General features: G+C 36.4%; 46 protein-coding genes and 2 other annotated features (1 of these 48 only partly in view). Of the genes, 39 read left to right on the top strand and 7 right to left on the bottom strand.

From position 1 onward, the window contains the following. Window positions 1-3 precede the first annotated feature (3 nt). On the top strand, window positions 4-96 hold the full coding sequence (locus tag F5ESL0259_RS09080) for an IS3 family transposase (RefSeq protein WP_370448790.1): 93 nt from the start codon (window positions 4-6) through the stop codon (window positions 94-96). Window positions 97-181: 85 nt separating this feature from the next. Here the strand turns inward: F5ESL0259_RS09080 and F5ESL0259_RS05700 are convergent, their stop codons facing one another. Continuing rightward, window positions 182-1552, bottom strand: coding sequence for a serine hydrolase (locus F5ESL0259_RS05700; RefSeq protein WP_122037784.1), 1371 nt, complete (start codon window positions 1550-1552; stop codon window positions 182-184). Between the two features lie 202 nt (window positions 1553-1754). Beyond that, a complete protein-coding gene (locus F5ESL0259_RS05695; protein ID WP_122037783.1) occupies window positions 1755-2621 on the bottom strand; it encodes an RluA family pseudouridine synthase in 867 nt (288 codons plus the stop codon). A gap of 84 nt (window positions 2622-2705) precedes the next feature. On the opposite strand from F5ESL0259_RS05695, the gene F5ESL0259_RS05690 reads away from it, so the two are divergent. Genes F5ESL0259_RS05690 through F5ESL0259_RS05670 form a run of 5 tightly spaced genes read left to right on the top strand, consistent with a single transcriptional unit; the run spans window position 2706 to window position 9808 of the window. After that, window positions 2706-4763, top strand: a complete 2058-nt coding sequence (locus F5ESL0259_RS05690; protein ID WP_122037782.1) for a PBP1A family penicillin-binding protein — start codon at window positions 2706-2708, stop codon at window positions 4761-4763. A 15-nt stretch (window positions 4764-4778) separates the two neighbouring features. Then, complete coding sequence (locus tag F5ESL0259_RS05685) at window positions 4779-5129, top strand: YlbF family regulator (RefSeq protein WP_122037781.1); 351 nt, start codon at window positions 4779-4781, stop codon at window positions 5127-5129. 9 nt (window positions 5130-5138) lie between these two features. Then, entirely contained in the window at window positions 5139-6350 is a 1212-nt protein-coding gene (locus F5ESL0259_RS05680; protein ID WP_122037780.1) for a DNA repair exonuclease, read from the top strand. Then, window positions 6334-8838 carry an AAA family ATPase gene (locus F5ESL0259_RS05675; RefSeq protein WP_233558043.1) on the top strand — a complete coding sequence of 835 codons (2505 nt, stop codon included), beginning with the start codon at window positions 6334-6336 and terminating at the stop codon, window positions 8836-8838. The genes F5ESL0259_RS05680 and F5ESL0259_RS05675 overlap by 17 nt, the downstream gene beginning before the upstream one ends. Further along, on the top strand, window positions 8831-9808 hold the full coding sequence (locus F5ESL0259_RS05670) for a 3'-5' exoribonuclease YhaM family protein (RefSeq protein ID WP_122026246.1): 978 nt from the start codon (window positions 8831-8833) through the stop codon (window positions 9806-9808). The genes F5ESL0259_RS05675 and F5ESL0259_RS05670 overlap by 8 nt, the downstream gene beginning before the upstream one ends. A 573-nt stretch (window positions 9809-10381) precedes the next feature. Here F5ESL0259_RS05670 and F5ESL0259_RS05665 read toward each other — a convergent pair. The 3 genes from F5ESL0259_RS05665 to F5ESL0259_RS05655 all read right to left on the bottom strand — a co-directional run bounded on the left by F5ESL0259_RS05665 (window position 10382) and on the right by F5ESL0259_RS05655 (window position 12178). Beyond that, window positions 10382-11281 (bottom strand): peptidylprolyl isomerase PrsA, encoded by a 900-nt coding sequence (locus F5ESL0259_RS05665; protein ID WP_122037778.1) that lies wholly within the window; start codon window positions 11279-11281, stop codon window positions 10382-10384. A 114-nt stretch (window positions 11282-11395) separates the two neighbouring features. Continuing rightward, window positions 11396-11737, bottom strand: a complete 342-nt coding sequence (locus F5ESL0259_RS05660; RefSeq protein WP_122037777.1) for a hypothetical protein — start codon at window positions 11735-11737, stop codon at window positions 11396-11398. A gap of 9 nt (window positions 11738-11746) precedes the next feature. Beyond that, window positions 11747-12178, bottom strand: coding sequence for an HIT family protein (locus F5ESL0259_RS05655; protein WP_122037776.1), 432 nt, complete (start codon window positions 12176-12178; stop codon window positions 11747-11749). A 90-nt stretch (window positions 12179-12268) separates the two neighbouring features. On the opposite strand from F5ESL0259_RS05655, the gene F5ESL0259_RS05650 reads away from it, so the two are divergent. The 29 genes from F5ESL0259_RS05650 to F5ESL0259_RS05510 all read left to right on the top strand — a co-directional run bounded on the left by F5ESL0259_RS05650 (window position 12269) and on the right by F5ESL0259_RS05510 (window position 38499). Continuing rightward, window positions 12269-13009, top strand: coding sequence for an ABC transporter ATP-binding protein (locus F5ESL0259_RS05650; RefSeq protein ID WP_122037775.1), 741 nt, complete (start codon window positions 12269-12271; stop codon window positions 13007-13009). Next, window positions 13002-14201, top strand: a complete 1200-nt coding sequence (locus F5ESL0259_RS05645; protein WP_122037774.1) for an ABC transporter permease — start codon at window positions 13002-13004, stop codon at window positions 14199-14201. Before F5ESL0259_RS05650 ends, F5ESL0259_RS05645 begins: the two co-directional genes overlap by 8 nt. Window positions 14202-14205: 4 nt before the next feature. Then, complete coding sequence (gene trmB, locus F5ESL0259_RS05640; RefSeq protein WP_122037773.1) at window positions 14206-14865, top strand: tRNA (guanosine(46)-N7)-methyltransferase TrmB; 660 nt, start codon at window positions 14206-14208, stop codon at window positions 14863-14865. A gap of 31 nt (window positions 14866-14896) precedes the next feature. Next, window positions 14897-15217 (top strand): thioredoxin family protein, encoded by a 321-nt coding sequence (locus F5ESL0259_RS05635; RefSeq protein WP_046325132.1) that lies wholly within the window; start codon window positions 14897-14899, stop codon window positions 15215-15217. Between the two features lie 21 nt (window positions 15218-15238). Continuing rightward, window positions 15239-15886, top strand: coding sequence for a YtpR family tRNA-binding protein (gene ytpR / locus F5ESL0259_RS05630; protein ID WP_122037772.1), 648 nt, complete (start codon window positions 15239-15241; stop codon window positions 15884-15886). 151 nt (window positions 15887-16037) lie between these two features. Then, a complete protein-coding gene (gene murC / locus F5ESL0259_RS05625) occupies window positions 16038-17351 on the top strand; it encodes a UDP-N-acetylmuramate--L-alanine ligase (protein WP_122037771.1) in 1314 nt (437 codons plus the stop codon). Between the two features lie 163 nt (window positions 17352-17514). Next, a complete protein-coding gene (gene polA / locus F5ESL0259_RS05620; RefSeq protein WP_122037770.1) occupies window positions 17515-20190 on the top strand; it encodes a DNA polymerase I in 2676 nt (891 codons plus the stop codon). A 12-nt stretch (window positions 20191-20202) separates the two neighbouring features. Further along, a complete protein-coding gene (gene mutM / locus F5ESL0259_RS05615) occupies window positions 20203-21033 on the top strand; it encodes a bifunctional DNA-formamidopyrimidine glycosylase/DNA-(apurinic or apyrimidinic site) lyase (protein WP_122037769.1) in 831 nt (276 codons plus the stop codon). Beyond that, the gene (gene coaE / locus F5ESL0259_RS05610) at window positions 21030-21632 is read left to right on the top strand and encodes a dephospho-CoA kinase (protein WP_122026240.1); all 603 of its coding nucleotides are present in this window, start codon (window positions 21030-21032) and stop codon (window positions 21630-21632) included. The genes mutM and coaE overlap by 4 nt, the downstream gene beginning before the upstream one ends. 1 nt (window position 21633) lies before the next feature. Further along, the gene (gene nrdR / locus F5ESL0259_RS05605; protein ID WP_046325124.1) at window positions 21634-22101 is read left to right on the top strand and encodes a transcriptional regulator NrdR; all 468 of its coding nucleotides are present in this window, start codon (window positions 21634-21636) and stop codon (window positions 22099-22101) included. A 2-nt stretch (window positions 22102-22103) separates the two neighbouring features. Further along, the gene (locus F5ESL0259_RS05600; protein WP_122037768.1) at window positions 22104-23462 is read left to right on the top strand and encodes a DnaD domain protein; all 1359 of its coding nucleotides are present in this window, start codon (window positions 22104-22106) and stop codon (window positions 23460-23462) included. A 10-nt stretch (window positions 23463-23472) separates the two neighbouring features. After that, entirely contained in the window at window positions 23473-24372 is a 900-nt protein-coding gene (dnaI, locus tag F5ESL0259_RS05595) for a primosomal protein DnaI (protein WP_110446282.1), read from the top strand. Between the two features lie 313 nt (window positions 24373-24685). Then, entirely contained in the window at window positions 24686-26620 is a 1935-nt protein-coding gene (gene thrS, locus F5ESL0259_RS05590) for a threonine--tRNA ligase (RefSeq protein ID WP_122037767.1), read from the top strand. A 197-nt stretch (window positions 26621-26817) separates the two neighbouring features. Continuing rightward, a complete protein-coding gene (locus tag F5ESL0259_RS05585) occupies window positions 26818-27555 on the top strand; it encodes an amino acid ABC transporter ATP-binding protein (RefSeq protein ID WP_046325120.1) in 738 nt (245 codons plus the stop codon). Window positions 27556-27571: 16 nt separating this feature from the next. Beyond that, window positions 27572-28390 carry a transporter substrate-binding domain-containing protein gene (locus F5ESL0259_RS05580; protein ID WP_122037766.1) on the top strand — a complete coding sequence of 273 codons (819 nt, stop codon included), beginning with the start codon at window positions 27572-27574 and terminating at the stop codon, window positions 28388-28390. Continuing rightward, a complete protein-coding gene (locus tag F5ESL0259_RS05575) occupies window positions 28387-29025 on the top strand; it encodes an amino acid ABC transporter permease (protein ID WP_122037765.1) in 639 nt (212 codons plus the stop codon). Before F5ESL0259_RS05580 ends, F5ESL0259_RS05575 begins: the two co-directional genes overlap by 4 nt. 14 nt (window positions 29026-29039) lie before the next feature. Next, window positions 29040-29693, top strand: a complete 654-nt coding sequence (locus F5ESL0259_RS05570) for an amino acid ABC transporter permease (protein ID WP_122037764.1) — start codon at window positions 29040-29042, stop codon at window positions 29691-29693. Between the two features lie 73 nt (window positions 29694-29766). Beyond that, window positions 29767-29878 (top strand) — a sequence feature (ribosomal protein L20 leader region). A 37-nt stretch (window positions 29879-29915) separates the two neighbouring features. Next, complete coding sequence (gene infC / locus F5ESL0259_RS05565; protein ID WP_046325116.1) at window positions 29916-30428, top strand: translation initiation factor IF-3; 513 nt, start codon at window positions 29916-29918, stop codon at window positions 30426-30428. Between the two features lie 21 nt (window positions 30429-30449). Continuing rightward, complete coding sequence (gene rpmI / locus F5ESL0259_RS05560) at window positions 30450-30650, top strand: 50S ribosomal protein L35 (RefSeq protein WP_034980158.1); 201 nt, start codon at window positions 30450-30452, stop codon at window positions 30648-30650. Window positions 30651-30686: 36 nt separating this feature from the next. Then, complete coding sequence (gene rplT / locus F5ESL0259_RS05555; RefSeq protein ID WP_034980161.1) at window positions 30687-31043, top strand: 50S ribosomal protein L20; 357 nt, start codon at window positions 30687-30689, stop codon at window positions 31041-31043. A gap of 107 nt (window positions 31044-31150) precedes the next feature. Then, window positions 31151-31675, top strand: coding sequence for a YqeG family HAD IIIA-type phosphatase (locus tag F5ESL0259_RS05550; RefSeq protein WP_046325115.1), 525 nt, complete (start codon window positions 31151-31153; stop codon window positions 31673-31675). Then, window positions 31668-32783 carry a ribosome biogenesis GTPase YqeH gene (gene yqeH, locus F5ESL0259_RS05545; protein WP_122037763.1) on the top strand — a complete coding sequence of 372 codons (1116 nt, stop codon included), beginning with the start codon at window positions 31668-31670 and terminating at the stop codon, window positions 32781-32783. The genes F5ESL0259_RS05550 and yqeH overlap by 8 nt, the downstream gene beginning before the upstream one ends. An 8-nt stretch (window positions 32784-32791) precedes the next feature. Beyond that, window positions 32792-33433 (top strand): nicotinate-nucleotide adenylyltransferase, encoded by a 642-nt coding sequence (locus tag F5ESL0259_RS05540; RefSeq protein WP_046325113.1) that lies wholly within the window; start codon window positions 32792-32794, stop codon window positions 33431-33433. Further along, window positions 33426-34022, top strand: coding sequence for a bis(5'-nucleosyl)-tetraphosphatase (symmetrical) YqeK (yqeK, locus tag F5ESL0259_RS05535; protein ID WP_046325112.1), 597 nt, complete (start codon window positions 33426-33428; stop codon window positions 34020-34022). The genes F5ESL0259_RS05540 and yqeK overlap by 8 nt, the downstream gene beginning before the upstream one ends. Before the next feature lie 8 nt (window positions 34023-34030). Then, window positions 34031-34378, top strand: a complete 348-nt coding sequence (gene rsfS, locus F5ESL0259_RS05530; RefSeq protein WP_046325111.1) for a ribosome silencing factor — start codon at window positions 34031-34033, stop codon at window positions 34376-34378. Between the two features lie 6 nt (window positions 34379-34384). Next, entirely contained in the window at window positions 34385-35539 is a 1155-nt protein-coding gene (locus F5ESL0259_RS05525) for a nucleotidyltransferase (protein WP_110446273.1), read from the top strand. Continuing rightward, window positions 35540-36112, top strand: coding sequence for a DUF177 domain-containing protein (locus F5ESL0259_RS05520; protein WP_122037762.1), 573 nt, complete (start codon window positions 35540-35542; stop codon window positions 36110-36112). It begins immediately after the preceding gene. 136 nt (window positions 36113-36248) lie between these two features. Continuing rightward, window positions 36249-36962, top strand: coding sequence for a response regulator transcription factor (locus F5ESL0259_RS05515; protein ID WP_122037761.1), 714 nt, complete (start codon window positions 36249-36251; stop codon window positions 36960-36962). Then, window positions 36940-38499, top strand: coding sequence for a HAMP domain-containing histidine kinase (locus tag F5ESL0259_RS05510; protein ID WP_122037760.1), 1560 nt, complete (start codon window positions 36940-36942; stop codon window positions 38497-38499). Before F5ESL0259_RS05515 ends, F5ESL0259_RS05510 begins: the two co-directional genes overlap by 23 nt. A gap of 91 nt (window positions 38500-38590) precedes the next feature. On the opposite strand, the gene yidC is transcribed toward F5ESL0259_RS05510, so the two are convergent. Further along, window positions 38591-39556 carry a membrane protein insertase YidC gene (gene yidC / locus F5ESL0259_RS05505; RefSeq protein ID WP_122037759.1) on the bottom strand — a complete coding sequence of 322 codons (966 nt, stop codon included), beginning with the start codon at window positions 39554-39556 and terminating at the stop codon, window positions 38591-38593. A 34-nt stretch (window positions 39557-39590) separates the two neighbouring features. After that, window positions 39591-39923 carry an acylphosphatase gene (locus F5ESL0259_RS05500; RefSeq protein WP_122037758.1) on the bottom strand — a complete coding sequence of 111 codons (333 nt, stop codon included), beginning with the start codon at window positions 39921-39923 and terminating at the stop codon, window positions 39591-39593. 91 nt (window positions 39924-40014) lie between these two features. Here F5ESL0259_RS05500 and F5ESL0259_RS05495 point away from each other — a divergent pair, with 91 nt between their 5' ends. The 4 genes from F5ESL0259_RS05495 to pheT all read left to right on the top strand — a co-directional run. Next, window positions 40015-40785, top strand: a complete 771-nt coding sequence (locus F5ESL0259_RS05495; protein WP_122037757.1) for an RNA methyltransferase — start codon at window positions 40015-40017, stop codon at window positions 40783-40785. A gap of 78 nt (window positions 40786-40863) precedes the next feature. Beyond that, window positions 40864-41214 (top strand): helix-turn-helix domain-containing protein, encoded by a 351-nt coding sequence (locus tag F5ESL0259_RS05490; RefSeq protein ID WP_046325103.1) that lies wholly within the window; start codon window positions 40864-40866, stop codon window positions 41212-41214. Window positions 41215-41262: 48 nt separating this feature from the next. Next, window positions 41263-41468: a binding site (T-box leader), on the top strand. 40 nt (window positions 41469-41508) lie between these two features. Further along, window positions 41509-42558, top strand: coding sequence for a phenylalanine--tRNA ligase subunit alpha (pheS, locus tag F5ESL0259_RS05485; RefSeq protein ID WP_122037756.1), 1050 nt, complete (start codon window positions 41509-41511; stop codon window positions 42556-42558). Beyond that, window positions 42558-43874, top strand: the 5' portion of a protein-coding gene (pheT, locus tag F5ESL0259_RS05480) for a phenylalanine--tRNA ligase subunit beta (RefSeq protein ID WP_122037755.1). Its footprint extends 1101 nt past the window's final position; only the first 1317 of its 2418 coding nucleotides appear in the window; the start codon lies at window positions 42558-42560; its stop codon lies off the right edge, out of view. The genes pheS and pheT overlap by 1 nt, the downstream gene beginning before the upstream one ends.

Raw genomic sequence — 43874 nt, 5'->3', positions numbered from 1 at the left:
TGGATAAGTTATTACAATGAAGATAGAATTCGGCACAAACTAAAAGGCTTAACTCCGATTCAATATCGGAATCAAGCCTTAAGTAAAATGATATAAAACTAACGTCCAGTTTTAGGGGTTAGCTTCAGGTTGTCTAGAAAATATTATGAGCCTAGCTTTAATTTGGAAAAAGTTAGGCTTTTTAGTTTATCTTTTTAAATACTGTTGGTTTGTTAAGTGCGCGGTCAGTCCATAATAAAACTTGTTTTTCCTGAAGCTCAATTGGCAAAAGTTCGTGCTGGTACAGCCTTTCTTCTACAAACATTTTGCCTTCCTCATTTACAAATACCGGGTAGTCCCATTTACCGATGGTAACCAATAAATCACCATTTTTTTCTTTTAGTGTAATTAAACCATAGCCTGGGTTTTCATAATCACCTAAAAGATTATCTTCTGCATTAACATTTTGGGAAATTTTCCCTATTTCTTCTCTGATTTTTTCCTCACGAATTGCTACTTTTTTATCAACTATCTTTTTAATTTTACTGGTCCAGTCTGTTTCGTGAATATCCAGAACATTATCAATAGTTTGATAAGCTAAAGCAAAAATGGCATCAGTTGAATCCAAATTTGTTGTTGAGACAAAAGCTAAGTCAAGGTCAGGAACAAAGCCCATGAAAGAACAATAGCCAATATATGAACCACTATGGTAGAAATATTTATGTCCTCGGTAATCTTCCATCATCATGCCCAGACCATAAGCGCCAAAATTTGCGCCGCCATACGCACGGCTAGAAGACATAATAGATTGAGGCAGAAAGTGCTCAGCCATTGCGTTATTTTTGCTTTCTTTTTGCAATTTTAATTGGTATTTGGCCCAAGTTAGCAAATCAGAGATAGTTGAAAGCATGCTGCTGGCACCACCAACTTTTCCAGGCGCAATAAATGGCACTTCTTCGGTAATGTCATTATCTCTAATATACGGCTTGACTATTCTTTCACGTGGTGCCTCGTGATGATTAACATAGGTATTATTCAAATGCAAAGGCTTCAGTAAATGCTCGTGCTCATAAATACCGTAATCTTGATTAATAGCTTGTTCAAAAGCATATGTAGCAACAGCAAAAACCAGGTTACTATACTGCATTTTGTAACGCAGTTCATGATTGGGCTCTAAAAAACCAACATGTTCTGCCTTTTCTTTTAAAGTAAGGTCATGCTTGTTCATATTAGTAAAACGCATTAAGTCATGAGCAGGCAACCCACTTTGGTGACTTAGAGCATCCCTCCAAGTTAAATGGTCTGCGGCATATTTATCTCTTAGTTTGAAATCAGGCCAATATTTTTTTAACGGGTCATCCAAAGTAATTTTACCTGAATCAGCTAATTGGCAAACTGCAGTGGCAAAAAAGGTTTTTGAAATTGATGCTAAAGGATACAAACTATTTTGCTCTGCATCGCCAAAGACGTGACTGTAACTTTCACCTTTATGATAAACGCCTACACCTAAACTAGGTAAATTAAACGTGTCAATAACATTTTTTGCTAAATCAGCAATTTTTTGATTATTCATGTTCACTCTCAATTTCTTTATATAAATTTTCAATAATAGAATTATACAAGAGCATCTGGTAATTTACACTAATGAAGTCGCGTAATTAAGATAATAATTGTGCTAAATGTGATATTGGTTAGATGACCATTGTTTTATTATGGGAAAAAGCAACAGGATTTTTTACTACTTAATACCTAAGTAAAAGCCCTTGAGGGATTTTTTACTTGAGCAAAGGTATTTTAGCTTTAGGCAGATTGACCTTTAATTCTTCAAATGAAAATGGCAGTACCACAGAAATTTGATAAGCGGTTAAATGTAAATATTCTTTGCTTATAAAAGTGGGATTATACAAAGGATCACCCACAATCGGACAACCTGTTGCCGCTAAATGAACACGGATTTGGTGTGTTCTTCCTGTTTCTAAGTCGAGCTTAATTAAAGCAGTATTATTGCTAAAGCACTTTAGAATTTGGTAATGTGTGATTGCTTTAAGTCCGTCAGCAACAATCTTGCGCTTGCGCTTATCAAGTGGGTCTCGTCCAAGGGGCAGGTTAATTATGCCAGTATCTGCTATTGGCTTAGTCATATTGACTACTGCTAAGTATTCACGGTGAAAAATTTTACTGCTTAATTCACGATTTAAAATAGGAACAACTGCCGGGTTCTTAGCAACCAAAAGTAAACCACTGGTTAGCATATCCAAACGATGTACAATAAAAGGAGAGTACCCTAAATAAGTAGCACAATCATTCAAGGCAGTGTTGGTTTCATTTAAGTTAGGATGTGTTTTTTGTCCTGCTGGTTTATTAATAATTAACAGATTTTGATCTTCGTAAATCACTTCTGGCATTTGTCCGCTTGCTGAATAAGTATTTTGACTACTCTCAATGTGTTTTAGCCACAGCTCAATTTTATCGTCTGGAAAGACCATTTGATTAAAATAATGATAAGTGCCGTTAATCAAAATCTGGTGTTCAGTTCGTAAGTAATGACGCCATTTGCGTGGGATCAGCAAAAGACGCAATAAGTCGTTTACTGAGCATGGTTTGAGATTTTGGGGAAAATTAAATGTAAAATAATAGCTCATAAATATTTGTTAAATCTTTTTGAAAATAAAAGTAATATCCTCTAATATGATACAATTTTAATTGTTTCTAAAGGAGCAGATAAAATGGAAAACAATGAACCAAAGAAAAACGAGAAACGTGGCTTATGGTACCGTTTTGATCATCGTTTTTTTATCGGTCGCTGGATCATTTTGATTTTGCTTACCGTCATTCTCTTGGTTTGTACTTATTATACCGTTAAAGTTAAAACATCCAATATATCAAATTTAAAAGCGTCATTACCTGTTACGACGGGAATTTATGACCAAAAAAACCAACGAGCAGGCTCATTATACTCACAAAAGGGAACTTATGTTGAATACGACAAAATTTCACCTAACGTGAAAAATGCTGTAATTTCGACCGAGGACAGGACTTTTTGGAAAAATCCCGGCTTTAGTATTAAGGGAATGGGGCGTGCCGCTCTAGGTATAGTGCTTAATCACGGGCAAATTGCCGGCGGTGGTTCAACTATCACCCAGCAATTAGCTAAAAATGCCTTATTAACTCAAAAACAAACATTTTCGCGTAAAGTTGAGGAACTTTTCTTTGCTATCGAACTTAATCATGTTTATTCCAAAAAAGATATACTAACGATGTATCTTAACAATTCCTATTTTGGTAATGGCGTCTGGGGCGTAGAAGATGCCAGCCAAAAATATTTTGGCAAGAATGCCAGTCAACTGACAGTTGGTGAAGGTGCCACGTTAGCAGGTATTTTGCGTAATCCTAGCAAGTATAATCCCATTGATCACATGTCTTATGCTTTATCGCGACGCAATTTAATTTTGAATTTGATGGTTGATAATAAAAAATTATCAAAATCACAGGCTGAAAGTGAACAAAAAATTGGTTTAACTTTACGTGATACATATCATAACAAAGATGGTTATCGTTATCCCTACTTCTTTGATGCTGTCGTGGATGAAGCAATTAATCGCTATGGCTTAAAAGAAGAAGATGTCATGAATAAGGGCCTGAAAATATACACTACTCTTAATCAAAATTATCAGAGTCAGCTGCAAGAAAGGTTTAACCAGGATTACTTATTCCCTCAAAATGCCGCTGATGGCACTAAAACTCAGGGTGCTACGGTAGTGATGGATCCTACTACTGGTGCAGTCCGCGCTGTGGTAGGAGGACGGGGCAAGCATGTCTTTCGCGGTTATAATCGCGCGACACAAATGAAGAGGCAACCTGGTTCTTCTATTAAACCTATTGTTTCTTATGCGCCAGCCTTGCAGCAAGGATATCATTATGATTCCCAGCTTTCTAACAAATTGCAGCGCTTCGGGAAGAATGGCTATCAGCCACACAATGTTGATAATGGTTATTCGGATAAAATTCCTATGTATGTGGCTTTGGCGCAAAGTAAAAACGTGCCTGCTGTTTGGCTATTAGACCGCATTGGAGTAGCTAAAGGCGTCCAGTCTGCTAATAATTTCGGCTTGAAGGTAGCAAAAGAGGATCAAAATTTAGCTTTGGCTTTAGGCGGATTATCGACTGGTGTTTCACCTATTCAAATGGCTCGTGCCTATTCTGCTTTTGCTAATAAAGGTAACTTACCGAATAATTCTTACTTTATTACCAAAATTACTGATGCAAGTGGCAATGTGATTGCGGAAAATCACGATACAGGTACTCATCGAATTATCTCTGAAAATACTGCTAAAGAGATGACTACAATGCTGTTAGGCGTATTTGCAGGCGGTACAGGAACTTCAGCTCAACCTGCCGGCTATCGAGTTGCTGGCAAAACCGGTTCTACCGAAGTTCCTAATTCATACGGTTTTGGCACTAAGGACCAATGGATCGTTGGCTATACTCCAGATGTTGTTGTAGCAACTTGGGTCGGCTTTGATCGCACTAATCAGCAGCATTTCATGCACGGTGTATCCGAAACCGGCATCACAAGGCTTTATAAAGCTGAGATGGAAGGAATTTTACCATACACTGCACAGAATCAATTTAGAGAACAAGCGCCAAGGCAAATTATTCAAAATAACGGTGCTGGTACTGATTGGACGCAAGGTTTTGGTAAAAAAATTGAAAAAGGGCTCGGATCTGCCAGTGAAAAGATTAATGAATGGTATAATGACATAAAAGGACTTTTAGGTCACTAATTAGGAGGAAAAAATATGATAAATATTTACGATTCAGCAAATCAGGTGGCGGCAGATTTCCAAAAGCTTGATGAATTCAAGGCTTTAGAAAATGCCGTTAATGCAGTGAAAAATAATGAGGAAAGTGCAGCTTTGTTCAAGCAAATGGATGAGATGCAAACTAAAATCATCAATTCTCAAACTGAAGGAAGAGACTTTCCTAAGGATTTAGAGGAAGATTATAAAAAGTTGAATGAAAAAGTGCAAAAGAATGATCAAATATTGCAACTTTTGCAAGCTGAGCAGGCTGTCTCTAAAACAATTGAAGATGTTCAAAGAACAATTACCAAACCCGTTAATGACCTTTATGATGGTCTTAGAAATTAAAAAATAACCATGAAGTTTATCCATTTTGCTGACGCACATTTAGATAGTCCATTTTTGGGACTATCTTTTTTACCATCTAAGAGCTTTAATCAAATTCAAAAAGCTCCAATGCAATCTTTAACTAACATTGTCGACTTGGCCATTAAGGAAAATGTTGATTTAGTATTAATTGCAGGCGACACTTTTGATAGTTTCAAGCCTAATCCCAGCGCGCAGATTTTTTTTGCGCGCGAAATTGAGCGTCTAATCAAATCTGAAATACAAGTAGTTATGGTTTTAGGTAATCATGATCATATGGCAAAAGAAGACCTACTGGTGCCTGAAAGCCCGTATTTTAAATTATTAGGTGAGGACGAAAAAATTGAAACTGCCTCCTATACCACTAAAAGTGGTTTTGACTATGATGTGACTGGTTTTTCATATTTGGCCAATCATATTACCGATAATCTTATTGCTCAGTTTCCTCCTAAAAATAATCGTTACACTTTTGGTATTATGCATGCTCAGGAAAGGGCAGGTTTAAGTTCGCAAAATGTATATGCTCCATTTACCTTAAGTGAATTACAAAATCTTAATTATGACTATTTTGCTCTGGGTCATATCCATTTAAAGCAAATATTGTCAGAAACGCCACTAATAGTTTATCCTGGTAATATTCAGGGCCGTCACATTAACGAAACTGGTCCCAAAGGCTGTTATTTAGGCACTATTGATGAACAAACAAAGAAAACCAAAATTCATTTTGTTCAGACTAATCTTATTACTTGGGATAAAAGGCAGCTTGAATTAACTAAGCCAATAGCAAAAACCGAACTGGAAAAGATGATAATTAATTGTTTGTCAGCGACTACCACTAGCTATTTTTGCCTGCAAATAATCGGTGCAGATTTTTTAAATGAAAAAGAAGCCGAATTAATTCAAGACAGTGATTTTTGGCAAATGATTTCAGAAAAACTTGCTCATGGTTCTCAACTAGTAGATGTGCGTTTCATTAATGGGAGCAAATTAGCTGTTGCTGTTAATGATCAAAAATATTTTACACAGGCTGAAGAAGAGATTTTTACCCCGGATCAATTTGCCCAAATTAGTAAAGACTGGTCCTTAAAAACTGAGTTTACCAATAATTTGGCCCAGGACCCAAGTTTTATTCAGGAAGTTAAACAACTGGCAGAAGTCAAGCTGAACAGTAAATTGAAAGGAGTCAATGATGAAATTAATTAAACTTAAGATAATTAATTTTGGTCAATTCTCAAATTTCACTTTTGATTTACTTAAACCCGACGTTAACGTCTTTTATGGTACAAATGAAGCAGGGAAAAGCACAATCGTTGCTTTTATTAAGCAAATTTTGTTTGGCTTTCATCTTGCTTCACACAATTCGCCCTTTTTTGAAAACTACACTCCTTTGGCCCAAGTTAGCCCAATGGGAGGGTATTTGCTTTTTGAAAATGAAAAAGGACAGCTCTATGAACTGGAACGCCTTTACGCCCACGGCAAAGGTTCTAAATTGGGCACACTAACAGTTAAATGTGATAATCAAGTAGTGCCCGAAAATGTTTTTTTTGACCAAATAAAGAATATTGACGGTGACTTTTATGCCGACAGTTTTATCTTTAACCAGGATATGTTGACAAAAGTTGACCAGATCAAGCAAAATGACTTATTAGAACGTATATATTACTTGGGCGCAGCCGACAGTGATAAATTGATAACTGTGCGCGATAATTTTGCCAAAAATGCTGATAGTTTATTTAAAAAGAGGGGCAGAAAACTTCCGGTTAACCAACTTTTACTGCAGATTCAAGAGCAGCAAAGTAAAGTCAGTGATTCTGAAAATGAATTTTCTGTGTATAAAGAGCTGAATAGTGACTTAAAAAAACAAGAAGAGCTGCAACACCATGAAGAAGCAAAAAGACTAGATCTGCAAAGAAAATATGACAACTTGGAAAAAGTTGAAAAGCTTGTACCCAGTTACGAAAAATTGCAGGATTTACAATGTCAGACCAAAGCAATTCATTTTGACTCGGAGCAATATCAATCTGCACAAAATTTAGCAATTCAAGCAGAAACTTTGCGTAAAAAACAGCAAAAAATCACGGAAAAGCTAACTGAATATCCCCAAGTTAAAGATGAGGATATTAGTGAAACAAAGCTGCTGCAAAAGAAGCCGGAAATTTTACAGTGGCAAGCGGAATATCATAGCTGCTTACAAAAAGAGACGCAAATTCAAAGCGAACAACAGCAGCTCATTACTCTTGATCCCAACCTGAACAAAATTGCTGCATTGACTCAAGAGCAAGTAATTAAGTTGCAGGAAGATTTTCACAAATTACCGCTAAAAGAAACAGTTATCAACCAGGATAAAAGTAATAAGCCTAAGCAATTTCTTTTACTAGGTGGAACCATTTTTATTTTAGGACTAGTTTTATTATTCATTGCTCGTGCCTTCGGTTTGCTTGCTACTGGTCTTGGTATAGCTCTTGCAGTGCTTGGTTACTACCAGCAAAAGCAAGTGCAAAAATCAAATGAAGCACAGTCTGAAAAAAGCAGAAAAGTTAAAGAGCAACGGCTTTTATTTGAAAAACAGTATGGCATTAATCCCAACAATTTAGATCTCAATAATTTAATTAATGAATGGAGACAGTATCAGGTTCTGTCCCAAAACTTGAAGAGAAACCAGTTACGTAAAACGGAGTTATTTGATTTACTTACACCGTTTGCTGTCGAGTTAGGTCAAGAACTGAAACAAGCAATAGGTACTAATTTTTCTGATGTATTGACTGCATTAGATCAACTTGCTAAAAAAATAGACACGGATCGTAAGCGCAGAGAAGAGCAAAATAGTTTAAAAAACAATTTAACTGAAAATAATGAAGAGCTCCAAGAAGTTAATGTTAAATTGAAAATGATTTTGGCAAGAGCTCAAGTTAGCAGCTTAGATGAATATCGAGAAATCCAAAAACAAAAGCTGAGACAGGATAATATTAAAAACCAGATTAATGCTCTCAAATCCAGTTTGCAAAGCGATCTCACCCAGCTGCAAGAATATGTACAGGATAAAAGTAGTGGACACAAGAAATTACAGGATTTAGCTGCTCAAATTTCCTTACTAAATGAAAATATTAACCTTTTACAAAGTAAAACGGCTGAAACTAAAGTCAAGATGGAAAATCTGGCCAGTTCAACGGCAGTATTCGAGGAAAAACAAAAATTAGCAAACTTAAGAACCAGACTTAGAAATTTAAGCGCGGAGTATTTGGCTAATTTATTTACTGCCAAGTGGATTAGCCGCGCACTTGATCTTGCATCTAATGAACGTTTTCCGAAAATGCTGGTTACTGCTAAAGAATATTTGCGACTATTAACAAATAATCGGTATAATAATATTGAAATAGGTAAAAAAATAACCGTTACTCGTTTTGATGGTAAAAAATTAGCGGTGGAATATCTTTCTCGGGGTACCTCTGAGCAACTTTATTTTGCTTTGAAATTGGCTTTTGTTGAACAAATAAAGGATCAAATTAATTTACCAATTTTGATTGATGACTCTTTTGTTAACTTTGATGATCAAAGGATCAATGAAATTGAAAAGTTGCTGCAGACAATTGCGCAAAGCAATCAGGTATTGATCTTTACTGCTCAAAAAAGCCTTGTTGATAAACTGCAATTACAGCCGCTAACTTTTAAGAAAGGAACCGAACATGTATAAACGTTTGCTGGATTATAATGATGGCGAAGAGTTAGAACTGGTCGTGTTAATTAAGAACTCGCAACTAAGACATACCAAAAAGGGTAAGCTCTATTTGGCAATGTCATTTGGTGATTCATCTGGTGAAATTCGCGGTAATTTTTGGGATGCCAATGACCAAGACGCCTCTACATTTAATTCAGGAACAATTGTTGAACTTAACGGCAAACGGGAAGAATATCAGGGGCAGCCACAAATAAAAATTTATAGTCTACGGGTTGTTGGCCCTGAAGAAGGTTATGATCTCAGGCAGTTTATTAAATCAGCCCCAGAAAAAGTTGCTGATATGAAAGAAGAAATCAATCAGTACGTATTTGAAATTTTGAATCCAACCTGGAACCGCATAGTACGATTTTTATTAAAAAAATGGGATAAACGGTTCTTTGAGTTTCCGGCTGGAAAAAGTAACCACCATGCCGTGCGAGGAGGTCTGGCATACCATACATTGTCAATGCTGCGGGATGCTAAAGGCCTGGCAAATAATTATGCACAAATTAATCGTTCGTTATTGTATGCTGGTTGTATTCTGCATGATATGGGTAAAGTATTGGAATTAACTGGTCCGGCTGCCACTCAATATACTAATGAGGGTAACTTGATTGGCCACTTGGTTTTAATTGACGAGCAAATAATGTTAGCGGCGCAACAACTAAATATTGATCTTGAATCTGAAGACTTGCTCTTATTGCGTCATATGGTTTTGTCTCATCATGGCAAATTTGAGTATGGCTCACCTAAATTGCCGGCACTCCTTGAAGCAGAATTGTTACATCGCATTGATGATTTAGATGCGTCAATTTACGCTATTACTAATGCTTTACAACATACACGACCGGGCAATTTTACCGAAAATATTATGAGTCAGGGTGGCCGGAAATTTTATCGACCTAAAGATGATGAATCCTTAGCTAAATCACATAAATTAGAATAGTTGCTCAGAGCATCTGAGAAGCAAATAATTTTATTGAAGATTAGCCAAAAATGTAAATTGCTAGCTTTATACTTGCAAACGGAGAGCTAGAAAGCAGCTAAAAGTATGACATTACTTTTAGCTGCTTTTTTATTTGCCTTAATTTAAGCAAAATTTCTCATTCACGCAATATTTTGATAAGTGCAAAAATCGTTTTGATCAAACTGCTTTTTTATAATCTAAAAAATATGATGCCGTGCTTTTCTTGGAAGATAACACTATTACTGTAGAAGGTTCTTATGAAAAATTGCTTGAGCAAAAGGTGATTTAGATAATCTATGTAGTTTAACAGTTAATTAGTTCGTAAATTGTGTCAGGTTATTTGATCAATCAGAATATTTTAGAAAGTTACTATAAAAACAAATATTAGATAAAAATTATTTCAATGTCAGCTGAAGCCTATAATAAAAAATTATCATTAAAAGAAAAAAATTAATGCAAAAAAAATCCCGTTAGCCGCCATTTATAAAAATGACTGTTAACGGGATTATTATATTCTCATTATTGAGCTGATCTTAACTGCTATAGTCTTAATTACTTCTTATTAGTAGAAGTAGAAACATATGCAGCTAAAACATCTTTAAGATCATTATCCTTTATGTTGACTCCCGCCTTTTTAATTACCTTGGCAAGGACATCATGCATAGTTTGTTGATCTTGAGACATTGATTGATAAATTTGATCATCAATTTCTTTTTTATGTGAAGCAAAAGAACCTTTGGCAGGGTGTTTAATCATTCTAATTACGTGGTAGCCTGATTGAGATTTAACTGGGCTCTTTGTGGTTTCACCAGTTTTTAACTTAAATGCTGCATTTTTAAAAGCTGGATCTAAACTAGTATCGGTGGAATCAAATGCTGGCAGTTTGCCTTCATTACTTTTGGTTCCAGTATCTAAAGAATACTTTTTAACTAGTCTCTTGAAGCTTTTACCATTCTTTAATTCTTTAGTAATTTCTTCGGCTTTAGATTTCTTAGAAACTAATATGTGTTGCACTGTAACTTTAGGTTGATATGCTTTCCAAGCTTTTTCTTCTTGGCTCTTTGAGATCTTTTTAATATCTTTCAGGGCGGCTTCGGTCAGCAAGTTTGTTTTTAGGTTTTGCTTGAAACTTGCAGCAGTCATACCATTTTGTTGTAAAACAGCATCAAACTGACTACCATATTGTTTCTTATAGTTGCTATATTGTTTATCAACTTGCTTTTTTGAAACCTTATTGCCATATTGTTGCTCTAAAACACGATTAATAATCATATTTGCCAAAGCGTTTTTACCAGCCTGAGATTTTTTCATATCGTCATAATACTCTTGCTGGGTAATCTTTCCGCCTTTATAAGAAGCAACGGTTTTGCCACCATTAGAACAAGCAGCTGTTGATAATGCCATTCCGGCTACGGCAATCACAGCTGCAGCTTTTTTAATATATTTTTTCATAAAATAAATTCTCCACATCCTTAATAAATTAAGTCACCGACAACTAATATAACATAAACTGGCAAAACTGGTTTTCATTTTTATTTTTTTAAAACAAAAAAGAGAGTTTCTTTACTATTTTTTAGAACTATTAGTTTCAGTTGCGTTATTGGAATTAATTGTCGCAGTTTTGGCTTTCAGCTTGCCGACGATACGATTAATGCTGATCTGATAATATTCTATTTCGTTTTGTAACTCAGAAACAGCTTTCTTTGCTCGTGGTAAAGATTTTTTTAATTCTTGCTGAGCAGTTTTAAATTTACTACTTGCAGCAGAAATGTCACTAATATCTTCTTTTAATGACTTTACTTGCTTTTGCACAGGTGGAAACAGGCGGTTGCCATTTTGATCTTTGAACAGTGAAAGGATCACGCCAAAGCCAGCACCTACAGCCAATCCTAAACTAAAACGTTTCATCTTGTCACCTTAAAATTGTGCTCTAATGGCAGCAGCAACCTTTTCATAATCTTTGTCAGTGTATTTTTCCGCATTGTTACGGGTGGCAATCTTTAAGCCATCACCTTCAAATCGCGGAATAAAATGAATATGTGAATGCATAACTACTTGACTTGCACTGGCACCATTATTGCTGCTAATATTCATACCGGTGATTCTCGGATCAAATTTTTTAATTGCATTAGCAATTGTAGGAATATATTGTAAATAGCGTTGAGCATCTGCCTGGGTATAATCAAAAAAGTTTGTGATGTGTTTTTTAGGCACCATCAAAGTATGACCAGGATTAACCTGGGATAAATCTAAAAATGCTTTAACATCGTCATTTTCAAAAACAGTGTAGCTGCTGGCTTCCCCTTTAATAATTTTACAAAATAAACAATCTTTATCTAAATCTTCCATTTTAAAACCTCTACATTTCAAAATTTAGTTTCTTTTAATATCATGCTATCATATTAAATGAGTAAATTCATTAAAAGAAAGATAGGAATTATGACTTTAAAAATTGAGCATTTGACTGGAGGCTACACAGGTATACCAGTCATAAAAGATATTAACTTGGAAATAAAACCCGGGGAAGTTTTAGGAGTGATTGGCCTAAATGGTGCTGGTAAATCTACTACTATTAAACATATTTTAGGATTACTCAGACCGCAAAAAGGGAAAATCACTCTAAATGGCATTGATTTAACGGCTGAACCTACTAAATTTAAAAGACAAGTCGCGTATATTCCCGAGACGCCAGTTTTATATTCAGAATTGACTTTAAAAGAGCATCTTGACCTGACTATTCTTAGTTACCAGCTAAAGGAAAAACAGGCTTGGGCAAAGGCTCACGAGCTGTTACAGATGTTTAGGCTGGATGACAAGTTAGATTGGCTGCCGATTCATTTTTCAAAGGGTATGAAGCAAAAAGTAATGATTGTTTCAGCGTTTTTAGCAAATACTGACTTGCTGGTAATTGACGAGCCGTTCACTGGACTTGATCCGTTGGCAGTGGCCAATTTGGTGCAATTGATTAAAGAAGCTGCTGGTCAGGGCAAAATGGTGTTAATGTCAACACACATTTTAGCTGACAGTGTGCAAGCAGTTTCTCGTTATGCGGTCTTAAATAATGGCAAAATTCAAACTGCTGGTACTTTGGCTGAAATTCGTATGCATTATGGCCTAAAGGAGACAGATTCATTTGACCAAATTTACCAAATTTTAAGTCAGGAGCAACAAAATGCGTGATTTGGCTAAAAGAAGGCTGCAGGAAAACTTGCGCCAGTCTTTGAAATATTTAGTATTGGTTTTTAATGATTTCTTTATCCTAGCTCTGATTTTTCTTTTTGGAGCACTCATGTTCTGGTATGCACAGGCAATGAAGACTATGCCTGAAAATCTGTGGTATTACCGTCCCCTAGTTGGTATTTTGCTGTGGTTGCCACTTTTAATAGGCAAACTGGTAACATTGCTAAAACCAGCTGATTTACAATTTTTACTGCCTGAAGATGAAAATTTAGCATCATATTTGCAGCCAATGCTAAATTACAGCTTGATTGTACCTACAATTTGCTTAGTTTTAATGGCGGGAATTATATTTCCTTTTGCCACGATCAAGGCAAAGATTGAACCGTTAGATTATGTTTTCGCGGTTTTTGCTGTTTTTCTGGCCAAAGTGATGCAGCTGAAAATTATGGAATATAATTTATTTTTTAACCGTAAAATTTCTATCTCAATTTTGAATATTTTCTTACTGCTTTTATTCATTTTGGGAATGTTTAAACCAAAAAGTATGATATTTATTGCTGGTTTGCTGTTAATTATTGTAATCATTTTTATTTTAAAACCGCAACATGCAGCACTTTTTGACTGGCAATTTGCCATCGAGCAAGAAGAAAAACGTAAAAACGTTGTTTATAACGCTTTTAGTATGTTCACCGATGTTAAGGAAAGGCAAACTAATATTAAAAGACGGAAATATTTGGACTTTTTATTACCTCAAAATTTGGCAAGGGAAAATCCTAATAAGTTTTTGTATAGGCGCTCAGTTCTGCGCAATCCGGAAAACATTAATCTAGTAGTTAGAATGACTGCTTTTGCAATTCTAATTTCGTGGTTAGTGCAGAATTGGCTTTGGGCATTAAGCTTGTCCTGCTTAGTAGTATTCTTAACTATTTACCAATTAGTACCGATGGTTGATGAATTTGACACCAATGTCATGTATCGTGTTTATCCTATCGCGCGCACTAAACGGGGCTTAGACTTAGTTTCTGCACTTACTGGGATAATGTTGGTACAATGGTTGATTATTAGCATTTCATGGCTGATTACACTGCCTATTAGTTTGCACTTGTTTGAAGCAATGGGGATTTTAGTTGTTTTCAGTTACGCGGTATTAAGGTTATACTTACCAGCAAAAGTAAAGAAAAGGAAGTTGTAAATAAATGAGACTACGTAACAAACCGTGGGCTGTAAAACTTGTGCAAGAGCATCCAGAAAGTGTGATAGATCGTCCAGATCCAACCCAAAAGATTGATTGGTCAAAGCGGTTTGCTGACATTTCAAAACCATTAGAAATTGAAGTTGGTCCGGGTAAAGGAAAATTTATTACTACAATGGCTGAAAAGCACCCTGAAAAAAATTTCGTTGCTCTTGAACTGCAGATGACCGCAGCTGGAATTATTTTACGGTCAAAACTAGCTCAAAATTTGCCTAATTTACAAATTTTATGCGCAGATGCTGCTAATATTGATTGCTTTTTTAAAAAACATAGTGCAAATACCATTTACCTAAATTTTAGTGACCCGTGGCCTAAAACCAGGCACGAAAAGAGAAGGTTAACCTATAAGACTTTTTTACAAAAATACCAAACCGTTTTACAAGAAAATGGTCAGATACAGTTTAAAACAGATAATGCAGGTCTTTTTGCTTATTCTCTTCAAAGTATGAATAATTATGGGATGCATTTTGATTTTGTTACAGTGGATCTGCATAATGAGAAAGAAGATATTTTAACTTCAAATATTGAAACCGAGTATGAGCACAAATTTGTCAGCCAAGGTAACCCAATTTATGCCTTGCATGCTGATTTTGGGGTAAAATAAGTAATAATAAGGATTGAGAGGTTTTTTCAAAATGGAACAAATAAAAGAATTAGATCAAAAAAAATTAGATGATATTACCAAAAATGGTCGTGTGGTTTTGGAATTTTCTGCTGGTTGGTGTCCAGATTGCCGCTTTTTGGATCCGTTTATGCCGGAGATTGAAAAAGATTTTTCTGACAGTAAATTTTATCAAATTGACCGTGACGGTTCTGTAGATGTAGCTAAAGAAATGAATATCATGGGTATTCCTTCATTTGTGGTCTACCAAGATGGTAAAGAAATTGGTAGACTAGTTAATAAGGACCGTAAAACTAAAGAAGAAGTTGAGAGCTTTTTGCGGTCACTGGACTAAGTGAAAGAGGATAATTGATTCATGATTACTAGTATTAATAAACGCAGCTACCCCAATACCTTAATTGTGATTTTAGGTCAGGATAAGGGCAAAAGTGAGTATGAAGAAAAAGGTGATGTCACACGTATTACTGATGAGGAAGGTAATGTGACCGGATATAATTTCTTCAATGTCGACCAGGTAATTGATTATGACAAACTAGCAGACGGCCAAGTCAAGTTGACTAATGACGATTTAGCAGCATTAAATAAAAAGTTGGCAGAAGTTGGTTTTAATGATCAACTTGCTTATGGTAAACCAACGCTGGTTTACGGCTATGTGAAAAGCTGTGAAAAACATCCTGACTCTGATCACTTGCATGTGACCACTGTTGATGTTGGCCATGGTGAGGAACAGCAAATCGTCTGTGGTGCACCTAACATTGCTCAAGGGCAAAAAGTAGTAGTTGCCTTACCTGGCACCTTGATGCCAAATGGTCAAATGATTTGGCCGGGTCAATTGCGCCATGTGGATTCTTATGGGATGATCTGTTCAGCACGAGAACTAGGTTTGCCCCACGCACCACAAAAACGAGGAATTTTAGTAGTTCCAGACGATTTTGCTGTGGGAGACGCCTTTGATCCTGAAAAATGTGATGAACTTTTGGCAAGCGGGCAGATTAAATTATAAGATTAAAGGACTTTATCAAGTTATTGGTAGAGTCCTTTTTTAGTAATGCAAAGTAAGATTATGATTTTTCATGGCTTTTCAATGATTCTGCTCTTTTTTCGTTAGAAATGGTAAAATAAGAAACAATGATAAAAAATATGGAGCTTGGGAAATGTTAGATAAAAATAAGCAAATTTGGTTTATTGGAATTAAAGGAACGGGAATGGCTTCTTTAGCCTTAGTGTTAAACGATTTAGGCTTTCATGTTGCCGGTAGTGATATCAAAAAGTATACTTTCACACAAGAACCACTTGAAAAAGCAGGAATTAAAGTAACAGAGTTTGATGCAAGTAATATCAAAGACTCGGGTCAGGTCATAATTAAGGGCAATGCTTTTAAAAATGATAACGTTGAAGTTAAAGCTTGTGAAGATAAAAATATCACTTGGCAAAGTTATCCTGATACCGTAGAAGAAATAATCAAGATGCATACTGGTATTGGTGTTTCTGGAACTCATGGCAAAACATCTACTACCGGTCTTTTAGCTCACGTTTTAGGTGAAGCAGCGCCCACGTCTTATCTGATAGGCGATGGTGAGGGTAAAGGAGTTAAAGGGTCACGCTTTTTTGTTTATGAAGCTGATGAATATCGCCGCCATTTCTTGGCTTATCATCCTGATTATCAAATCATGACCAACATTGATTTTGACCACCCGGATTATTTTAAAGACCAGGCAGATTATACTTCAGCCTTTCAAACTGCAGCTGATCAAACTCAAAAAGGTCTATTTGTGTGGGGAGGTAATGACAGACTAAGACAATTGCATTCCGCCGTTCCCAAATACACTTATGGTTTTGAAAATGATGATGATTTTCAGGTGGTTGATGTCAACCGCACTACTGCAGGTTCAAGTTTTACGGTTTTGAGACAGGGAAAGAAGATAGGTGAATTTACAATTCATCTTTTTGGCGATCATAATATTTTGAATGCTACGGCCGTAATAGCAGTTGCTTATACCGAAAATATTCCTCTTAGAGATATTCAAAAGGGTTTGCTTACTTATCAGGGGGCCAAACGACGCTTTTCTGAAAAAGACTTTAAAGATATTAATATCATTGATGATTACGCCCATCATCCAACTGAAATGCGTGCGACAATTCAGGCTGCTAGGCAAAAGTTTCCTCATAAAAAACTAGTTGTCGTATTCCAACCACATACTTTTTCCAGAACGAAGAAGTATGCGCAAGATTTTGCAGAAATTTTGCGCGGAGTGGATAAAGCATACATTACTCCCATTTATGCTTCCGCAAGAGAGGCAAATGGAGATATTTCAAGTAGTGATTTAGTAGCCAAAATTCCTGGCTCTGAAGTGATTGATCTTGATAATATTGCTGACCTAACGCAGAACAAAGACAGTGTCATTGTTTTCATGGGCGCAGGCGATATCCAGAAATACGAAGATGCTTTTGAAAAATTACTAAAATAAAATAAGTTATTAAGATCGAGTTTCAAGACTTGATCTTTTTGCTTTATCTAACTGATTTTACATGTCATAAGGTTCAGGAAAATCGGTATTATGCAAGATGAATGGAAAAACTGGTAAAATGGTAGTTGAATAAAGAAACTTGGTTTAAATTTAAGGAGATCAAATGGCTGATAAAAAATTACTTTTAATTGATGGTAATTCAGTTGCCTTTCGTGCTTTCTATGCACTATACCGCCAACTTGAAAATTTTAGAAATCCTGAAGGATTGCACACTAATGCCATTTATACATTTAAAAATATGCTTGATGTCGTGCTAAATGACGTTGAACCTGACCATGTTTTGGTTGCTTTTGATGCAGGTAAAACTACTTTTAGAAATAAGATGTATGCTGACTACAAAGGTGGCAGACAAAAGACCCCATCAGAATTATCTGAACAGCTGCCGTACATTCAGGAACTTTTGCATGATTTGGGCTTGTCTACATATGAGCTTGATAACTATGAAGCTGATGACATTATTGGTACTTTTGTAAATGTTGGAGAAAAAGAGGGCTATAAAGTTACAGTTGTTACGGGCGACAAGGACTTGACGCAGCTGGCATCTCCTCAAACCACTGTTATGGTTACTAAATCAGGGGTTTTAAACTTGGAAGCTTATACACCTGAACACATGAAAGAAGTTAATGGTGTTACTCCAACTGAATTCATTGATATGAAAGCATTAATGGGTGATAATTCTGATAATTATCCTGGTGTTACTAAAATAGGACCCAAAAAAGCTTCGCAACTTATCCAGGAATATGGCTCAGTAGAAAATTTATATGATCATATAGATGATATGAAGCCCTCTAAAATGAAGGAAAACCTGATTAATGATAAAGATAAGGCTCTACTGGGTAAAAAGCTGGCGACAATTGATCGTAATACCCCGTTAACCATTGGGATTGCTGATGTAAAAAGGCGTGCAGTCGATTATCAAAAATTGCGCAGATTCTATGAAAAAATGAATTTCCGTAAGTTTTTGAGTCAGTTAAACCCTGAAAGTGCTGCTGGGCAAAAAGACCAACCAGTAAAAGATAATAAAGCAGTTGCTTTTACAGAGCTTGAAGAAAATGACATTAATAATTTTGCAGTTAAAGCTGGCCAAACTATTACTTTTTACTTAGGAATGTTGGGTGCCAATTATCATTTAGCGCAATTTGTTGGCTTTGCCATTAAGATAGATAAGCAAATATATGTGAGTCGCAATGTTGACCTGTTAAAAAAGCCGCAACTTAAGAATATTCTGGAAAATAAGCAAATTGCCAAAAATGTCTTTGATTTAAAACGAACTACAGTTGGTTTGAACCGATTGGGTATTCACGCTCGCTCTATTGATTATGATATGCTACTTGCTTCATATTTAATCAATAACGAAAATAATTCTGACGACATGGGTGAAATTTGTCGCATGTATGGTGATAATTCGGTTAAAAGCGATTATGATGTTTACGGCAAAGGTAAAAGCGTCCATATTCCAGAGGACGATCAGGTATTGTTCAACCATTTGGCTGGCAAAATTGAAGCAATCGCAAACTTAAAAGATACTCTGCTGGCTAAACTAAAAGAACATGAGCAAGACGATCTTTTTGCCAATATTGAAATTCCTGTAGCCCGAGTTCTGTCTGTCATGGAAATAAACGGTATCAAAGTCCAAGCTGATACCTTAACGCAGCTCCAAGATGAATTTGCGGTTGACCTTAAGAAAATGGAAAAGCAAATTTATGATGAAGCCGGTGAAGAATTTAATATTAATTCACCTAAACAATTAGGTCATATTTTGTTTGAAAAAATGGGCTTAAAACCTATTAAAAAGACTAAAACCGGTTATTCGACTTCAGTTGATGTTTTGAATCAATTAAAAGATGAAAACCCAATTATTGATCAAATTTTGACTTACCGGCAAATTGCTAAAATCCAGTCAACTTACGTCAATGGCTTACTGGATGTTATCCAAAAAGACGGTCGGGTTCATACCAGGTATTTACAAACATTGACTGCTACTGGTCGTTTGTCCTCAGTTGATCCTAACTTACAAAATATTCCCACCAGAACGGAAGAAGGAAAGCAAATTAGAAAAGCCTTTGTGCCAAGTGAACCAGATGGCTACATTTTCTCTTGTGACTATTCTCAAATTGAATTACGAGTCTTGGCACAGGTTTCCGGTGACGAACAAATGCAGGAAGCTTTCAGAACGGGTTATGACATCCACGCTCATACGGCTATGAAAATTTTTCATCTGAAATCAACTTCTGACGTTACGCCGTTAATGCGTCGCAGAGCAAAAGCGGTAAACTTCGGTATTGTCTATGGTATTTCTGATTATGGTTTATCTAAAAATCTCAATATCAGTCGCAAACAAGCTAAGGAATTTATTGATAATTACTTTGAACAATATCCGCAAATTAAGGATTATATGGATAAGGCAGTTCAAGTTGCCCGTGAAAAAGGCTATGCCGAAACAATTATGCACAGAAGACGCTATTTACCTGATATTCATGCCAAGAATTATAATGTGCGGTCATTTGCGGAAAGAACTGCGATTAACTCACCAATTCAAGGTTCAGCTGCAGATATTATCAAGATTGCGATGATTAATATGCAGAAAAAATTGGATGAGATGCATCTTAAAACTAAGATGGTGGTTCAAGTTCATGATGAATTGATTTTTGATGTACCAAAAGATGAATTAGAAACTATTAAAAAGATTGTGCCAGAAGTTATGCAGTCTGCTGTGAGACTTGATATTCCTCTTGTAGCTGATTCTGGTTATGGTCACAATTGGTTTGATGCTAAGTAAGGAGTAATTTTAATGCCCGAAATGCCAGAAGTTGAAACTGTCAGGCGGACACTACTTCCCCTGATTAAGGGAAAAACGATTAAAGAAGTAACTGTTTGGTATCCTAAAATAATAACTGGTGATGCAAAAGAATTTAAAAAGCAGTTAGCTGGTAAAAGAATAGAAACAATTGATCGTTATGCTAAGTATTTGCTTATTCGTCTTAGTGGTCATTTAACTGTGGTATCGCATTTACGCATGGAAGGTAAATATCGTTTAGTCAAAGTAAATACCAAAAAAGATAAACACGATCATGTGCAAATTGTTTTTAACGATAATTCTGCTTTGCGTTACAATGATGTGCGTAAGTTCGGTCGCATGCAGTTGATTACAACGGGCACAGAGAAAGAAAGTACCGGTATTGGCAAATTAGGCGCTGAACCAAATTCACAGGCGTTTACAGTTTCATACTTGCAAGATGGCTTAGCTCGTAAAAAGAAAAATATCAAAAACACATTGCTTGATCAGTCAGTAGTGGCCGGTCTTGGTAACATTTACGTTGATGAAGTTTTGTGGGAAACAAAAATTCACCCATTGTGTATGGCTAATAGTATCCCGGCAATAAAAGTTGCAGAACTGCACGATAATATTAATTCGTTGATAGAATTAGCTATAGCAGAAAGGGGCACTACTGTTCATACATATCTTGATGCTAATGGCAAGACCGGCGGTTTTCAAAAAATGTTGCAAGTATATGATCATAAGGGCGAACCTTGTGAACGTTGCGGAACTCCTCTTGAAAAAATTAAAGTAAACGGCCGAGGAACTACTTTTTGCCCTAAATGTCAGGTGATTTATAAATGACAACTATTTTGGGCTTAACTGGTGGAATAGCCAGCGGCAAAAGCACAGCAGATATCTTTTTTAAAGAAAAGCACATACCCGTGATAGACTGTGACCAAATAGCTCATGATATTTTAAATGTTGGTAATAAAGGGTATGAATTAGTCAAAAAGCAATTTGGTGCACAAATAATCAATGAAGATCAATCAATCAACCGATCAGTTTTAGGCCAAATAGTTTTTAATGACGCAAAGCAGCTTGACATTCTTAATAAAATTACCCATCCGTTGATTTTTAAAGAAATACAAGCTAAAATTGCGCTAAACAAGGTTGCTAAAAAGCCTTTAATTATTGTAGATGCACCAGTTTTGTTTGAAGCAAATGGTCAAAAATATTGTGACTGCACTTTATTAATTGCCATACCTGAATCTTTGCAGTTAAAGCGGCTGATGTTAAGGGATCATTTAAGTAAAGATGCTGCTTTGAAACGTATTCGCAGTCAGATGTCCTTGTCTCAGAAAGAAAAACTAGCTGACTTTGTAATTAATAATGTTGGTACAAAGCAAGATCTGAAATATCAACTTGAGCAGTTGCTTCTTAAAATAAAAGAGGAGTATTAATATGGAATGTCCTAATTGTCATAAAAATGCATCAAAAGTAATAGATTCTCGCCCCAGTGATGAAAATCGTGCAATCAGACGGCGGCGTGAGTGTGAAAACTGTGGCTTTCGTTTTACTACGTTTGAAAGAGTCGAGACGACACCACTACTGGTAATCAAAAATGATGGCACTCGTGAACCTTTTAACCGGAAAAAAATTTTACACGGTGTTATGGCTGCGGGTCAAAAGCGCCCAATATCTAGTTCACAATTTGAAGAATTAGTTGATCATGTAGAAAACAAAGTCCGTCAGCAAGGAGTTAGTGAGATTTCTTCCAAAAAGATTGGTCAATTAGTAATGGATGAACTGGCTAAAATTGATGATGTCGCTTATATTCGTTTTGCCTCTATTTATCGTGAATTCAAAGATATGTCCAGCTTCATGAAAACCATGGAAGATATGATTGCAAAAAGGGAGAAAGGTAATTAATTATGTTTGAGACAAATGATCCCAAACAACCATTTTTCATTGCTAACAGGGTGGATATTTTTCCGAAGGATTTACGGGTTTTAATCAAATTATACCAGCCGCTCATTGGATCTCTGGCGCTGGCAGTTTATTTAAGCTTAAATGAAGACTACAATCCGCAAGCGATGCTCTCTGATGCCAAAGGTCTCTATTTTTTGCAGGAGCAAGCCGACTGCGATATCAAAAAATTATTTCCCGCGTTGCATAAACTTGAAGCTGTCGGTTTAATTGAAAGCCATTTGCTTACTAACCAAATTATGGGTCAGGTTTTATGTTTTAAACTTAAAAGTGTTCCTTCCAGCAGTGAGTTTTTTACCACCGCACTTTTAGCAAGTTTATTAAAAGAAAAAGTGGGTGTTACAGCCTTTAATAAATTGAGCCATGAGTTTGCTAGAGAAACTAAGCAAAGTCAAAGCAGCATCAGTGGAATTAAGGAAGCACCTAACGTATCTGCATCCTTTATGGAAGTTTTTCATTTACCTGACCAAGAAGCAATTGATCCTTCTATTGATGTGAAAAAAGCTGCTAAAGAAAACAGTTCTGTTTCTAAAGCTTTTGCTACCGTCAATGAGCAAGAGCATATTGACTGGGATTTTATGAAACAGCAATTTGAAATTTATCAAATCGCGGGCAGCGAAATTGATCAGAATGAAGAAGCTATTCGAGCTGTTATGCGCATGTACGGACTTTCCGAGCAAGAATTTGTTGATGAAGCAATACCTTGCTTACATGGTGATTATCATTTGAATATGCGTCAAATTAAGCAATCTATCGCTAACAGTATTCATGGAACTGATACGCGCCGGCATTTGCCCAAAAAAGAAGAACTAACAGACAAGCTTGTCAATAATAGTCACTTAAATGAAGATGAACAGCAGCTATTGCAGAAAGCTCAATCTGATACTCCAGCCCAGTTTTTGTATCATTTAAAAACTGAGCGGAATGATTTTGTTGATGCCAGTGAATATCAAGTGCTTGATAATTTATATAACGATAAGGGAATACCGGCAGAATTGCTTAACATTTTGACTTATGCTTGTTTAAAAAGTGGTCCTAATATCTCTTTTCGCTTGGCAAATAAAATACTTCATGATTGGCTGCAACACGGGGTAAAGACTGCAAGTCAAGCCTTGGAATACATGGACAAGAGAAAAAGGGCACAAAAGCAAAGAGGCAATCGATATCATGCTTATACTGCCAGAAAAACGGTTGAAAAGGGCACTGATTGGAACAAGCAAAAGCCAAAGGTAAAATCGGATGTTTCCAGTGCAGAATTAAAAGAATTTTTCAAGAATTTTGAAGATCAAAACGGCATGAAGTAGGTGAAATAAAATGCAACCCATCAAAAAACTTATGGTTAAAGGACAAACAGCTAAAGCAGATGAGGAAAGTACAGCTAAAATAAAGCAAAAAGTTTTGGCTGAGCCCAAAGTGCAGCAATTTATCAGCCAGCACCAAGAGCAGCTTAATGACAGCATAATTGATAAAAGTTTGCCTAGCCTGTTTGAATTTTATCTTAGTCAACATAAAAAAGACCCGGTAACTCAAGGATATTATCCTGATTTAATCATGAATAAAAATGCAATTAGCCTCAAGTTTGTTCCTGAGGACAGTAAGCTGATTCATGATAGAGAAATTAGTATCAAGAAACACTTGCGCTTAATTAATTTACCTGAGGGATTGCATGATATTCGTTTGAGTCAAATAGAACTGACTCCTGAAAGAAAAGAAGTAATGACAGCTATTCAAAAGTTTTTATATCATTATGCGCGAGATATTCATCAAAAGGGGTTATATTTATCAGGTAATTTTGGTATTGGTAAAACCTATATATTGGCGGGACTGGCAAATCAGGTTGCTGCTATGAACAAATATGTTGTTTTTTTACATGTTCCTACTTTCATTGCCAGTCTGGCAAGTCATTTTAATGATAATAGTTTGCAAGATGAAGTTCAAAAAATTGCAAATTGCGATTTATTAATACTTGATGATATTGGTGCGGAAAATTTGAGTCAGTGGTCACGCGATGAAGTTTTAGCGGTAATTTTACAAGCAAGAATGGATAATGTTTTGCCAACCTTCTTTTCGTCTAACTTTGCTATGAATGACTTAGAAGATCATTTTAAAGAGACCAAAAATGCCATTGAACCAGTAAAGGCTGCCAGATTAATGGAAAGAATACATTCTCTAGCTACAGAAATTGTAATTTCCGGGCACAACCGGCGGCATTAGTGACTAAAAAGTCTAGTTTGCATTTTTTTAATGAAAATATACTTGCATTAAAAAATTATTGGGTTATAATTAACTGCAATGAATGAACATGTTGTAATACGATTCAGAGAGAGAAGCATTATTCTGGAAGCTTCCATTAGTGTTACATCCCACTCATTCGTACCTGAAATTAAAAAGATGGGTTAGATCCGTTATAATCTTGAACGAGATAGTCTGGAATCCAGACTAAATTTTGGGTGGAACCACGTTAATTAACGTCCCAGTGCTTAACTGCACTGGGATTTTTTTATTTATTTGATTTTTGGAGGAAAAAATGAGTTTTGCAATTACTTTGCCGGATGGTTCTAAAAAGGAATATGAAGATGCAGTATCAGTTTCTGCTTTAGCACATGACATAGGTACATCTTTAGGTAAGGCTGCTATTGGAGCAAAAGTAAACGGTCAAGTTGTTTCTTTGGACTACGAATTAAATAAAGATGCTGAAGTTGCAATTATTACAGATAGAGATGAAGCAGGCTTAAATATTTTACGGGCTACAGTAGCCTTTGTTTTTGAAGCCGTTGCTAAAAAAGCTTATCCTGAGATTCATTTTGGTGAACATGTGGCGGATGAAGATGGCTTTTTGGTTGATACTGACAAGGAAAACCAGATTAAAGTTAACGAACTTCCAGAATTAGAAAAAGCAATCAAAAAGGTTATTAAGGCTGGAAATAAAATTACATCTTCTTCCATGTCAAAAGCGGAGTTATCTGAAATTTTTAAGGACGATCCGTATAAAAGTGAATTGCTAAAAGCAGAAAAAGATGACCAAATTCATGTATACAAGCTGGGAGACTTCATCGACTTTGGCTTCGACGCGTTACTGCCTAATACAGGAAAGATTAAGCAGTTTAAATTATTATCTGTTGCTGGTGCTTATTGGAAGGGCCAATCTTCTAACCCAATGCTTCAAAGAATTTCCGGTACAGCCTTCTTTAAAAAAGCTGACTTAGATGCCGATATTAAGCGTCGTGAAGAAATTAAAGAACGCGATCACAGAACAATTGGTCGAGATCTTGATTTATTCTTTGTAGATCCCAAAGTTGGAGCTGGTTTACCTTACTGGATGCCAAAAGGTGCCACGATTCGCCGAGTAGTTGAACGTTACATCATTGATAAAGAGGTCGCTGACGGTTACCAACACGTTTATACCCCAGTGCTCATGAACGTTGACGCTTATAAAACATCAGGCCACTGGGCACACTATCGTGATGACATGTTTCCACCGATGGATATGGGTGACGGGGAAATGCTTGAGTTGCGTCCAATGAATTGCCCGTCACACATTCAAATCTATAAGCATCATATTCGTTCATACCGCGAGTTACCAATTCGCATTGCGGAACTGGGTATGATGCATAGATATGAAAAATCTGGTGCTCTATCTGGTTTACAACGCGTAAGGGAAATGACCTTGAATGATGGTCATACCTTTGTAACCTTAGACCAGGTTCAAAGTGAATTCTCTAAGATTTTGACTTTAATTCTGGATGTATACAAAGATTTTGACATTACCGATTACTACTTCAGACTTTCATATCGTGATCCGAAGAATACTAAGAAGTATTTTGCCAATGATGAAATGTGGGAAAGAAGTCAGTCAATGCTGAAAAAGGCAATGGATGATATGGGCCTTGATTACGTTGAGGCTGAAGGTGAGGCTGCATTCTACGGTCCTAAACTTGATATTCAGACTAAGACTGCTTTAGGTGCTGATGAGACCATGTCCACTATCCAACTGGACTTCATGCTCCCTGAACGCTTTAACTTAACTTATGTTGGTCAAGATGGTGAAGAGCATCGTCCAGTTATGATTCACCGTGGTATTGTTGGAACTATGGAGCGTTTCATTGCTTACTTGATTGAAATATACAAGGGTGCTTTCCCAACCTGGTTAGCTCCAGTTCAAGTTGAAGTAATCCCTGTTAACCTGGACGCTCATTCAGATTACGCTAAGAAAGTTCGTGATGAGCTCAATAAGAGAGGCTTTAGAGCTGAGGCTGACTTACGTAATGAAAAATTAGGCTACAAGATTCGTGAATCACAAACACAAAAAGTACCGTATACTCTTGTTTTAGGTGACAAAGAACTCAAGGACAACAGTGTTAACGTTCGCCGCTATGGTACTGAAGAAGAAGTAGCAAAGAGTTTTGACGAATTTCTTCGTGAAATTGAACAAGATGTCAAATCATATTCACGCAATGAATAAAAGAGTAAAAGCTAATAAAAATAATTTATATAGATGGCAGAAATAATTTGAAAACTTAAACCATAATATAAAACCGCTAAAATTTGCACGTCGAGTAACAAAATGTAGTGTTGACGGGATGCACTTTTGATTAATTAATCAATTGATAAGAAATAGGTTGGATAGTTAAATTAAAACTGCTAAAAGGAGCATTAATTATGTCAATGGTAGAATTTCATGACGTGCAGAAATTTTATGGCAAATTTCACGCGTTGCATAATATCAATTTACAAATCGATAAAGGTGAAACTGTTGTTTTGATTGGACCTTCTGGTTCTGGTAAAAGTACACTTATTAGAACAATAAATCGGTTAGAATCAATTCAGGGTGGCAAACTGATAGTCAACAATCAGGATTTATCCAATCCCAAGACTGATTCAAACAGGTTGCGCCAAGATGTGGGAATGGTTTTTCAACATTTTAATCTCTATAAAAATAAAAATGTTTTGGAAAACGTCATGTTGGCGCCCAGAATTGTAAGTCATTTACCGGAAGACGAAAATAAAAAGCAAGCAATGCATCTGCTTGATATGGTTGGCATGGCAGATAAGGCCCAAAATATGCCGGCGCAAATATCCGGTGGACAAAAGCAACGTGTCGCTATTGCTCGGTCTTTAGCAATGCATCCCAAATTATTACTATTTGATGAACCAACATCAGCACTTGATCCGGAAATGATTGATGAAGTGCTACAAGTAATTAAAAAGGTAACATCAGCCAGCGATATGACTTCCTTGATTGTGACTCACGAAATGGGCTTTGCTAAAGAAGTAGCTAATCGCGTTATCTTTATGGATCAGGGTCAGATTGTGGAAGATGATGACAGTACATCCTTTTTTAAGCAGCCTAAAACAGATCGTGCTCAACAATTCTTAAGCAAAATAATAGCGCATTAAGATGGAGGGCATTATCATGAAAAAAATAATTTGCTCAATCTCACTATTAATAGGAATGTTCTTTTTATCTGGTTGCGGTAATAAAGTTGCCGATCAATCAGCTTTAAAAAATGTTCGTTCATCCAATACTATTACTTGGGCTGTTGAGGGTGATAAAAAGCTATTTAGTTTAATTGATATCAGAGATGATAAAGAAAAAGGTTTTGATATTGATATGGCTAAAGCTATTACCAAAGAAATTTTAGGTCCTAAAGGACAAGCTCGCTTTACTCTTGCCACTTCACAATCAAGAATACCTTTGCTGAAAAACGGCAATGTTGATGCGGTAATTGCCACCCTAACAATTACTCCAGAAAGAGCCCAAGTAATCAGTTTTTCTAAATCATATTTTCAGGCCGGTAAATCTTTTCTTGTTCCTAAAGGATCAGATATTAAAAAGCCCAGTGATCTTAATGGCAAAACTGTAATCGGGATCGTTGGCGATAACTCAGTTGAGGCTGTAAAGAAAGTTGCCCCCAGAGCAAAAGTTGTCGCTATGCAAGATTATGGTCAAGCAGTATCAGCTTTGAAATCTCATCAAGGCGACGCTTTGACCAGTGATAATGGTATTTTATATGGTCTAGCAGCACAAAGTCCTGATAGCCTTGAAGTAACTGGAGGAACTTATACTAAAGAACCTTATGGTATTGCAGTAAATAAAAATCAAGAACCTTTTCATAGAGCAATAAATCGAGCTATTGACAAGATTCAGAAAAGTGGAGAATACAATCGCTTAATCAAAAAGTGGTTCGGTCAAGTTCCTGGTTTTAACTATAAGGAGATGTATATTAAATGATTCGGATCTTCAATGATTTTAGTAGTCAACTATTCGCAGGGTTCGGCTGGACTATTTTATCAAGCTTGTTAACATTAGTATTTAGTCTGATTTTTGGTGTTTTATTAGCTCTATTAGAAGTTATTCCGAATAAAATAGCTAATAGGATTGGCAGGATTTACGTTGAAATCTTTCGTAATATTCCATTATTGATTATCGTAATGTTCTTTTATCTAATAGTACCTAAATATTTTGTTCAAATTGACGGTTTCACCGCTGGAACTATTGGTCTGTTCCTATATACCTCAGCTTTTATTGCGGAAATTATTCGTTCAGGTATTCAGTCGGTATCTCAAGGTCAAATGGAAGGTGCCAGGTCAACCGGTATGACTTATAGTCAGGCTATGCGTTATGTAATCTTACCTCAAGCACTTAAGATTGTTATTCCACCGCTTGGTAATCAATTTGTTAATTTAATTAAAGATTCTTCAATACTGGCTTTTGTCGCAGGTTTTGATTTAATGTATCAAGCCAATGCAATTGCATCTGTAACTTTTGATACATTTAACAGCTACTTTGTAATCGGCATATTATATCTGGTAATTACTATGCCACTAAGTTATTACATGCGGCACTTGGAAAAGAAAATGGCGTAGGGAGGCGACTTAAAATGCAAACATGGATTGATGCTCTATCATGGTTAAACTTTGGTTTTTTGTTAAAAGGTCTGGCTGTTACACTATTTATTTCGGTTTTTGCAATTGTATTGAGTTTCATTTTAGGTTCAGTCCTAGGAATAATTCGCTATGCTAAGATTAAATTTGTTTCGGCAATTGTAGGTTTTATTATTGATTTAGTTAGAAATCTGCCTTTATTATTAATTATCTTTTTTACTTATTTTGGCTTACCAAATATTGGCCTCAGGCCAGGGGCAATTTTATCAGCAATTATTGCTATGACAATCTTTGAGTCCAGCATGATTGCAGAAATTGTCCGCTCTGGTATTCAATCAGTAGCAATTGGCCAAATTGAAGGAGCCAGATCAACCGGGATGACCTTTGTGCAGTCATTATGGCATGTGGTTTTGCCACAGGCCTATCGGCACATGATACCTACTATTATTGGACAGTTTGTTTCTTTAATTAAGGATACTTCTCTAGCAACTATTATTGTTGTCCCTGAACTTATGCAACATGCGCAAGTCATCTATGGTCAAAATGCTAATTATATTGTGCCAATGTTTGCGGCTTTAACGTTTTTATATTTTATCATCTGCTTTACATTATCTGTAGTTGGTAATAAACTTAATAAGCGTTTAGTATAGATAAAGCAAAAACTTTATTTTGAGATTTATCTTATTGACACGTATACTGAAGACGAGTATAATCATTTTAGTTGAGAACAAGAAGAAGCTTCCCGCTTCTCGCCTAAGTTAAGTTGACCTCTAGGCTGATCGATATTTTCTGTTGATTAAGGGCGGGTAAAGTTTACCCGTCTTTTTCTTGTCCTCAGATTAACACGGAGGTGAAGAATTATTCCAAGGAATTTGATATTGAACGATCAAATTCGCGCTCGCGAAGTTCGTTTAATTAATGAAGATGGTGAACAAGTTGGTGTTGTTACTAAAACTGAGGCTTTACGCCAAGCAAGTGTTGCAAATTTAGATTTAGTTCTAATTTCGCCTAATGCCAAGCCACCTGTTGCTCGTATCATGGACTATGGTAAGTACCGTTTCCAGCAACAAAAGAAGGTTAAAGAGTCCCGTAAAAAGTCTAAAACGGTCAGTGTCAAAGAAATCCGTTTAAGTCCAACGATTGAGGGTAACGATTTTAACACTAAGTTAAAACATGCGCGTAAATTTATCACTAAAGAAGGTGCTAAAGTACGCGTTTCGATCAGGTTCAGAGGTCGAGCAATCACTCATAAAGAACTAGGTCGTGAAGTATTGGAAAAAATGGCTGAAGCTACATCCGATATTGCTACTGTAGTTAGCAAACCTAAGATGGAAGGCCGTTCAATGTTCTTAATGCTCGCTCCGAAGAGTGACAAAAATAATTAGTTAATTTGGAGGAATTAGAAAATGCCAAAAATGAAAACCCACCGCGCTTCTGCTAAGCGTTTTAAGAGAACTGCTTCTGGTCAATTAAAGCGTCATCACGCTTTTACCGGCCACCGTTTCCACGGCAAGACTAAGAAACAACGTCGTCATTTGAGAAAGGCTGCAATGGTTTCACGCAGCGACTTGAAGCGCATCAAACAGATGCTCTCTCAAATGCGTTAATTACATCAATCAAACGATATTTAGGAGGAATTTTAGATGCCAAGAGTTAAGGGTGGAACAGTTACACGTAAACGTCGTAAAAAGATTATGAAGCTTGCCAAGGGTTACCGTGGCGCAAAGCATATGCAATTTAAGGCTGCAAGTACACAGTTATTTGTATCTTACAGATATGCATTTCGTGACAGAAGAAGACGTAAGAGCGACTTCAGAAAGTTATGGATTGCCAGAATCAATGCTGCAGCAAGACAAAATGATATTTCATATTCTAAGTTAATGCACGGCTTGAAATTAGCTGGTGTTGATATTAACCGTAAGATGTTAGCTGATATTGCTTATAACGATTCAAAGACCTTTGCAAAATTAGCAGAAACTGCTAAGAAGGCTTTAAATTAACCAAAATAGCGCTTATGGCGCTGTTTTTTTATGTCAAAATTTAGCACTTGCAGCTGATAATTTGGTATATTAAACTAGTGCAATGGATATGATGAAGGGAATTTTGCATGTTATTCAGACCTCGCTATACGATTGATACAATTTATCATTTAAATACTGCTGAGCTGCATAAAATGGGCATCAAAGCTGTTTTTTCAGATTTAGATAATACTCTTTTGGCTTGGAACGAGTTTGAAACTGCAGAAAAAATGAATAGTTTCAATAAGAAGTTAGAGCATGCTAAAATTAAGCTTGTTGTAATTTCTAATAACAATGCTGAAAGAGTGGGTAAAGTATTGAATCCTTATCATATAGACTTTGTTGCCAAATCCAAAAAACCACTGCCTTTTGCGATCACCCGAAAAAGGAAAAGTATGGGTTTAAGAAAAGAACAAGTCATGATGGTAGGTGATCAGTTAATTACTGATATTCAGGCAGGAAATCTAGCTGGGGTAGAATCGGTGTTAGTAAAACCTCTTATTGAAACTGATAAATGGAATACCCGAATTAATCGTTTTTTTGAAAAAATTATTTTTTTCCTTTTGGGCTTGTCACATCCCGTTAAATTTAAGGAGACTATCAAAAATGGATGACCAAATTATATGTATTGGTTGTGGTGCTGTTCTTCAATCTGATAATGTAGAAGAAGCCGGTTATCTTCCGGCTGCACGTTTAAAGCAGGCAAGAGAAAGCAAAGATGAGGATAATGACGTTTATTGTCAACGTTGCTTTCGTTTGCGTCATTATAATGAGATTATGCCAGTCAAAGCGGACAATGATGACTTTTTAAAGTTATTGAATTCGTTAGCAGAAAAAAAAGCTTTGGTCGTTAATGTGGTAGATCTGTTTGATTTTACTAACTCTTTGCTTTCGGCTCTCAAGCGCTTTATAGGTAATAATGATTTTATTTTAGTGGGCAATAAATTTGATCTCTTTCCCCAGAATTCTCGTCAAAGCAAAATTAAAGATTGGATGAGGCAAGAGGCTAATAGAATGGGATTATACCCTAAAAAAATCTTTTTGGTCAGTGCTAAAAATAAAAAGAACTTGCCGGAATTAATAAGTTACCTGGATCATAATTCCCGAGATCAAGATGTCTACTTTGTCGGAACGACTAATGTTGGAAAGTCAACTCTTCTTAATGCTATTATTGAGCAAATGGGTGATATTCAAAATTTGATTACTACTTCACGTTTTCCCGGGACCACGCTTGATAAGATTGAAATTCCGCTAACGAATGGTCACTTTTTAGTTGATACACCAGGTATTTTGACTAAGAATCAGTTGGCCACGCACTTAAACACCCAGGAACTGGAGTTAATATCGCCTCAAAAACAGCTTAAGCCGGTTACTTTTCAGCTTAGTCCGGGAAACAGTTTATTTTTGGCTGGTCTGGGCAGAGTTGACTATTTAAAAGGAAAAAAAGAAAGTTTTACAGTTTATGCAGCACGCGGATTGTATATTCACAGAACTAAAACCGAAAACGCGGACAGCTTTTACGAAAAGCATATTGGTGAATTACTTAGTCCACCTGCCAAAAGTGATAAGCTGCCTCTTTTAAAGGGTCAGGAATATCATACTGGTAGTAAAAGCGACTTGCTTTTTGGCGGAATTGGTTTTATTACAGTTCCTGCAGATTGTTTAGTTAAAATTTATACACCTGGTAAAATCGGACTGGGTATTAGACGAGCTTTAATTTAGAGGATATAATGATTGCTATTGCAAAAAATTATCAAAAAACACCTACTGTGGCTGTAGCGGAAGAAAAATTGACACCTAAAAAGGGTCGCCAGATCGGAATTTTTGGTGGCACTTTTAATCCTATTCATATCGGCCATTTGATAGTGGCTGAACAGGTATTGACTAAATTACACTTAGATGAAATTTGGTTTATTCCTACTAATGTGCCCCCGCTAAAAAATGAACCCAGTGTTTCTGCTCAAGATAGGGCAAATATGTTGGAGTTAGGTACTCAAGACAATCCCCGTTTTCAGGTAAAACTGTTTGAATTATATCGTGGAGGAGTATCTTATACTGTAGACACATTAAGATATTTACGTGAAACTCAGCCTGAAAACCATTATTACTTGATCATGGGTAGTGACCAAGTCAATAATTTAGGTGAATGGAAGGAACCGACAAAGTTGGCTCAATTAGCAACCTTAGTGGGTGTTCAAAGGGCTGGTTATCCTCAGAAAGCAAAATTGCCGATGATTTGGGTTGATTCTCCAGCTATAGATATTAGTTCGACTTTGATTAGACAAACGATTGCAATTGGAGGTTCAATCAGATATCTGGTACCTGATACAGTTAGAAATTATATTCATAAAAAGGGTTTATATCATGACTGATTTAGTATTTAAGAAAACATATTCTTCTTTATCAAGTTCTGAAATTATTGCTAAGGAAAAGAGCAATATGACTGCTGACCGCTTTGAACACTGTATAGGAGTCAGTAAAACTGCACGTAAATTGGCCGAGCTTAACCACTATGATGTAGATAAGGCAGCTTTAGCCGGGTTTATTCATGATTATGCTAAACAAGTTGCAGTTGATGAATATCGTGAAGTGATTAAAACACAAGGCTTCGATCAGGACCTGTTAAATTGGAATCGGAGCATTTGGCACGGTATTGTTGGTACCTATTTTATCCAAAGAGATTTAAAGATTAATGATCCGGAAATACTAACTGCAGTCCGCAAACATACTACTGCTGACGTTGAAATGACAACTTTAGATAAAATTGTGTTCATGGCTGATTATATTGAACCAGGCAGATCATTTCCAGGTGTTGAAGAAGCGCGTAAAATAACTTATGCTAATATTAACCAGGGAGTTGGCTACCAGTTAGCACACACTCTTAAATTTTTAATTGACAAAAGGAATAAAATCTATCCCCGTACTTTAGACGCATATAACGTTTGGGGTATTAATGAATAAGGAGAAAAATGACTAGCAAAGAATTATTGACTTTTACTTTAAAAGCAATTAGCGACCGTCATGGAGAAGATACAGTAGCTTACGATATGCAAGGACATAGTATTTTAGCAGATTATTACGTAGTTACTAGTGCGGGCTCAAACAGACAGTTGCACGCAATAGCCAATGCAATTATTGACGAAGCTCACAAACATAATTATTATGATTACCGTGTTGAAGGTACGAGTGAATCCAACTGGCTTTTACTTGACTTGGGCGATGTTGTCGTAAATGTTTTTACTGAAGATGCTCGTGATTTTTATAATGTTGAAAAATTATGGGTCAATGGTAAAAAATTAGAATTAAAGGAAGATTAGCTAACCATGAGTGTAGTTGGGATCATTGCAGAATATAATCCCTTTCACAGTGGTCATGAATTCTTAATGAATCAGGCTCGTTATATAGCTGGAAGCAAAGACCCGATCATTGTCGTCATGTCTGGAAATTACGTTCAACGCGGCGAAATGGCAATAATGGATAAGTGGACTCGCGCCCAGACAGCACTTGCTAGTGGCGCTGACTTGGTATTTGAACTGCCATTTTCCACTTCAGTTGAGCCTGCAGATTTATTTGCACTCGGCAGCATCGACCAATTGGTAAAAGTGGGCGTTACTGATTTAATTTTTGGAGTTGAAGATGCTACCCAAAATTATGCTTATTTGGGTAGTAAAATTGCGGAAATTCCTCAAAGTCACATGGACTTTAATGATTACAGTCAGACTTATTCAACTCAATATAATCAGATGGTAGCACGTGAAGTTGGTCATGAAGTTAGTGAACCTAATGCGATTTTGGCTTTAGCTTATGCAGTAGCCAACCATAATTTAGGTACTCCTCTAGTTTTACATCCAATTAACCGCATCGGAGCAGGTCATGACGATGTTTTACAAAGTAATAAGGTAGTTCAAAGCGCAAGTGCAATTCGCAATATGATTTTGCATAATGAAGTTAGTTCTACATTAGAAGAATGGATGCCTAAAAAAGAAGTAAAATTACTTTTTAAACAAAAAAATTATCCCAATTGGAATCTGCTGTTTCCATTTTTAAAATACAGGTTAGAATCCTCTTCAATTTCAGAATTGCAGAATATATATCAGATGAGTGAAGGCCTGGAATATAAAATGAAGCAGGAGATACATACTGCACAAACGTTTACTGAGTTTTTACGTAGAGTAAAATCGAAACGGTATACGTATTCACGCTTGCGTCGACTAAGTTTATATACTTTGATGAATGTGACCCAAGAGGATATGATTGACAGTTTTAATCATGAATCACTTTTGCTATTGGGATACAGTAAAGTAGGTAGGAAATATCTTAAACGGATTAGAAAAGAAACCCCTGCAGATATCATTTCTAAAGTTGATCAAAAAAATACTCAAAGTGGCTCAATGAGGTTGCAACTTCGAGTTGACCGCTTTTTTGAACAACTGCTGCAAGTGGATCAAAACTTTGGCCGTCGTCCATTGGAGGTCTAAATGTTAAAACTGAATTATTCGCAGATCAAATATAGTAAGGAACCTGTAACTCATATTGAATGTGATTTGCAGGTAGCAGATGATTTCATTAAGCGAAGTCATGGTTTAGTCTATCAAGTTGATAGAGTTTTAGTGACAGGAGATTTATTTTATAATCAACCATTTGTCACTGGCAATTTTCAGGTACAAGCAGATCTTATAGTACCATCCAGTCGCAGCTTAGATCCTGTTAAGTTTAAAGAAGATTTTCATTTTAGTGAAAATTATACAGATGTTGAGATAGCTAAAGAAGAGATTGATGAGAGTGATATTCCGATTGTCAAAGTCGAGCACGAAGTTATTGATCTGCAAAAAGCAATTGAGGATAACATTTTACTAAATATCCCAACAACAATTTTAACTACCATTGAGCAAGAACAGGGCATTTATCCTGAAGGAAAAGGTTGGAGAGTCATTTCGGAAAAAGATTTTAATAAAAAGAAAGATGATCAAATCAATCCTGCTTTTGCTAAATTAAAAGATCTTTTTAAAGAAAATAATGAAAAGATTCATAACGGAAATAATGATAATTAAATTAGTTAAAAAATCAGTATTAGCAAAATGCTGGTTTTTAATCTTGTTTTAAACGCACTTTTAAAGTATGCTTTACTTGTTAATAACAATATAAATTAAATTAATCAAAATTAAATTTTAAAAAGGATGAATAAAAATGGCAAGAATCTTAATTGTTGAAGATGAAAAAAATTTGGCACGTTTCGTTGAATTGGAACTAAAACACGAAAAGTATGACACAGTTGTTGAAGGCAATGGACGCAAAGCTTTGGACTTAGCGTTAAAAGAAGACTTTGATGCGATTTTGTTAGACTTGATGCTGCCTGACCTGAATGGCTTGGAAATAGCTCGCAGAGTGCGTCAAGTCAAAAGTACTTCTATCATAATGATGACCGCCCGTGATTCCGTCATTGATCGCGTTTCGGGTCTTGATCATGGCGCTGATGATTATATTGTTAAGCCATTTGCGATTGAAGAGCTTTTAGCTCGTCTGCGTGCAGTTTTACGCCGAGTAAAAATCGAAAAAGATGCTTCGGACGATTCAATAGAGAAAAAGGTTGTAAAGTTTAAAGATCTTACAATTGAGACCGCAAATAGAATTGTTCGCCGTGGTGATGGCAAAGCAGTTGATCTGACTAAGCGTGAATATAACTTGTTAATGACTTTGATTAAGAATAAGAATAATGTTGTCAGCCGTGACCAACTGCTCGCTAAGATTTGGGGTCCCGGTTCAAACATTGAAACTAATGTGGTAGAAGTTTATGTGCGTTATTTGCGCAATAAAATTGACGTTCCCGGTAAGCAATCATATATCAAAACAGTTCGGGGAACTGGATACATGGTAAGAGATGAGGACGATGAAAAGGAATAAAAATAAAAAGGAGACCAAACACTCATCTCTTGTTGTGAGATGGGTAACTGTCGTGGCTTTGACAATTATGGTCTCTTTTGTTGTATTTTCTGTAATAATATATTCATTTGTGGGCCAGCAATCCATGGTTCAGCAAAAGCAGACCTCAAATGAAATGATATCTAAACTTAATAGTAGTTTGACTCGGATTCCAACTGAATTGCAGATTGCTAATGTTTCTTTTGCCCTCACACCGTCAGCTAGAGAAGTAATGAGAGGTAATCCGCCAATTAGATCTGACCAACAGGGCAATAGAGCTTTCAATGATGACCTATTATCTTCATTAACTAATCCTGATTTAAATGTAGTAGTTTATAATTTACACGGAGAAGATGTTTTTGATAATGGCGGTAAAATCCCGACTTTTAAAAAGTTTCGGGATGATTATAAAATGTCACGTGTCACTAAAAGTCGCAAACAGGAACTACTAACTTATCAAAAAGTGAGATCAGCTAAATCCGGTAAAGTTACAGGCTATATTATTGTTGAAAATAAAATGTCATACTATAACGGTCTGATGAAGGACTTGTTAAAGTGGATGGTACGTATTTCGTTGATAGCTGTTATATTGTTCACTTTAGTTGCTTATATAATAGTGCGCGATATTGTCAAGCCCATTAAGGAAATGTCTCATGTTGCTTTGGAAGTAAATGATGATCCTAATAGTACTGCCAGGATCAGGGATTTTCACCGTCATGATGAATTGCAGGAACTGGCGGTTTCATTCAACCAGATGCTTGATCGTATGCAACGCTATATTGATCAACAAAAAGAGTTTGTGGGAGATGTTTCTCACGAATTACGCACACCTGTTGCTGTTATTGAAGGACATCTAAATATGCTGAAGCGTTGGGGTAAAGATGATCCCCAAATTTTAGCAGAATCTATCGACGCTTCTCTGCAGGAAGCCAAAAGAATGCAGCATCTTATCCAGGAAATGCTGGATTTAACTCGTGCGGAGCAGATTAATGTTCAGTATCCTAACGCAGTTACCAAGGTTTCAGAGGTGTTAAAACGAGTGGTTGGTGATATGTCTTTGGTACACAAGGACTTTACTATCAGGTTAGATATGGATGATCTGCCTCAAGATACAGAAATTCAGATTTACCAGGGGCACTTGGAACAACTCCTTGTCATATTAATTGACAACGGTGTTAAATATTCTACGGATCGTAAAGAAATGAATGTGTCGGCTGGCTTGTCACAGGATGAAGTTCATATTATAGTGCAAGACTATGGCGAAGGAATTTCCAAAAAAGAACAAAGTAAAATCTTTAACCGCTTTTATAGAGTGGATAAAGCTAGAACCAGAGAAAAAGGCGGTAATGGCTTAGGTTTATCAATTGCTCAAAAATTAGTTACTAGTTATCATGGTAAAATTAGCGTCGATTCTGTTGAGGGACAGGGTAGTCAGTTTATGATGGACTTCCCGGCTCTTTCGAAATCTCAGGCTGAAAGGCTGCGCCAGCGCGAAGAAGCGGAAAAAAGTAAAAAATAAAATAAATAAAAAAGACCTGTAAGTCTGTTATAATGCTTGTCGAGTTACAAACATACCATGACATCTACAGGTCTTTTTTGCTATTTATCAGTTAAGGTCGTTTTTGTTGCTTACCTTTGTTACGATTACGTAAGGATTCATGCAATTCTTTGGTTTCTTCAGTTTGCACTGGAGAACTTACTTGTGAATTAAGCAATTCATTAACTTTTTCTTTAGTCACTACTTCAGTAATAGGTTCCCGCTTTAATTCTTCATCTACTTCTTTTTTAACTTTTGGCGTGATGATATATGTTACCAGCAATTGCTGAATAATAGAGAAAAAGTTGCCGGCAGCCCAATAGAGAGCAACGGAACCTGAAACGGAAAGACAGATAAAGAGTGTCATAATAGGGTTCATGAGCATCATTGACTGCATCTGCTTCTTTTGTTCTTGGGGAATTCCCACCAATGAAAGATATCCTTGTGCAAAAGCAAAAATGGTAGCAAAAATCGTGACTGAAATTGATCTGCTACTTAAGGAGATACCGAAAAATGACGAACTAGCCAAGCTCTTGGAATACATTACAGCATCATAAATACCAATCATAATAGGGAACTGGATAATCAGTGGCAAACAACCCATCCCACCTGTCAGAGATAAATGGTTTTTAGAGTAGAGTTCTCGCTGCCAACCTGCCAAGGTCATTTGTTGATCCTGATTCAGATCCTTACGTTTCATAGTATCCTGAATTAATTTCATCTGCGGTTGTAAACGAGACATTTTCTCTTGTTGTGTAGTTGATTTCTTTTGTTGATTAAGCATTAGAGGCAAAAGAATCATTCTAACTACAAGGGTCATCAAGATAATAGCCCAGCCAGCTCCATTTGCTCCACCTATGATATTGGAAAAGTAGAGCATGATATTTTGCATAGGCTTGCCGATAAACTTATAAATTGACCCATATATAAAGCCCGTCGGTGGCTTATTAGCTCCGCCACTCTGTGCACAAGCAGTGACAATTAGCATGACTGCCAAACAAATAGCAATTAATCCGATATATTTACGAAATTTTTTCATTCAACTCACCCAATTATTATTTTTTTGCCAATAACTAATATAATACATGAAAACCAGTTATTTTGCCTACTTTTATCAGTTTTTCTTTCTTGATAGTTGAAATTCGGGCAAATTGCGAAATATTTTTGGGTAATTCAGAGCAAAACTGATTGACTCTGTCCAGTTCAGCTTGTAAAGTAATTGTGACTGTTTCATCGCTGTTATTGCGCACGTTTCCATCTAATCCCATCTTTTTAGCAAGGTTTAAAACGCTCCAGCGAAAGCCAACTCCTTGAACGATTCCTGAGATAGTTAATTGCCAGGTTTCTCTTGCTTCATTGGTCGGATTGCTTTCTCTTTTAATTTTATGTTTGTTAAAAAATCCCATAATAATCCTTCCTATACTGCTTCCTTGATTTTAACATTTTAGCAGCTTCAAATTAAAAAATATATTGATAAAAACGAAAGAAGATTTCCAGATGCTAGAACAAATAAGTTCGGTAAACAATAATTTAATAAAAGATTTATCTAAATTAAAACAAAAAAAGTATCGCCAGAAAAACAATTTATACTTAATTGAAGGTTTTCACCTAATTGAAGAAGCACTCAAAGCAGGAGAAAAATACCTTTATCTGCTAGGAAGTGCTGAGGCAATCACTAAAATTAAAGAAAATTTTCCTGAGGTAATAACCAGTAAGAAAACTTTTATCATAAATTCGGCTATTGCTCATCACCTTTCTAGTACTAAAAATTCGCAGGATATTTTTATGGTCTTAAAAATTGCCCAACCTCATGACTATCAGGTTAATTTTGGCAAGTGGGTTCTTTTAGACCATTTGGCTGATCCTGGTAATGTAGGTACCATTATCAGGACGGCAGATGCTGCTGGCTTTGATGGTGTTGTTTTTTCTCCTGCAAGTGTTGATATCTACAATCCTAAAACTCAAAGGGCAATGCAAGGCAGCCAGTTTCATGTTAAATTAATTATGCAGGATCTAACAGAGGTTATTAAAGAAATGCAAGATAATTCGATACCTGTATATTCTAGTATGCTGGATAAAAATGCTAAGCAATTGTCTCAGTTTAATAAGGTGCCCCAATTAGGTTTGGTTATTGGCAACGAAGCTCATGGTGTTACTTCAGAAATAGCTGAAATGAGTGATGAAAAGTTATATATTCCTATTAAGGGCAAAGCTGAATCTTTAAATGCAGCCGTAGCTGCGGGTATTATAATCTATTATTTTGCTTAACTGCTAACACTTGTTTTTAGTAAGTATATTTAATATAATAAAAGACAAAGTTAAGCTTTCTTGTGGGAGGACGATATCATGACTCAAGGTATTAAGGACAAACGCTGTGCGGATTGTGGTGCTCCTAATTACGAATACTGCGAACATTTTATTAACGCATTCAAAATTATTGGCAAAAAGTGGAATGGACTAATCATTAGTTCTTTATGTGCTGGTGATTATATGCGCTTTAAAGACTTGGCTCAATGTGTATTGCCTTGCTCTGATCGTGTTTTGGTTGAAAGACTGAAGGAGCTGGAAAAGGAAAATATTGTTAATCGCTCCGTTGATAGCAAAACAAAGATTATCTCTTATAGTCTGACCAAAAAAGGGGCTGAATTAAAACCCGTTTTCGATCAGATTCATGGTTGGGCTGATAAATGGGTTTAATTTCGCATATTCGCTTGCATGTTTTTCAAAAAAGTTATATTCTATTAACTAATTACAAAGAGTAAGACTAGTAGCAGCAATCATTTAGTCAGAGAAACTTTTTTATTGAGCTGAAAGAAAAGTTTAAACGGAACTGTGAATTTCATCTTACTAGTAGAATCTAATCCATTCCGGTATTCACCGTTAGCGAAATTGAAAGTGTGGACATTTTTGTTGTCCAAACTAGGGTGGTACCGCGAAGCTTCGTCCCTTTTGGGATGAAGCTTTTTTGTTTGATTTGAAAGGAAAATTTTTATGGACTTGTTTGACAGGTTAAAAGAGCTGCGTGAAAAAGGTCTGGTAGAGATCGATAAGGCTAAGAACGAGGAAATGTTAAATGATGTTCGCGTTAAATTAACTGGTCGCAAAAGTGAATTAACTGAAATCCTCCATTCAATGAAAGATATTGATCCCAGTGATAGACGTGAAGTAGGACAACGTGTTAATAAATTACGTGATCTTTTTAACAGCAAGCTGGATGACGCCAAAACAGAGATAGTAGAGGCATTAGTTGAAGAGCAGTTAAACAAAGAAAAAATAGACGTTACCTTACCCGGACGGGAAATGCACCTTGGTACTAAGCACCCAATTAATATTATTTTGGATGACCTGGAAAAATACTTTATTGGTATGGGTTATGAAGTTGTGCAGGGACCAGAAATTGAAACTGACCACTACTGCTTTGAAATGATGAACTTGCCTAAAGACCATCCAGCAAGGGACATGCAGGAAACTTTCTACATTGATTCTGATAACTTATTGCGTTCACAAACTTCAGGTGATCAGGCACGAGTTCTGGAAAAACATGATTTTGCTAAAGGTCCTTTAAAAATGGTGGGGCCCGGTAAAGTGTATCGTCGCGATGATGATGATGCCACTCACTCCCATCAGTTTATGCAGATGGAAGGCTTAGTAGTTGATAAGAACATTACGATGGGGGACTTAAAGGGAACTCTAGAACTAATGGCCAAGCATGTTTTTGGTCAAGATCGCGAAACCCGCCTTCGTCCTAGTTACTTTCCTTTTACTGAACCTTCTGTAGAAATGGACGTTTCCTGCTTCAATTGCAATGGCAAAGGCTGTTCAATTTGTAAATATACAGGTTGGATTGAAGTTTTAGGTGCCGGAATGGTTCACCCTAATGTGATAGAAAATGCTGGAATTGATTCCAATGTATATGGCGGTTTTGCTTTTGGTGTAGGATTGGATCGTTTCGCTATTCTTAAATATGGTATTGATGACATTCGTGATTTTTACACAAATGATGTCCGCTTCTTGGAACAGTTCAGTAGGGAGGAAAGATAATGCTAGTTTCATACAATTGGCTAAAGGATTTTATTAAGTTGGACCAGGATCCTAATGATTTGGCTGAAAAAATAACTCGGACAGGTGTTGAAGTAGCAGAAGTTAAACACCCTGAAGATGGTATGAAGAAGTTGGTAGTGGGTCATATTATTGACTGCAAACCAATTTCTGGTACGCACTTAAATTTAACTCACGTTGATGTAGGAGAAGCAGAACCATACCAAATTGTTTGCGGAGCTCCTAATGTTGCTGCCGGAGAAGACGTTGTGGTAGCTTTACCGGGAGCTAGAATTGCCGATAATGTTAAAATCAAGAAAACTAAATTGCGGGGCAATGAATCAAACGGTATGATTTGTGGCTTACAAGAAATAGGTTTTCCAGATAATTTGGTACCAGAAAAGTACACGGATGGTATCTATGTTTTTCCTCAGGATGCAGAAATAAAACCCGGAGATTCAGCTTTTGAACTACTGGGAATGGATGACTATATTTTTGACTTTGACATTACTCCTAACCGTGCGGACACATTGTCAATGGAAGGCTCGGCGTATGAAGTTGGCGCCATCACTGATGTACCGGTTAAAGTTGAAGACGTAGTTGTTAAAGAAGATGGCCCAAATTGGACCAACGATTTTACTGTCGATGTTGATTCCCAGCTTGCACCCAAATTTTACTTGCGCAAAATTAGTAATGTCAAAATTGCTGACAGCCCTCTATGGCTCCAAAGACGACTTTGGAATGCGGGAATAAGACCTATTAACAATGTGGTTGATGTGACCAACTATATTATGCTTTTAACCGGTCAACCGATGCATAGTTATGATGCGCGCGCTTTTAAAACAAACAAACTAGTAGTTAGAAAAGCTAACAAAGATGAAAAACTAACTTTGTTAAATAACAAAGAAGTTGATCTTGATCCTAACGACATTGTCATCACCAATGGTGAAGATGTGGTAATGATGGCAGGTGTAATGGGAGGTCTTAATTCAGAAATTGAACCAGACACTACAGATGTATTGTTAGAATCTGCTATTTTTGATCCTACTTTAATTAGGAAAGCCGCTCTGCGCCATGCCAATAGAACAGAAGCCTCTAGTCGTTATGAAAAAGGCGTTAATTGGGATGCCACTACCAGGGCGTTAGATATGGCTGCGCTTCTTTTACGCAATGATGCTTCTGGAACAATTAATGAAGGCGTCATTACAGGCAGTTCTGAAAAACGTCAACCAACAAAAATTACTACAACAATCTCCTATATCAATAAAGTGTTGGGTACTGAGATCTCCTCTGCAGAAATTGCTGCCATTTTTGCCCGC

The sequence above is a fragment of the Lactobacillus sp. ESL0259 genome (genome assembly GCF_003693045.1).
Lineage (GTDB): Bacteria > Bacillota > Bacilli > Lactobacillales > Lactobacillaceae > Lactobacillus > Lactobacillus melliventris.
Note: the sequence above shows the minus strand (reverse complement) of the source record. Positions and strands in the feature narration are given on the sequence as shown.

Bases quoted from the DNA above. Each gene is read 5' to 3' on its own strand.
- F5ESL0259_RS05700 (WP_122037784.1), bottom strand. From the start codon at position 1,552: ATGAATAATCAAAAAATTGCTGATTTAGCAAAAAATGTTATTGACACG.
- F5ESL0259_RS05695 (WP_122037783.1), bottom strand. From the start codon at position 2,621: ATGAGCTATTATTTTACATTTAATTTTCCCCAAAATCTCAAACCATGC.
- F5ESL0259_RS05690 (WP_122037782.1), top strand. From the start codon at position 2,706: ATGGAAAACAATGAACCAAAGAAAAACGAGAAACGTGGCTTATGGTAC.
- F5ESL0259_RS05685 (WP_122037781.1), top strand. From the start codon at position 4,779: ATGATAAATATTTACGATTCAGCAAATCAGGTGGCGGCAGATTTCCAA.
- F5ESL0259_RS05680 (WP_122037780.1), top strand. From the start codon at position 5,139: ATGAAGTTTATCCATTTTGCTGACGCACATTTAGATAGTCCATTTTTG.
- F5ESL0259_RS05675 (WP_233558043.1), top strand. From the start codon at position 6,334: ATGATGAAATTAATTAAACTTAAGATAATTAATTTTGGTCAATTCTCA.
- F5ESL0259_RS05670 (WP_122026246.1), top strand. From the start codon at position 8,831: ATGTATAAACGTTTGCTGGATTATAATGATGGCGAAGAGTTAGAACTG.
- F5ESL0259_RS05665 (WP_122037778.1), bottom strand. From the start codon at position 11,281: ATGAAAAAATATATTAAAAAAGCTGCAGCTGTGATTGCCGTAGCCGGA.
- F5ESL0259_RS05660 (WP_122037777.1), bottom strand. From the start codon at position 11,737: ATGAAACGTTTTAGTTTAGGATTGGCTGTAGGTGCTGGCTTTGGCGTG.
- F5ESL0259_RS05655 (WP_122037776.1), bottom strand. From the start codon at position 12,178: ATGGAAGATTTAGATAAAGATTGTTTATTTTGTAAAATTATTAAAGGG.
- F5ESL0259_RS05650 (WP_122037775.1), top strand. From the start codon at position 12,269: ATGACTTTAAAAATTGAGCATTTGACTGGAGGCTACACAGGTATACCA.
- F5ESL0259_RS05645 (WP_122037774.1), top strand. From the start codon at position 13,002: ATGCGTGATTTGGCTAAAAGAAGGCTGCAGGAAAACTTGCGCCAGTCT.
- trmB (WP_122037773.1), top strand. From the start codon at position 14,206: ATGAGACTACGTAACAAACCGTGGGCTGTAAAACTTGTGCAAGAGCAT.
- F5ESL0259_RS05635 (WP_046325132.1), top strand. From the start codon at position 14,897: ATGGAACAAATAAAAGAATTAGATCAAAAAAAATTAGATGATATTACC.
- ytpR (WP_122037772.1), top strand. From the start codon at position 15,239: ATGATTACTAGTATTAATAAACGCAGCTACCCCAATACCTTAATTGTG.
- murC (WP_122037771.1), top strand. From the start codon at position 16,038: ATGTTAGATAAAAATAAGCAAATTTGGTTTATTGGAATTAAAGGAACG.
- polA (WP_122037770.1), top strand. From the start codon at position 17,515: ATGGCTGATAAAAAATTACTTTTAATTGATGGTAATTCAGTTGCCTTT.
- mutM (WP_122037769.1), top strand. From the start codon at position 20,203: ATGCCCGAAATGCCAGAAGTTGAAACTGTCAGGCGGACACTACTTCCC.
- coaE (WP_122026240.1), top strand. From the start codon at position 21,030: ATGACAACTATTTTGGGCTTAACTGGTGGAATAGCCAGCGGCAAAAGC.
- nrdR (WP_046325124.1), top strand. From the start codon at position 21,634: ATGGAATGTCCTAATTGTCATAAAAATGCATCAAAAGTAATAGATTCT.
- F5ESL0259_RS05600 (WP_122037768.1), top strand. From the start codon at position 22,104: ATGTTTGAGACAAATGATCCCAAACAACCATTTTTCATTGCTAACAGG.
- dnaI (WP_110446282.1), top strand. From the start codon at position 23,473: ATGCAACCCATCAAAAAACTTATGGTTAAAGGACAAACAGCTAAAGCA.
- thrS (WP_122037767.1), top strand. From the start codon at position 24,686: ATGAGTTTTGCAATTACTTTGCCGGATGGTTCTAAAAAGGAATATGAA.
- F5ESL0259_RS05585 (WP_046325120.1), top strand. From the start codon at position 26,818: ATGTCAATGGTAGAATTTCATGACGTGCAGAAATTTTATGGCAAATTT.
- F5ESL0259_RS05580 (WP_122037766.1), top strand. From the start codon at position 27,572: ATGAAAAAAATAATTTGCTCAATCTCACTATTAATAGGAATGTTCTTT.
- F5ESL0259_RS05575 (WP_122037765.1), top strand. From the start codon at position 28,387: ATGATTCGGATCTTCAATGATTTTAGTAGTCAACTATTCGCAGGGTTC.
- F5ESL0259_RS05570 (WP_122037764.1), top strand. From the start codon at position 29,040: ATGCAAACATGGATTGATGCTCTATCATGGTTAAACTTTGGTTTTTTG.
- rpmI (WP_034980158.1), top strand. From the start codon at position 30,450: ATGCCAAAAATGAAAACCCACCGCGCTTCTGCTAAGCGTTTTAAGAGA.
- rplT (WP_034980161.1), top strand. From the start codon at position 30,687: ATGCCAAGAGTTAAGGGTGGAACAGTTACACGTAAACGTCGTAAAAAG.
- F5ESL0259_RS05550 (WP_046325115.1), top strand. From the start codon at position 31,151: ATGTTATTCAGACCTCGCTATACGATTGATACAATTTATCATTTAAAT.
- yqeH (WP_122037763.1), top strand. From the start codon at position 31,668: ATGGATGACCAAATTATATGTATTGGTTGTGGTGCTGTTCTTCAATCT.
- F5ESL0259_RS05540 (WP_046325113.1), top strand. From the start codon at position 32,792: ATGATTGCTATTGCAAAAAATTATCAAAAAACACCTACTGTGGCTGTA.
- yqeK (WP_046325112.1), top strand. From the start codon at position 33,426: ATGACTGATTTAGTATTTAAGAAAACATATTCTTCTTTATCAAGTTCT.
- rsfS (WP_046325111.1), top strand. From the start codon at position 34,031: ATGACTAGCAAAGAATTATTGACTTTTACTTTAAAAGCAATTAGCGAC.
- F5ESL0259_RS05525 (WP_110446273.1), top strand. From the start codon at position 34,385: ATGAGTGTAGTTGGGATCATTGCAGAATATAATCCCTTTCACAGTGGT.
- F5ESL0259_RS05520 (WP_122037762.1), top strand. From the start codon at position 35,540: ATGTTAAAACTGAATTATTCGCAGATCAAATATAGTAAGGAACCTGTA.
- F5ESL0259_RS05515 (WP_122037761.1), top strand. From the start codon at position 36,249: ATGGCAAGAATCTTAATTGTTGAAGATGAAAAAAATTTGGCACGTTTC.
- F5ESL0259_RS05510 (WP_122037760.1), top strand. From the start codon at position 36,940: ATGAGGACGATGAAAAGGAATAAAAATAAAAAGGAGACCAAACACTCA.
- yidC (WP_122037759.1), bottom strand. From the start codon at position 39,556: ATGAAAAAATTTCGTAAATATATCGGATTAATTGCTATTTGTTTGGCA.
- F5ESL0259_RS05500 (WP_122037758.1), bottom strand. From the start codon at position 39,923: ATGGGATTTTTTAACAAACATAAAATTAAAAGAGAAAGCAATCCGACC.
- F5ESL0259_RS05495 (WP_122037757.1), top strand. From the start codon at position 40,015: ATGCTAGAACAAATAAGTTCGGTAAACAATAATTTAATAAAAGATTTA.
- F5ESL0259_RS05490 (WP_046325103.1), top strand. From the start codon at position 40,864: ATGACTCAAGGTATTAAGGACAAACGCTGTGCGGATTGTGGTGCTCCT.
- pheS (WP_122037756.1), top strand. From the start codon at position 41,509: ATGGACTTGTTTGACAGGTTAAAAGAGCTGCGTGAAAAAGGTCTGGTA.